At 69.1% G+C, this 57,671-nt stretch carries 44 protein-coding genes and 2 tRNA genes (1 of these 46 running past the window's edge); 11 read left to right on the top strand and 35 right to left on the bottom strand.

Features of this window, described 5'->3' with window-relative positions:
• Positions 1-145 precede the first annotated feature (145 nt).
• The 6 genes from ACGFU7_RS37075 to ACGFU7_RS37100 all read right to left on the bottom strand — a co-directional run bounded on the left by ACGFU7_RS37075 (position 146) and on the right by ACGFU7_RS37100 (position 9,488).
• Complete coding sequence (locus ACGFU7_RS37075) at positions 146-1,429, bottom strand: nucleotide sugar dehydrogenase (RefSeq protein ID WP_393701976.1); 1,284 nt, start codon at positions 1,427-1,429, stop codon at positions 146-148.
• A 2-nt stretch (positions 1,430-1,431) separates the two neighbouring features.
• Positions 1,432-3,066: a glycosyltransferase family 2 protein gene (locus tag ACGFU7_RS37080; protein WP_393701977.1), complete on the bottom strand. Its 1,635-nt coding sequence runs from the start codon at positions 3,064-3,066 to the stop codon at positions 1,432-1,434.
• On the bottom strand, positions 3,063-4,646 hold the full coding sequence (locus tag ACGFU7_RS37085) for a glycosyltransferase family 4 protein (protein WP_393701978.1): 1,584 nt from the start codon (positions 4,644-4,646) through the stop codon (positions 3,063-3,065). The genes ACGFU7_RS37080 and ACGFU7_RS37085 overlap by 4 nt, the downstream gene beginning before the upstream one ends.
• Before the next feature lie 23 nt (positions 4,647-4,669).
• Complete coding sequence (locus ACGFU7_RS37090) at positions 4,670-7,258, bottom strand: glycosyltransferase family 4 protein (RefSeq protein ID WP_393701980.1); 2,589 nt, start codon at positions 7,256-7,258, stop codon at positions 4,670-4,672.
• A 104-nt stretch (positions 7,259-7,362) separates the two neighbouring features.
• Entirely contained in the window at positions 7,363-8,373 is a 1,011-nt protein-coding gene (locus ACGFU7_RS37095) for a Gfo/Idh/MocA family protein (RefSeq protein ID WP_393701982.1), read from the bottom strand.
• Positions 8,370-9,488 (bottom strand): DegT/DnrJ/EryC1/StrS family aminotransferase, encoded by a 1,119-nt coding sequence (locus ACGFU7_RS37100; RefSeq protein ID WP_393701983.1) that lies wholly within the window; start codon positions 9,486-9,488, stop codon positions 8,370-8,372. Before ACGFU7_RS37100 ends, ACGFU7_RS37095 begins: the two co-directional genes overlap by 4 nt.
• A 749-nt stretch (positions 9,489-10,237) precedes the next feature.
• Here ACGFU7_RS37100 and ACGFU7_RS37105 point away from each other — a divergent pair.
• The 3 genes from ACGFU7_RS37105 to ACGFU7_RS37115 all read left to right on the top strand — a co-directional run bounded on the left by ACGFU7_RS37105 (position 10,238) and on the right by ACGFU7_RS37115 (position 11,897).
• Positions 10,238-10,411, top strand: a complete 174-nt coding sequence (locus ACGFU7_RS37105) for a peptidase inhibitor family I36 protein (RefSeq protein ID WP_393701985.1) — start codon at positions 10,238-10,240, stop codon at positions 10,409-10,411.
• Between the two features lie 14 nt (positions 10,412-10,425).
• Positions 10,426-10,635: a hypothetical protein gene (locus ACGFU7_RS37110; protein WP_393701986.1), complete on the top strand. Its 210-nt coding sequence runs from the start codon at positions 10,426-10,428 to the stop codon at positions 10,633-10,635.
• Positions 10,636-10,853: 218 nt separating this feature from the next.
• Positions 10,854-11,897, top strand: a complete 1,044-nt coding sequence (locus tag ACGFU7_RS37115; RefSeq protein ID WP_393701987.1) for a hypothetical protein — start codon at positions 10,854-10,856, stop codon at positions 11,895-11,897.
• 89 nt (positions 11,898-11,986) lie between these two features.
• Here the strand turns inward: ACGFU7_RS37115 and ACGFU7_RS37120 are convergent, their stop codons facing one another.
• The 14 genes from ACGFU7_RS37120 to ACGFU7_RS37185 all read right to left on the bottom strand — a co-directional run bounded on the left by ACGFU7_RS37120 (position 11,987) and on the right by ACGFU7_RS37185 (position 33,778).
• Positions 11,987-16,012 (bottom strand): Rne/Rng family ribonuclease, encoded by a 4,026-nt coding sequence (locus ACGFU7_RS37120; protein WP_393701990.1) that lies wholly within the window; start codon positions 16,010-16,012, stop codon positions 11,987-11,989.
• A gap of 232 nt (positions 16,013-16,244) precedes the next feature.
• The gene (locus ACGFU7_RS37125; RefSeq protein ID WP_393701991.1) at positions 16,245-17,027 is read right to left on the bottom strand and encodes a TIGR03936 family radical SAM-associated protein; all 783 of its coding nucleotides are present in this window, start codon (positions 17,025-17,027) and stop codon (positions 16,245-16,247) included.
• 122 nt (positions 17,028-17,149) lie between these two features.
• On the bottom strand, positions 17,150-18,349 hold the full coding sequence (locus ACGFU7_RS37130) for a hypothetical protein (RefSeq protein ID WP_393701993.1): 1,200 nt from the start codon (positions 18,347-18,349) through the stop codon (positions 17,150-17,152).
• Positions 18,350-18,438: 89 nt separating this feature from the next.
• The gene (locus tag ACGFU7_RS37135; protein ID WP_393701995.1) at positions 18,439-20,364 is read right to left on the bottom strand and encodes a TIGR03960 family B12-binding radical SAM protein; all 1,926 of its coding nucleotides are present in this window, start codon (positions 20,362-20,364) and stop codon (positions 18,439-18,441) included.
• Between the two features lie 50 nt (positions 20,365-20,414).
• On the bottom strand, positions 20,415-21,974 hold the full coding sequence (locus ACGFU7_RS37140; protein WP_393701997.1) for a CHAD domain-containing protein: 1,560 nt from the start codon (positions 21,972-21,974) through the stop codon (positions 20,415-20,417).
• 72 nt (positions 21,975-22,046) lie between these two features.
• Entirely contained in the window at positions 22,047-23,237 is a 1,191-nt protein-coding gene (gene rodA, locus ACGFU7_RS37145) for a rod shape-determining protein RodA (RefSeq protein WP_393701998.1), read from the bottom strand.
• A complete protein-coding gene (gene mrdA, locus ACGFU7_RS37150) occupies positions 23,237-25,402 on the bottom strand; it encodes a penicillin-binding protein 2 (protein WP_393701999.1) in 2,166 nt (721 codons plus the stop codon). The genes rodA and mrdA overlap by 1 nt, the downstream gene beginning before the upstream one ends.
• Positions 25,403-25,463: 61 nt before the next feature.
• Complete coding sequence (gene mreD / locus ACGFU7_RS37155) at positions 25,464-26,126, bottom strand: rod shape-determining protein MreD (RefSeq protein ID WP_393702000.1); 663 nt, start codon at positions 26,124-26,126, stop codon at positions 25,464-25,466.
• 11 nt (positions 26,127-26,137) lie between these two features.
• Positions 26,138-27,190 carry a rod shape-determining protein MreC gene (gene mreC, locus ACGFU7_RS37160; protein ID WP_393702001.1) on the bottom strand — a complete coding sequence of 351 codons (1,053 nt, stop codon included), beginning with the start codon at positions 27,188-27,190 and terminating at the stop codon, positions 26,138-26,140.
• A gap of 124 nt (positions 27,191-27,314) precedes the next feature.
• Positions 27,315-28,334 (bottom strand): rod shape-determining protein, encoded by a 1,020-nt coding sequence (locus ACGFU7_RS37165; RefSeq protein ID WP_393702002.1) that lies wholly within the window; start codon positions 28,332-28,334, stop codon positions 27,315-27,317.
• 290 nt (positions 28,335-28,624) lie between these two features.
• The gene (gene ndk, locus ACGFU7_RS37170) at positions 28,625-29,038 is read right to left on the bottom strand and encodes a nucleoside-diphosphate kinase (protein ID WP_393702003.1); all 414 of its coding nucleotides are present in this window, start codon (positions 29,036-29,038) and stop codon (positions 28,625-28,627) included.
• 96 nt (positions 29,039-29,134) lie between these two features.
• The gene (locus tag ACGFU7_RS37175; protein WP_393702004.1) at positions 29,135-29,494 is read right to left on the bottom strand and encodes a DUF4233 domain-containing protein; all 360 of its coding nucleotides are present in this window, start codon (positions 29,492-29,494) and stop codon (positions 29,135-29,137) included.
• Positions 29,495-29,497: 3 nt separating this feature from the next.
• A complete protein-coding gene (locus ACGFU7_RS37180; protein ID WP_393702006.1) occupies positions 29,498-31,021 on the bottom strand; it encodes a bifunctional folylpolyglutamate synthase/dihydrofolate synthase in 1,524 nt (507 codons plus the stop codon).
• A 135-nt stretch (positions 31,022-31,156) separates the two neighbouring features.
• A complete protein-coding gene (locus ACGFU7_RS37185; RefSeq protein WP_393702008.1) occupies positions 31,157-33,778 on the bottom strand; it encodes a valine--tRNA ligase in 2,622 nt (873 codons plus the stop codon).
• Positions 33,779-33,918: 140 nt separating this feature from the next.
• Here ACGFU7_RS37185 and ACGFU7_RS37190 point away from each other — a divergent pair, with 140 nt between their 5' ends.
• Positions 33,919-34,983: a hypothetical protein gene (locus ACGFU7_RS37190; protein WP_393702009.1), complete on the top strand. Its 1,065-nt coding sequence runs from the start codon at positions 33,919-33,921 to the stop codon at positions 34,981-34,983.
• A gap of 67 nt (positions 34,984-35,050) precedes the next feature.
• Here the strand turns inward: ACGFU7_RS37190 and clpX are convergent, their stop codons facing one another.
• The 5 genes from clpX to ACGFU7_RS37215 all read right to left on the bottom strand — a co-directional run bounded on the left by clpX (position 35,051) and on the right by ACGFU7_RS37215 (position 39,802).
• Positions 35,051-36,349, bottom strand: coding sequence for an ATP-dependent Clp protease ATP-binding subunit ClpX (gene clpX, locus ACGFU7_RS37195; RefSeq protein WP_393702010.1), 1,299 nt, complete (start codon positions 36,347-36,349; stop codon positions 35,051-35,053).
• A 157-nt stretch (positions 36,350-36,506) separates the two neighbouring features.
• Entirely contained in the window at positions 36,507-37,190 is a 684-nt protein-coding gene (locus tag ACGFU7_RS37200; RefSeq protein WP_351253748.1) for an ATP-dependent Clp protease proteolytic subunit, read from the bottom strand.
• Between the two features lie 80 nt (positions 37,191-37,270).
• A complete protein-coding gene (locus ACGFU7_RS37205) occupies positions 37,271-37,876 on the bottom strand; it encodes an ATP-dependent Clp protease proteolytic subunit (protein ID WP_393702064.1) in 606 nt (201 codons plus the stop codon).
• 264 nt (positions 37,877-38,140) lie between these two features.
• Positions 38,141-39,538, bottom strand: a complete 1,398-nt coding sequence (gene tig, locus ACGFU7_RS37210; protein WP_393702011.1) for a trigger factor — start codon at positions 39,536-39,538, stop codon at positions 38,141-38,143.
• 187 nt (positions 39,539-39,725) lie between these two features.
• Positions 39,726-39,802: transfer RNA gene (locus ACGFU7_RS37215), tRNA-Pro, on the bottom strand.
• Between the two features lie 166 nt (positions 39,803-39,968).
• On the opposite strand from ACGFU7_RS37215, the gene ACGFU7_RS37220 reads away from it, so the two are divergent.
• Positions 39,969-40,042: transfer RNA gene (locus ACGFU7_RS37220), tRNA-Gly, on the top strand.
• Positions 40,043-40,147: 105 nt separating this feature from the next.
• On the opposite strand, the gene ACGFU7_RS37225 is transcribed toward ACGFU7_RS37220, so the two are convergent.
• Complete coding sequence (locus ACGFU7_RS37225) at positions 40,148-40,342, bottom strand: hypothetical protein (RefSeq protein ID WP_393702012.1); 195 nt, start codon at positions 40,340-40,342, stop codon at positions 40,148-40,150.
• 490 nt (positions 40,343-40,832) lie between these two features.
• Here ACGFU7_RS37225 and ACGFU7_RS37230 point away from each other — a divergent pair, with 490 nt between their 5' ends.
• On the top strand, positions 40,833-41,987 hold the full coding sequence (locus ACGFU7_RS37230) for an acyltransferase family protein (protein WP_393702013.1): 1,155 nt from the start codon (positions 40,833-40,835) through the stop codon (positions 41,985-41,987).
• A 10-nt stretch (positions 41,988-41,997) separates the two neighbouring features.
• Here the strand turns inward: ACGFU7_RS37230 and ACGFU7_RS37235 are convergent, their stop codons facing one another.
• From ACGFU7_RS37235 to ACGFU7_RS37245, 3 genes are read right to left on the bottom strand one after another with little or no spacing between them, the layout of a single operon-like run.
• A complete protein-coding gene (locus tag ACGFU7_RS37235; RefSeq protein ID WP_393702014.1) occupies positions 41,998-42,504 on the bottom strand; it encodes an HD domain-containing protein in 507 nt (168 codons plus the stop codon).
• Between the two features lie 9 nt (positions 42,505-42,513).
• Entirely contained in the window at positions 42,514-44,994 is a 2,481-nt protein-coding gene (locus ACGFU7_RS37240) for an ABC transporter permease (RefSeq protein WP_393702015.1), read from the bottom strand.
• A complete protein-coding gene (locus tag ACGFU7_RS37245; protein ID WP_393702066.1) occupies positions 44,994-45,830 on the bottom strand; it encodes an ABC transporter ATP-binding protein in 837 nt (278 codons plus the stop codon). The genes ACGFU7_RS37240 and ACGFU7_RS37245 overlap by 1 nt, the downstream gene beginning before the upstream one ends.
• Positions 45,831-46,103: 273 nt before the next feature.
• Here ACGFU7_RS37245 and ACGFU7_RS37250 point away from each other — a divergent pair, with 273 nt between their 5' ends.
• On the top strand, positions 46,104-47,273 hold the full coding sequence (locus ACGFU7_RS37250; protein WP_393702068.1) for a cation:proton antiporter: 1,170 nt from the start codon (positions 46,104-46,106) through the stop codon (positions 47,271-47,273).
• 50 nt (positions 47,274-47,323) lie between these two features.
• Here ACGFU7_RS37250 and ACGFU7_RS37255 read toward each other — a convergent pair whose 3' ends face one another.
• Positions 47,324-48,469: a PP2C family protein-serine/threonine phosphatase gene (locus ACGFU7_RS37255; RefSeq protein ID WP_393702017.1), complete on the bottom strand. Its 1,146-nt coding sequence runs from the start codon at positions 48,467-48,469 to the stop codon at positions 47,324-47,326.
• A 104-nt stretch (positions 48,470-48,573) separates the two neighbouring features.
• Between ACGFU7_RS37255 and ACGFU7_RS37260 the strand changes: the two genes are divergently transcribed.
• On the top strand, positions 48,574-49,806 hold the full coding sequence (locus ACGFU7_RS37260; protein ID WP_393702019.1) for a GNAT family N-acetyltransferase: 1,233 nt from the start codon (positions 48,574-48,576) through the stop codon (positions 49,804-49,806).
• Positions 49,807-49,969: 163 nt separating this feature from the next.
• Here ACGFU7_RS37260 and ACGFU7_RS37265 read toward each other — a convergent pair whose 3' ends face one another.
• Both ACGFU7_RS37265 and ACGFU7_RS37270 read right to left on the bottom strand, forming a co-directional pair.
• Entirely contained in the window at positions 49,970-50,779 is an 810-nt protein-coding gene (locus ACGFU7_RS37265) for an Fpg/Nei family DNA glycosylase (protein WP_393702020.1), read from the bottom strand.
• Positions 50,780-50,876: 97 nt separating this feature from the next.
• Positions 50,877-51,365: a ribose-5-phosphate isomerase gene (locus tag ACGFU7_RS37270; RefSeq protein ID WP_362193899.1), complete on the bottom strand. Its 489-nt coding sequence runs from the start codon at positions 51,363-51,365 to the stop codon at positions 50,877-50,879.
• A gap of 281 nt (positions 51,366-51,646) precedes the next feature.
• Here ACGFU7_RS37270 and ACGFU7_RS37275 point away from each other — a divergent pair, with 281 nt between their 5' ends.
• Both ACGFU7_RS37275 and ACGFU7_RS37280 read left to right on the top strand, forming a co-directional pair.
• On the top strand, positions 51,647-53,119 hold the full coding sequence (locus ACGFU7_RS37275; protein ID WP_393702022.1) for an amino acid permease: 1,473 nt from the start codon (positions 51,647-51,649) through the stop codon (positions 53,117-53,119).
• A 72-nt stretch (positions 53,120-53,191) separates the two neighbouring features.
• Entirely contained in the window at positions 53,192-54,538 is a 1,347-nt protein-coding gene (locus ACGFU7_RS37280) for an FAD-binding oxidoreductase (protein WP_393702023.1), read from the top strand.
• On the opposite strand, the gene ACGFU7_RS37285 is transcribed toward ACGFU7_RS37280, so the two are convergent.
• A complete protein-coding gene (locus tag ACGFU7_RS37285; RefSeq protein WP_393702025.1) occupies positions 54,519-55,115 on the bottom strand; it encodes a biotin transporter BioY in 597 nt (198 codons plus the stop codon). The two genes, ACGFU7_RS37280 and ACGFU7_RS37285, sit on opposite strands and share 20 nt — an antisense overlap.
• Before the next feature lie 415 nt (positions 55,116-55,530).
• On the opposite strand from ACGFU7_RS37285, the gene ACGFU7_RS37290 reads away from it, so the two are divergent.
• Positions 55,531-56,949 (top strand): amino acid permease, encoded by a 1,419-nt coding sequence (locus ACGFU7_RS37290; protein WP_393702026.1) that lies wholly within the window; start codon positions 55,531-55,533, stop codon positions 56,947-56,949.
• On the opposite strand, the gene ACGFU7_RS37295 is transcribed toward ACGFU7_RS37290, so the two are convergent.
• A complete protein-coding gene (locus ACGFU7_RS37295; protein ID WP_393702028.1) occupies positions 56,939-57,601 on the bottom strand; it encodes a histidine phosphatase family protein in 663 nt (220 codons plus the stop codon). The genes ACGFU7_RS37290 and ACGFU7_RS37295 overlap by 11 nt on opposite strands.
• Positions 57,598-57,671 carry the 3' portion of an FGGY-family carbohydrate kinase gene (locus tag ACGFU7_RS37300; protein WP_393702069.1) on the bottom strand. 1,354 nt of this gene lie beyond the right edge of the window, so the window shows 74 of its 1,428 coding nt (coding positions 1,355-1,428); the start codon falls outside the window, past its right edge; it ends in the stop codon at positions 57,598-57,600. The genes ACGFU7_RS37295 and ACGFU7_RS37300 overlap by 4 nt, the downstream gene beginning before the upstream one ends.

Below are 57,671 nucleotides of genomic sequence, written 5' to 3' on the forward strand. Positions count from 1 at the left end.
AAACGCTCGGCTGGGAAACCCCAGCCGAGCGCCTGTCTAAACTGCTCGCGGCCTGATCAACCGACCACGTGTTGCAACGACCCCTCGAATTCGCCGAGTGCCGGCAGGGCCCCTTCGCGCTGCGGACAGCGGATGCGTACGGTGATCAGCCGCCGATGACGACGCGGCGGACACCCTCCCAGCGGGCCGGGTCCGTAGTGCGGCGGCCGTCGACCAGGACGCGGACGTCCGGGAGATCGGCGGCGGCCAGCTCGCGGTACTCGGCGTGGTCGGCCTGGAGGATCGCGGCGGTGACGGTCTGGCCCTCGTGCGGGACGAGACCGTGCGCGGTCAGCTCCTCGGCCGTGTACATCGGGTCCGAGACGAACGGCACCGCACCGCGCGCCTTCAGCGCCTCGACGGTCGGGAAGACGCCGGAGAAGGCTGTCTCCTTCACACCGCCGCGGTAGGCCGCGCCCAGCACCAGCACGCCCACCCCGTCCAGGTCGCCGTAGGCGGCGGCGAGCAGATCGACCGCGTACTCGGGCATGGCCGCGTTGGCCTCGCGCGCCGAACGCACCACGGTCGCCGAGGGGTCGTTCCAGAGGTACATCCGCGGGTAGATCGGGATGCAGTGGCCGCCGACGGCGATGCCCGGCTGGTGGATGTGGCTGTACGGCTGGGAGTTGCAGGCCTCGATGACCTTGAGGACATCGATGTTCTGCTGGTCGGCGAAGCGGGCGAACTGGTTCGCCAGACCGATGTTGACATCGCGGTAGGTCGTCTCGGCGAGCTTGGCCAGCTCGGACGCCTCCGAAGTGCCCAGGTCCCAGACGCCGTTGGGGCGCGGCAGGTCCGTACGGTCGTCGAAGTCCAGGACCGACTCGTAGAACGACACACCGTGCGCGGCCGACGTCTCGTCGATCCCGCCGACCAGCTTCGGGTAACGGCGCAGGTCCGCGAAGACCCGGCCGGTGAGCACCCGCTCCGGGGAGAACACCAGGTGGAAGTCTTCGCCGGCCTTGAGGCCGGAGACCTCTTCGAGCATCGGCGCCCAGCGGGTACGCGTGGTACCGACCGGCAGCGTGGTCTCGTAGCTGACGAGGGTGCCCGGCTTGAGACCGGCGGCGATCGCCTTGGTCGCGGAGTCCATCCAGCCGAAGTCCGGCGTGCCCTCGGCGTCCACGAAGAGGGGTACGACGACCACGACGGCCTCGGACTGCGCGACCGCGGACGCGGTGTCCGTCGTCGCGGTCAGCAGCCCCGCCTCGACGGTCTCCTTGAGCTTGACGTCGAGGTCGTGCTCACCGGGGAACGGCTCGACACCGGCGTTGACCAGCTCGACGACCTTCTCGTTGACGTCGGCGCCGATCACCCGGTGGCCCTTGGCGGCGAACTGCACGGCGAGCGGCAGACCGATCTTGCCCAGGGCGACTACACAGATGTTCATGGTTACTTCCTCTTGGAGCGCTTGGCGCCGGTCAACAGGGATCGCAGCCGCGAGCCCAGCGGTTTCTTGGGGGGATGGAGCGGACCGGTGCTGATCACCATGCGCCCCTTGGTGTTGAGACGCGCCGCGGCACGGTACGGGTCCGCCTCGCGGTGCCATCTGCGGGCCAGCGGCATGGGCTGTTCGTCGCCGCGTACCGGAATCTCGTACGTCCCTCCGGCCACGTCCACGAAGACACGCACCCCGTGCTTGACCTTGCGGGGCGCGAGCGGGATCCGGGCCCGCACCAGGGTGGCGTTTCCGTCGGGCGTCGTCTCCCGGGTGAACTCCCCCTGCGCCGGGGGCAGATCGTGCCCTTCCGGCAGGCGGCGGGCGCGCGCCTTGTCGGCGCTCTTGGGCATGGCGCCCTCGACGAGACGAACGACCGCGGAGCCGGTGTCGCCGACGACACCTATCCGTACCGTCAGCGCCAGCGCCAGCTCCTCGCCGGTCTGCACCCACTCCGACTCGATCAGCTGGGTCTTGTTGGCGAGCCGTCCGGGGACGATCTCCCCGACCAGTTCGAAGCAGCGGTCGGGGAGTTCCAGCCCCGCGTCACGGAAGCCGGGGTAGCGGGCGAAGGCCCGGCCGTCCTCCAGATGGAAGGGGGGCGCACCGTGGTCGGCCTCTTCGCTGATAGCACGGCAGAGTTCGTCGACGGCGCCGCGCTGCGCGAGCCGGAGCCTCGCCCGCAGCTTGACCGGGAGTGAGTCGCTCAGCGGGTCCGTCAGATAGGAGTCCGCGAGCCGGGTGATGCCGGCGCAGATCTCCCGCTTCGTCTCGTCGTCGAGCCCGACGAAGTCGTCCTGGATGAGCTTGGAGAGCTCCCAGGTGAAGTGGCGCTTGAAGACGGCGTCCCGCTTCGGCCCGGCCGCGATCAGACCCGCCGCATGGTCCATGATCGTGGCGGTGCAGCGCAGCCGTGCCAGATGATCGGCACGGTAGGTGATGTTGCTGGCGTCCCCGCGCTTCACCGCGTAGTAGCAGGTGTAGTCGGCGACCACGGATATTTTGCGGGCCCGGACGCACGCCTCGATCGTGAAGGGCTGGTCGCTGCCGACCGGCACGTCCTCGGGGAAGCGCAGTTTGTACTGCTCCACGAGGTCGCGGCGGAAGAGCTTGGTGTTGGCCAGCGCGAACGGCAGCTCGGATCCGTAGAGGCTGACGTCGGAGTCGTTGGCCTTGTAGAGCGACTGACGCACATACCGCCCGTTGGTGCCGACCATCTTGCCTATGACGACATCGGAGCCATGGGTGTCGGCGCAGGTCACCATCCGCTCCAGCGCCTCCTCGCCGAGGTAGTCGTCGGAGCCGATGAAGTAGACGTACCTGCCGGTGGCGAGCTCCAGCGCCCGGTTGCTCGGCATCGCCGGGCCACCGGAGTTGGGCTGGTGCAGGACCTTGACCGTGCCCGGGTAACGCTCGGCGAAGCGGTCGAGTTCGGCGCCGCTGTCGTCCGTCGAACCGTCGTCGACCGCGACGACCTCCAGCCGGTCCAGCCCGATGGACTGCCCGACGAGAGAGTTCAGGCACTCCGTCAGGTAGGGCATCGTGTTGTAAACGGCAACAACCACACTGACGTCAGGAGCCGTCGTCATTGTCTGTTTTCCGCCTTCTTTGGGTCGGAGAGCAGGTGGGTATAGAGACCGTCGAGAACCTCTGCCTGTGCTTCCCAGGTCCAGGTGTCCAGCAGCCCGGGCTTTTCGTAGGCGGCACGGTAGCGATCCGGATCGGCCAGCACCTGCTTGATCGCGCGGACCAGATCGGAAACGTCCTCAGCAGTGCACACCTCACCCTGGCCGGTCGAACGGGTCATCTCGGACATGGTCTTCACATCGCTGACGACCAACGGCAGCCGAGCGTGCGAGTACTCGAAGAACTTGGTGATCAGAGCGATCTCGTGGTTCGGCCAGTGATGGATCGGGATGCAGCCGACATCCGCAGCGGACAGGAACGCGACAACCTGCCAGTGCGGTACGTACGGCACCGCGTGCAGCCGGTCCCCGACCCCCAGCTCCTCCGCTCGGGCCAGGAGGCCCTTTATGTAGGCGGCGGCCGGATTGGGGACGACGAATGCCATGTGCACGCCTTCCAGACGCGGCAGCGCCTCCACCATGTCTCCGAGGCCGCGCTGCGGTCCGGGCGAGCCGCTGTAGACCACCAGCGGAACGTCCGGACCGATGCCGCACTGTTCCCGCAGATCGGGCACTGGTTCGGCGTCCTCGTCGAGCGGCTCGACCGGCCGGTCGGGGGCATTGAGCACGACCGTGGGCTGCTCGGTCAGGGAGTGACGCTCACGGAGCAGATCGGCGAGGCCCTCGGAGACGGTCACCACCGCGTCGGCGTACGGGGCGAACTCGCTCTCGTGTGCCGTATTGCCCGGGATCCAGTGCGCGTTGTCCTCCCACGGGCGGACTCCGGGCAGGAACTCGTGTGCGTCCCAGACCAGCTTGACCTGACGGCCCGCAGCCCTGGCGCGGACGGCGGCGCGGGCACCGACGCCGAGCATCCGGAAGTCGTTGGCATGGATCAGATCCGGCTTGAGGGCGTCGATCTCCTTGCCGTACGTCAGCTCGTAGTCCCACAACGCGGGTTCGAGCCTGCGCCAGGCGCGCTTCCCCTTGGCGGCCTTCCAGGCCGCGGTGAACGCCCGGTCCAGCGGACCCTGCAGGCGCCGGCCGGCCTTCTGCGCCTCGGTGGACTGCCGGGATCGGAATTCGATCCAGCGCTGCATCACCTTCGATGCCGGCCCGGCCACCACAAGGCGAGCCTGCTCCGTCTTCCGGAATCCGGGCGTGCCGACCGCCTGCGGTGCCACCTTGAGCGCGGCCCGGCGAGTCGCGACATCGGCGCGCCACGCCTTGGCCCACTGCCGGCGGTACGCGCCGAGGGGGCCGGGTGGGTACGCCAGGGGACGACGCAGCAGCGAGCGGTGCCGCTCGGCATGCCGCTTCGCCAGTGGCGTCTTCAACGGCAGCAGCCGCACTTCGGCGTCGCCCAGCTTCCAGCTGCGGCCCCTGCCGGAGCGCACCAGGCCCAGCAGCGTCACGTCCCAGCCGGCTGCGGCCATGGACTCGGCGGCTTTCTGCACACGCGAATCGCCCTCGACCTTGTTGTCGACCAGCATGACGACCCGGCCCCTGCCGGGCCGGTCGATGCCGGATTCCTGCATCTCCATCAACAGCCTCTCCCCCGAACGCGTCATTTGAGGAAACCGTTCAGTACCTGTGCGGTCCAGCGTCCATCGTGGTAATTACGTGCGAAGTCCGCCGAAGCGCGGCCGATGGCCGCTGTCCCATCGCGATCGTCGATCAAGGAGCCGAGTACCTCGCGCAGGGTGTCCGGGGTGGCGCTGACGAGAGGCAGCTCGCCATTCGTCGTGGCCTTCACCGCGTCGCTGATATAGCCGATCACCGGCTTGCCGGCAGCCATCGCTTCCACGGCGAACGTGCCATAGCTGCCCGTGGTGAACTGGTCCAGGACCAGGTCGCTCTCCTTGACCAGTGCCTGCATCTCAGCCCAAGGAATGCCCTCGGCGAGCCTGAAGTCGATCACGCCCTTGTCGTGCAGTTCGGTGAGTACGGGCATGATCCGGTCCGTACCCTTGGTCCAGCGCTTGGACGGGGCGTGCAGCACGATGGGCCGCTTGCGCTCCATCACGGGGCCCTCGGCCGCCCACGAGGCGACATCCACCACGAGCGGTGCCCACTTGGCCGCCGGCAGGTCGTCCAGCAGATCGGGAGTCGTGACGAAGAGCGGGAGACCGCATTCGTCGGCGGTCCTCCGGTTGACCTCGGCCCTGCTCTGGAGCTTCTCGGCGATTCCGTCGGGCGCGTCCCGGAACAGCGAGTACTCGTGGCGCTCCAGATGCCTGGCGGGGTTGCGGATGTCGCTTCCGTGCGACAGGAGCGCCACCTTGATACGAGCCTTGCGCAGCGCGGCCAGGTCTCCGGCGATCGTGTCGCCGTTGAGCCGCCCGAAGACGGGCATGAAGGCGTCGACGATCAGATGGCTGTAGCGCCCGACGACCCGCTTCACCTGCTGCATCTGAATATCGAGCTCGCCGAGCCGGGCGGCGTCGACATAGACGTCTGCGGGATAGCCGAAGCTGTCGGCCCGCTGGTTCATGACGACTTCGACGGACACATCCGGATTCGCCTGCGACACCGCCTGGGCGAAAGCCGCACCCTGACCGGCGTAGTTGGCCGGTCCGATACCCAGCTTGATCGGTGTTGAGCCGAGCGCGGTCCAGGCCGGCACCCCGGGTTCCCCACTGCTCGCGCCGGTCCGCGTGACCCCGGGTGTCTCCTGGACAGTCCAGGGCACCTCAGTGACGGGTACCGGCGGCGTCTTCTTCGACAGGGTGCGGTACAGCTCGAGCAGTCCGGCGCTCTGCTGCTCCCAGGAGAGCTCCTTGAGTACGTCCTCGGTGATGTTCGCGGCAAGCTCACCACGACGCTTCAGTGCACGGGACGCAGCAACCGCGAAGGTGGTCGGGTCGTCCCAGGTGAAGACCTCACCGAGCCCCTTCTCCTCCACGTAGGCCTTGATCACACGCACATCGCTGGTGACCAGCGGGAGCCCCGCCTGAAGGTACTCGGAGACCTTCGTCGGCAGGGAGACCTCGCAGTTGGGGACCCGCTTGAACGGGGTCAGACCGACATCCGCCGAGGACAGGTAATCGGCGACCTCGTGCTGCGCCACATAAGGCACCAGGTGAATGCGGTCGCGCACACCGAGCGTCTCGGCAGTTGCCAGCAGCTGCTCCAGAAGCGGCGTCATCCGGCTGCAGACAAGCGCCAGGTGCACACCGGGCAGTTCGGGGAGACCGCCGATCACGGCGTCCACACCGCGTTCGGGACCCAGCCACCCCGAATACACCATGAGCGGAACCTCGGGACTCAGACCGCACGCCTCGCGGACGGACGACCGCGCCGATCCGGATCCGATCACCTCGCGGACCGGGGAGTTGCCCACGATCAGAGGAAGCTCGGAAAGCTTGTGGTCGTTCCTGAGCAGCTCGGCCAGCTGCTGGGACACGGTGACGACCGCGTCGGCCCGGCCGATGTACTCGGCCTCGGCCGCGGGAAGTGCGTAGCCCTGCCGCGGGTTGGGCCATTCGACACCGCGAATGTACTCGTGTGCGTCGTAGAGCCAGGCACACCGGTGGCCGCTCGCCCGGAGCCGTGCGGCGCTGCGCGCGGCCGTCACGATCATGGTGGCGTCGTTGGCATGGATGACATCCGGCTTGAGTTCCTCGATCACCGGACCGAACGCCAGATCCAGATCGACCAACTGCGGCCAGTCCAGGCGCCAGTCACGGACCGGATCCGAGTCCTTGGGCGTCCGGCGCTGCTCCCACTTGAAGGCACGCACCCGCAGCTTGTAGACGGCACGGCGCGCACGCAGCACAGCTTTGAGCGACGCCCGCCGGGGCATGCCCGACCAGGTCGTCTCGGCGGACGTCTGGCGCACCCATGCCTGATAGGACGCACGGTAGCGACTCAGCGCCACCTGGTCATTGATACGGAACTGAGTCACGGCGCCACGCAGCGGATGAGCCTTGCGCGCCTTCACCGACCGCAGGTACTCCTTGGCCACGGGGACGCGGACCACCTCGATCGGACCCAACCTCGACCGCTGGACACGCTTGGTGTCGCTCCTGCCGATCAGCGTGACGTCCCAGCCGTCGCGCGCAGCGGCCACAGCCGTCTTCTGGACCCGCGAGTCGCCCGTGATGCCGTTGGCGACGATCACGGCAAGCCGCGGTCGACGGGCAGGGGATTTCATTCTGTACTTCCTCCGGTGCAAGACAAACGAGCCGGTGCCTGCTTCGCACTCCCAGGAGTGCGAAGCGGACCGGGGAGATGAGCGGTGTGCCCGCTGCCGGGGATTCAGCTCGCTGCGCTGTTGGTGTCCAGGCGGACGGTCGCGCCGCTCACGGCCGACTCAAGAACCGCAGCCGCCACCTCGACGGTCCGCAGCCCCTGTCGCAATGTGCAGATGTCATCCGACCTGCCCAGTACAGCGTCCCTGAAGAGCTCGTGCTCGACAAGCAGCGGCTCGCGCTTCGGGATCGCGTACCGGATCATGTCGCCCTCGGAAACACCGCGGAAGGCCTGGAGCGCCTCCCACTCGGTGGCCACCGCGGCGTTCGAGTGGAAGGTGAGGTCGGCGGTGAGGGTGTCGGCGATGAAAGTGCCGCGCTCACCGGTGACGGAGGTGAAACGCTCCTTCAACGGGCTCAGCCAGTTGACCAGGTGGTTGACCATGGTTCCGTCGGAGAGCCGGCCCACGGCGGAGACCATGTCCTCGTGCGGGCGACCGGACTTCGACACGGTGTGGGCAGCGACCGAGGTGTAGGTCTGCCCTGTCACCCAGCCGGTCAGGTCGATGTCGTGGGTGGCAAGGTCCTTGACCACGCCGACATCGGCGATGCGGTGCGGGAACGGGCCCTGCCGACGGGTGACCACCTGGAAGACCTCGCCCAGCTCCCCCGCCTGCAGGCGGGAGCGCATCGACCGCAGTGCCGGATTGCAGCGCTCGATGTGTCCGACACCCGCCACCAGGCCGCGCGACTCGAAGGCATCGACCAGCCGTCGGGCGCCTTCCACGGTGTCGGCGACCGGCTTCTCGATCAGCGCGCAGACACCGGCCTCGGCGAGTTGAAGGCCGACTTCCTCGTGCAGCGCGGTGGGGCAGGCCACGACCGCGTAGTCGACACCGAGGGAGATGAGTTCCTCGACCGTGGACAGTACGGGGGCGCCCTGCGCCCAGCCGTTCTTGTCCCCCATCGGGTCGACGACGCCGACCAGCTGTACTTCCTCCAGGCCGGCCAGCACACGGGCGTGGTGGCGGCCCATCGAGCCGAGGCCGATCAGGCCGGCTCTCAGTCCTGCGGTCACTGCATGTCTCCCAGCGAGTTCACGGCGCCGACGATGCGGTCCAGGTCCTCCGGCGTCAGCGAAGGATGTACGGGCAGCGAAACGACCTCGGCGGCGGCACGCTCGGTCTCCGGCAGATCCCAGATCCGGCCCGCCTTCTGGTCGGGCTCCCAGTACGGCTTCAGCCGGTGGATCGGAGTCGGGTAGTACACGGCGTTACCGATGCCCGCCTCGGTCAGCTTGGCCATGGCGGCGTCACGGTCACCCTGCACCCGAATGGTGTACTGGTGGTAAACGTGGCGTGCACCGTCGGCGACGGGCGGGACGGTGACGTTGGGCGCGGTGATGTGCCGGTCGAGGTACGCGGCGTTGGCACGCCGCTGCTCGGTCCAGCCTTGCACCTTGCCGAGCTGTACGCGCCCGACGGCGGCGGACACGTCCGTCATGCGCATGTTGGCGCCGACGATCTCATTGGCGTACCGCTGCTCCATGCCCTGATTGCGCAGCAGCCTGAGAGTGCGCGCAACCTCGGCGTCGGCGGTGGTGACCATGCCGCCTTCGAGGGCGTGCATGTTCTTGGTGGGGTAGAAGCTGAAGGTGCCGCCGGAGCCGAAGGCACCGACCGGCGTGTCGCCCAGTGCGGCGGTGTGCGCCTGACAGGCATCCTCGACGACCGCGAGACCGTGCTTCTGCGCGATCGGCATCAGCGCGTCCATCGCGGCCGGGTGACCGTACAGGTGAACAGGCATGATCGCGGCCGTGCGGGGCGTGATGGCGGCCTCGACCGCGGCCGGGTCCAGGCCGAAGCTGCCCGGCTCGATGTCCGCGAAGACCACGTCGGCACCGGCCAGGCGGACCGCGTTGGCGGAGGCCGCGAAGGAGAACGACGGGACGATGACCTCGTCACCGGGGCCGATCCCCAGGGCAAGCAGCAGGAGATGGAGGGCCGAGGTGCCCGAGTTGACCGCGACGCAGTGGCGTCCGTCGACCAGCTCCGAGAAGCCTTCCTCGAAGGCCGCGACCTCCGGGCCCTGCACGACACGACCGCTGCGCAGTACGCGTACCACGGCCTCGATCTCTTCCTCGCCGATCACCGGCCGGGCAGCAGGGATCGCTTCCCTGTTGTCGCTCGACATGGACGTCCTCCTTGAACACCGCAAGAGCTGTGACCGGCGATGGCTCCAAGGGCATGCGAGTGTCGGATGAGGCTTCGCCGCCCCGGCACATGGCCGATTCTGTACCAATATATTGCGCGCAAATCACCCTTACGCCCCGGACTGGTGCATCCAGGGCATAACGGCTGGTTTGTCCTGCCTGAAGCGGGCCGACGCGTCGATCAGCATTCTCGGGAATGACATATCCGACGGCAGCCGCGTCACATTATCAGGATTTTCACAGGGGGTTTCGTGGAGGTTACGGCCAAAGAGACGCGGCCCACACGCTGCACGCCCGCGTCTCGCATGGAGAGCGGTGCGGGCCCGCCCAGGGGGCTCGCCCCCCTTCTCCATGTCGCCCGACCGGGCCTACGAGACCTCAGGACCGAGGTTACGGAGCCGCCTCCAGGGGGCAACCCGGCCGCCCGGCACGGAATGCGGCAATGTCGGACGGCCGCGAGGCGCACCCCCTCCCTCCACCCCGGCACCACTTGCTCCCACCAAGCAGACCTTCTTCGCTCCACAGCTCGGAGGTGACGGCGCTGCCGGGGATCCACGCCCTGGCGACGGCCACCACGACCGAGAAAGCATGCGCCACAAAATCGGCCAATGGGTCTTGAAATGGCTCAAATTAACTATCGAGGACATCTTGTGACTCCGTAACCGTCCGACTACGTTGAATCACCTCGTTCGAAAGGTATTCGGATAAGAGCCAAAGGGTGGGGAAACACATGAAGAACTGGAAAATGAAGCTCGCAACCGCCATTTCGGGGATCGCCATCACGGCGGGCGGCATGATGGCGACAGCCTCGCCTGCCGCAGCGGTCGGCGGGTGCTCGTCCGGCTACCTCTGCATTTACGACGGAACCAGCTTCGGCGGCAACAAGGTCGTAAGTGCCAGCTAAATTCATGTTTCCGGATGGGGAATTTCAATTTCGGCACGATCAAGTCCTACGTCAGCAACCTGCCTGTCGACGCACTGGTCTGGGAGACCAATGACGGCCTGTCATGGAACCCGGAGCGCACTCTGGTGTCCGGGGGCTTCAGCAGCGACATAGGGGTCCCGTTGCTCGGCGCCGGTAACGACGACTACGTATGCATGGGGAACGGAAGGCCGTGGAACATGTGAGCGCTCGCGCAGCTGCGTAGCAGGATCACGCCCCCATGACGTGATCCTCCTTGTCGACGTCGTAGCACAGCACAGCCTCCATGGTCCCGAGCATCCTGCCGCGTGGGCGCTCGGGATCATCTCTGCCCCGACTGGCCTCCGGTAGCCGGCAGCACACGACCAAGTACGCCGGCCAGGAACCAGCAGATCGTTACGAACCCCGAGGTCAGCACATTTCTATGTTCGGAATAGCGAAGAAATCGATCGTCACAGCTCTCACTTTGGCACTGGTATCGTTCGGGCCGTCCGAGGCTCTGGCCGATAGTGGAGAAGTAACTCGCACCACCTTGTCAAGTGACGCAGAAATACAACCCGGCGTTACCGTCGAACTGGTCAAGCGGACTCTTGCGTTGAGCTCTGGAGAAAAGCGTCACTTGCGAGGCCGCCTGGAGGCGACCAGTTCCACGACCGGCATAGTCGGTCTGACCAACCGCATCAAGTGCGTGGACTCAAAAGGTGCAGCCGCGTCAGTAGTCGCGGCGTCCGCCCGTAATCACGAGGGCTATGACACCGACACATACGCGGTACCAGGGCATCTGCCCATCTACGCCGACCTTCTTCTCACCGCACCGGCAACAGATGTCTACACGTGCAGGCTCTACGGTTCAGCCTATTCTTCCTTGACCGGCGACTACCATCTGACCGCAGTTGCGGAAAGTACATGGCTGGAGGTCAGCGACAGCGATCAGACCGGCGCCGAGTGGTGGCAAAACTCTGCCTGCGAAAGCGCCGACGACGCAGGGAACTGCACATACGTCGGCTCCGGCCCGGCCAACCCTGACGCCTGGATCTTCTACAACGACGGAACACCGCTCCGCAAGTGGCAGGCAGCCCCTTCCGCGAGTGCTGTGGCAGCGCAGGCGAACGTGGAATTCACTACGTGCTACAAGGGCACCGCTTCCTGCGCCGACGCAATGCAGCAGTACGCGCGAGGGACGGACGCGGTCGTGGACACGCGTTTCGAGTTCGTCCAGCTCGACACGACTGGCCACACCTGCCGCACCAACAGCACGTCCTCGCGCAAGACGATCAGCGACGACGGACACCACTACGTCGCGTACTTCGCACTGCCTGACGTGCCCATCGACAGCTCGTGCGGCACCCGCACGTTCATTCTGCGTGTGTATGTGAAACACGTTTCGGGCCAGACAGTGAAGATCGATGGCATACAGAACGGCGTCACCTCGCTCACCAACGCCATCGCGTTCAATCAGTTTCGCTGAGGGATCCGGACCAGGCTGACAATCAAAATGAAGGAGGTGCGGGCCCCCTGAGGAACCCGCACCTCCTTCCTTGCTTCTCCGACCTATGGTCAGCTCTCGGTGTCGGCCGAGACGGAGGGCTGCGGCGACTGCTCCGCGGCGACCGTCTTCTTCGCCGTCGCCTTCTTGGCCGTCGTCTTCTTCGCGGCGGTCTTCTTGGCAGCCGTCTTCTTGGTGGCTGCCTTCTTGGCGGTGGCCTTCTTGGCCGTCTTGCGCGCCGTCTTCTTGGCCGGGGCCTCCGCTTCCGCGGCTTCCGCGGCTTCGGCCGGCTCGGCCTCGGGCTTCGGCTCGGTGGAACCGGTCACCACGACGACCTCTGCCGCGTCCGCACCTGCGGGCGAGCCCGCGGGGGCGGTGACCTTGCGGGTCACCCGGCGACGGGCACGCGGCGGGGCGGCCTCGGGAGCCACCTCTTCGGGTGCCGCCTCGGGCTGCGGGGCCTCGATGACCGGGGCCTCAGCGACGACCGGAGTCGCCACCGACACCAATTCCTCGACCGGCTCGGCCTGCTCGGCCGGGGCCGGCGAGCCCGCCGGGGCGGTCGCCTTGCGGGTCGCCCGACGGCGCGTACGACCCTGAGGGGCCTCGGCGACCACCGGGGTCTCGGCGACCGGCTCGGGCTCCACGACCGGCTCGGGCTCCGGGACCACGACCGGCTCCGGCTCGATGACCGGGGCGGGTGCTGCTGCGGCCCTCGGGGCACCGGCCGGGGCCGTTGCCTTACGGGTCGCGCGGCGCCGGCCGCGGCCGCGCGAGGCGGCTGCCTCGGCCTCGGCCGGGCTGCTGTACAGCTCCTCGTCCGGGACGAACTCCGGCTCGGGCAGCGCCACCGGGGCCGCCACCTCGGCAGCCACCTCGGCCTCGGTCTCGGTCTCGATCTCGGTCTCCGCCACGTGCTCGTGGTCCGCGCCGCCCCGGCCGCGCTTCTTGGAACGCTTGCCGTTGCCGCCGCCACCGACCGAAGTCGGCTGCTCCATGTGCACGATCACGCCGCGCCCGTTGCAGTGGACACAGGTCTCGGAGAAGGACTCCAGCAGGCCCTGGCCCACCCGCTTACGGGTCATCTGGACCAGGCCCAGCGAGGTGACCTCGGCGACCTGGTGCTTCGTGCGGTCGCGTCCCAGGCACTCCAGCAGACGCCGCAGCACCAGGTCCCGGTTGGACTCCAGCACCATGTCGATGAAGTCGACGACGACGATGCCACCGAGGTCGCGCAGCCGCAGCTGGCGCACGATCTCCTCGGCCGCCTCCAGGTTGTTCTTGGTGACGGTCTCTTCGAGGTTGCCGCCCTGGCCGGTGAACTTGCCGGTGTTGACGTCGACGACGACCATCGCCTCGGTCTTGTCGATCACCAGCGAGCCGCCACTCGGCAGATAGACCTTCCGGTCCAGCGCCTTCATGAGCTGCTCGTCGATCCGGTACGTCGCGAAGATGTCGACCTCGGAGGTCCACCGCGACAGGCGGTCCGTCAGGTCCGGCGCCACCTGCGAGACATAACCGTGGATGGTCTCCCACGCGTCGTCGCCGCTGACGATGACCTTGGAGAAGTCCTCGTTGAAGATGTCGCGGACGACCCGGACGGTCATGTCCGGCTCGCCGTAGAGCAGCGTCGGCGCGTTGGAACTGCCGCTGCTCTTCGACTTCTTCTGGATGTCCTCCCACTGCTGCTGCAGCCGCTCGACATCGCGGCGCAGCTCGTCCTCGCTCGCGCCCTCCGCGGCGGTACGGACGATGACGCCCGCGTCCTCGGGGACGATCTTCTTGAGGATGGTCTTCAGCCGGGACCGCTCGGTGTCGGGCAGCTTGCGGCTGATGCCGGTCATCGAGCCCTCGGGCACATAGACCAGGTAGCGGCCGGGCAGCGAGACCTGGCTGGTGAGGCGGGCGCCCTTGTGGCCGATCGGGTCCTTGGTCACCTGGACGAGGACGGACTGGCCGGACTTGAGCGCGGTCTCGATACGGCGCGGCCCGTGGGCCATGCCGAGCGCCTCGAAGTTCACCTCACCGGCGTACAGGACGGCGTTGCGGCCCTTGCCAATGTCGACGAAGGCTGCCTCCATGGACGGCAGTACGTTCTGCACCTTGCCCAGGTAGACGTTGCCGACGTAGCTGGATGCCTGCTCCTTGTTGACGTAGTGCTCGACGAGCACATTGTCCTCAAGGACGCCGATCTGGGTGCGCTCGCCGTTCTGGCGGACGACCATGACCCGCTCGACGGCCTCGCGGCGCGCCAGGAACTCGGCCTCGGTGATGATCGGGACGCGGCGGCGGCCCTGCTCACGGCCCTCGCGGCGGCGCTGCTTCTTCGCCTCCATACGGGTCGAGCCCTTGATGGACTGGACCTCGTCGAAGCCGGTACCGGGCTCCCGCTCTTCCTTCTTGCGGGGCTCGCGGACCTTGACGACCGTACGCTCCGGGTCGTCCGTGCCGTTGTCGGCGTCGGACGGGACGTCACCGCTGCGACGGCGGCGGCGACGGCGACGACGGCTGCTGCTGGACCCGGCGGCGGACGCGTCGTGGTCCTCGTCCTCCTCGGCCTCTTCGGACTCCTGAGCGCGCTCCTGGTCCTCCTCGGCGTGCTCGGCGGCGGCCTCGTCGCCGAACTGCTCCGCGGCCTCGTCACCCTCGTTGATCTCGCCACGACGACGGCGACGGCCTCCGCGACGGCGACGGCGCGAGGGCCGGTCCCCGTACTCGTCCGTCTCCTCGCCCTCGTGCTCGGCTTCGCCCTCGCTCTCCGGCTCGGGCTCCTCCTCGACGTCCTCCTCCACCGCGGCAGCTGCGGCCGGCTCGGGCTCGGCAGCCTCACCGCGACGGCGGCGACGGCGGCGCGAACCGGCCTGCGGCGCAACCTCGGCGGCCGGGGCCTCCGTGGTGGCGGTCGGCTCCTCGACCGTCTCGGTCTCTTCCTCGACCTCTTCGTGACGCGAAGCGGCAGCGGCGGCGGCCGCGGTCTCCGGGGTCTGGAACATCGGCTCGGCGAAGACCGGCGCCTGGAACACGGCCACGGCGGGGCGCGTCGTGCCACGGCTCTTGCGTACGGGCTCCTCGACCTTGCCGGTGAACTCGGGCCGGCCCGCGGCGGCGGTGGCCCGGCGGCGCTGACGGCCGCGCGGTGCGGCGTCCTCGACCTCGGCGGGCTCGGCGGCCAGCTCCTCGACAGCGGCCTCGGGCAGGCTCTCGCCGGCTTCTTCGGTGGCCTCGATGACCTGCGGCGCACCAGCCGGAGCGGTCGCCTTGCGCACGGCACGACGACGTCCGCGCGGGGCCTCGACGGCCTCGGCGGTCTCGGTGACGGCTTCTTCTGCTTCTGTGGACGTGGCGGGCGCGGCCAGGGCCTCGGTGGGCTGCGGTGCACCGGCCGGAGCCGATGCCCTGCGCCGGGTGCGGCCGCGCGGCGCGACGGGCTCGGGCTCGGCGACCGCGGCGGCGGCCGGCTCGGGCTCGGCACTCGCCACGGGCGTTGCTTCCTCGACGATCTCGACGGCCTCGGCGGCCTGCGGCGCACCAGCCGGAGCGGTCGCCTTGCGGACCGCACGACGACGCGTACGCGCAGGCGGCGCCTCCACGACCTCGGCCTCGGCCTCGACCACGGGCTCGACCGTGGCCTCAGCGACCTCGGCCGGGGCCTCTGCGGCCTGCGGCGCACCAGCCGGAGCGGTCGCCTTGCGGACCGCACGACGACGCGTACGCGCAGGCGGCGCCTCCACGACCTCGGCCTCGGCTACGGGCTCGGTGGCCTCGGCGCTTGCGGCGGGCTCCACGACCTCGGCGGCCTCGACGGCCTGCGGCGCACCGGCCGGAGCGGTCGCCTTGCGCACGGCACGACGACGGGCACGCGCGGGCGGCGCGGCTTCTGCCGCCGGAGCGCTCTCGGCGTCGGTCGTGCTGATGTTGTCGGACACTGCGGCGTCAACGGCCGGTATGGCCGGAGCTGCGGCGCCCTGAGCGTCCGCCACCGGCGGGCCGGCCGGGCGGGACGCTGCGCGGCGCCTGCGGCGCGGCGGCAGCTTGTCTCCGGGTGCGTTGTTCTCTTCGGCGTTCCCGGTCGTGCCGGGTTCGTTGGACTGAGGCATGCGGGCGGTTCTCCCGTCAGGCTCCCGGGCGCCGCGTCTGGTTCCGGTCCGGCACGGTCCGCGTGATGTACGCGAGACCGCCGTCCGGGGCGCGGGCGCCGCACGGGAGCTCAATGTCTGGCTCGCCGGTTCCGTACGCAGTGTGCGTACGGCCTGGCGAAAGTCTTATGGGTCATCGCGCGGCCCGACCCAGGTGGCTCCCGAGTCGGAGGACTGCGCTGCAACGACCGCCTTACGCGGAACCTGCACCTTCCGGCGCCGTCGCGACGGCGGTCCCGGCGGCCGTGGGTGTAGCGGCCGGGGCTGCCTCGCGGTCGGGCGCGAGCGGGTCGGTCACCGTGCCGGACTCCTCGTCGAAGAGCCCCTGCGCCAGCCTGGTCACCGCTGCGGGGACCGGCGGCGCCAGGTCGGCCACAACGCGGAGACCGGACAGGACGTCGTCAGGTCGCACGGCAGGTGTCACGTGCCGAACAACCAGCCGCAGTATCGCACAGGGCTTGTCCTCGGGCCTATCAGGCTGTGGATCAAGGACCTGCAGCTCGACCACGGCGGCGCGGGCGTCGAAGGTCCGCATGCCGTTCTTCGCCCGGCGCTGGACCTCGACGGTCTCAGCCCCGTTGAAAGCGGCCACGGCCTTTGCGGCCTCCTCGGTGGAGACGCCGTCGAGACGCAGCTCCCAGATGGAGGCGGTCAGCCGGTCGGCGAGACCCGAGATGCGGGCCTCCACGGCGTCGGTGATGTCGAGACCGTCCGGCAGCGAGGCGTTGAGCAGCTCGCGCAGGACGGCCGGATCCCGGGCCTCGGTGAGGGCGATCTCCAGGAACTCGGCCTCACTGCCCGTGCCGGTGGGGGCTGCATTGGCGTACGACACCTTCGGGTGCGGGGTGAAGCCCGCCGAGTAGGCCATGGGCACCTCGGAGCGGCGCAGTGCCCGCTCGAAGGCGCGCTGGAAGTCACGGTGGCTGGTGAACCGGAGGCGGCCGCGCTTGGTGTAGCGCAGTCGGATGCGCTGCACTGCGGGTGCGGGCGGCGGGCCTTCGGGCTGTCGCTTGCCCAGTGGTTCTTCTCCTCGGTGCGGGGCGGACGCGGTGGCACGCCGCCCTCGAAATGCGGGTGGCCCGGGGTGTCCGGTCCGGCTCACCCCCGCTCGGCGTTTTTCTCTCCGAGCGAGGAGATCTCTGGTTCGGGCGCCGCGCTGGGCACAGTCGTTGCTTGTTGCGTAGCACCCAGCCTACGCGCAAGGGGGCTCCCCGGTTCCCGGGGCTCGGGCACCCTCGGCCCGCCGACCAGTGCCCGCCATGCGTCGCGGCGTGCCTGGACCACGGTCTCGCGTGCCGTGCGCAGCGCCGCCCGGGCCGCGCGTCCCGTCTCGACGGCGGCCCGCTTGGCGGGGGCCCAGATCGCGTTCCGTACGAAATGTCCCACCGGTGTGCACACCGTGCGGTAGACCCAGGTCACCGGCGCCCCGACCAGATGCCACGCCAGCCAGGCGATGGCCCGGCCCACAGCCCGCGAGATGTACCCCGCGATGCGCCAGGCGACACCGAAGGCGGCGGCGATCTCCCGGCCGACCGGGACGAGGACCCGCCGGTAGAGCAGGCCGAGCGGTGCGACGAGCAGTGTCAGTACCAGCCACACCGCCGCCACCCACAGTCCGCTCCCGACAGCCGCGATCCCGCGCGCCAGCAGTTCGAGCAGCCAGGTGATGCCGTGGCCGAGCGGGGTGAGCAGCTCCCGGTACGCCCAGGCCAGCGGCCGTACGACCAGGTGCTCCGCCAGCCAGGCGGCGGCGAGCGCGAGGGGCACCAGGACGTACCGCCACAGGCCGGCCACCGGCCAGACGAACAGGGCGGTGAGCACCCGGCCGACCGCGGCGGCGATCCCCCGCCCGGCAGGGGCGAGCAGTTCGCGGTACACCCGGCGCAGCCCGTGCCCGATCGGGGTGAGCACCGCCTCGTACAGCCACACCACCGGCACCACGAGCCCGTACCGCACCGCCGGCACCAGCACATATCGCCAGAGCGCGACCCACGGCCAGACGAAGACCGCCGCGGCCAGCCACAGCAGCGCATGGCCGAGCGGGGTGAGCACCGCCTCGTACAGCCAGACCGCGGGGGTCACCACCAGCGTCGTGAACAGCCAGGACAGGGCCCGGCCCAGGGGACGCAGCAGGATGCGGTCGGCGGCGCGGGCGCCTGCCACCAGGGCGTCCCAGACCATGCGTACGGGCAGGACGATCACCAGCACCACGATCCGCACCGGAATTCTGATCAAGGTGGTCAGACAGCCCTCGCCTGCTTCGTAGTGCGCGGGGGCCTGGTGCTTGCCGTAGTCCATGCCGTGCATGACGCGAAGGCCCGGTCCGGAGTTTCCCGGACCGGGCCTTCGTCACCGAGCTGTCACCCGGACGGACAAGCCCGGGGCGGCTACTTCACGACCGACAGCGGCAGAAGCTTCTTGCCGGTCGGTCCGATCTGGATGCTGGTGTCCATCTGCGGGCAGACGCCGCAGTCGAAGCACGGGGTCCAGCGGCAGTCCTCGACCTCGGTCTCGTCGAGCGAGTCCTGCCAGTCCTCCCAGAGCCAGTCCTTGTCGAGACCGGAGTCCAGGTGGTCCCAGGGCAGGACCTCCTCGTAGGTCCGCTCACGGGTGGTGTACCAGTCGACGTCCACGCCGTACCCGGGCAGTGTCTTCTCGGCGGCGGTCATCCAGCGGTCGTAGCTGAAGTGCTCGCGCCAGCCGTCGAAGCGGCCGCCGGACTCGTAGACCGCGCGGATGACGGAGCCGATACGGCGGTCGCCGCGCGAGAGCAGGCCCTCGACGATGCCGGGCTTGCCGTCGTGGTAGCGGAAGCCGATGGAGCGGCCGTACTTCTTGTCGCCGCGGATCTTGTCACGGAGCTTGGCCAGCCGGGCGTCGGTCTCCTCGGCGCCGAGCTGCGGGGCCCACTGGAAGGGCGTGTGCGGCTTGGGCACGAAGCCGCCGATGGAGACGGTGCAGCGGATGTCGTTCTGGCCGGAGACCTCGCGGCCCTTGGCGATGACGTTGACCGCCATGTCGCCGATCTGCAGGACGTCCTCGTCGGTCTCGGTGGGCAGACCGCACATGAAGTACAGCTTCACCTGGCGCCAGCCGTTGCCGTACGCGGTGGCGACGGTCCGGATGAGGTCCTCCTCCGAGACCATCTTGTTGATGACCTTGCGCATGCGCTCGGAGCCGCCCTCGGGGGCGAAGGTGAGACCGGAGCGGCGGCCGTTGCGGGTCAGCTCGTTGGCCAGGTCCACATTGAACGCGTCGACGCGGGTGGAGGGCAGCGAGAGGCCGATCTTGTCCTCGGTGTACCGGTCGGCGAGGCCCTTGGCGATCTCGCCGATCTCGGTGTGGTCCGCGGAGGAGAGCGAGAGCAGACCGACCTCTTCGAAGCCGGTCGCCTTGAGACCCTTCTCGACCATTTCGCCGATGCCGGTGATGCTTCGCTCCCGCACGGGACGCGTGATCATGCCGGCCTGGCAGAAACGGCAGCCGCGGGTGCAGCCGCGGAAGATCTCGACGGACATCCGCTCGTGGACGGTCTCGGCGAGGGGCACGAGAGGCTGCTTCGGGTACGGCCACTCGTCGAGGTCCATCACGGTGTGCTTGGACACGCGCCACGGCACGCCCGACTTGTTCGGCACGACGCGGCCGATGCGGCCGTCCGGGAGGTACTCGACGTCGTAGAACCGCGGTACGTAGACGCCACCGGTCCTGGCGAGGCGGAACAGCACCTCTTCGCGGCCGCCGGGGCGGCCCTCGGCCTTCCAGGCGCGGACGATCTCGGTGATCTCCAGGACGGCCTGCTCGCCGTCGCCGATGACCGCGCAGTCGATGAACTCCGCGATCGGCTCGGGGTTGAACGCGGCGTGGCCGCCGGCCAGCACGATCGGGTCGTCGACGGTGCGGTCCTTGGCGTCCAGCGGGATGCCCGCGAGATCCAGGGCCGTGAGCATGTTGGTGTAGCCCAGCTCGGTGGAGAAGCTCAGCCCGAAGACGTCGAACGCCTTGACCGGGCGGTGGCTGTCCACGGTGAACTGCGGGACCTTGTGCTCACGCATCAGCTCTTCGAGGTCCGGCCACACGCTGTACGTGCGCTCGGCGAGGACGCCCTGGCGCTCGTTGAGCACCTCGTACAGGATCATGACGCCCTGGTTGGGGAGTCCGACCTCGTACGCGTCCGGGTACATCAGCGCCCAGCGGACGTCGCATTCGTCCCACGGCTTGACGGTGGAGTTCAGCTCACCGCCGACGTACTGGATGGGCTTCTGCACATGCGGGAGCAGAGCTTCGAGCTGTGGGAAGACCGAATCGACAGACATCGCGAACTTTCGAGAGCCGGCAAGGGTGACCATCCAGCGTACCCCGGTGCTCAGCCTCCCAGCGCCGCCCGCACTCGCGGCCGCGACGCCCACTCCCACACCTGCGGCAGCTCCCGCTCCCGGGCCGCGGCCGCCGCCTCCTCCCGCCCGTACAGCAGCCCCCAGGTGAACGCCGGCTCCCCCGCCGCGTGCGCCTGGACGGCCAGGGTGCGCAGGGCGTCGCGGGCCACCACGCTGTCCTGGTGGTCGCCGAGGAGGGTCTGCACGGCCTTCATCCGTCCGGCGATCCGCTTGGCCGGCTTCCCGAGCGCGGGCCGGGCCGCCTCCGCCGCGTAACGGGCGCGCTTGGCGGCCTTGCGGGCGTCGTGCAGGGCGAGGTCCCGGTCGTGGCCGGGCGGGAGCTCCAGGGCGTGGCCGACACGGGTCGCGAGGCGCCCGTACTCCTTCAGTACGGCGCGGGGCAGCGCCTGCCCGGGGGCGCGGGACGCGTCGGGCAGCAGCGGCGGGGCGGTGAGCAGGGCGTCGAGGCTCTCCAGGAGTGCCAGGTACCGCTTCCCGTCGAGTACGGCGACGGTCCGGCGCCGGGAACCGCCCCGGCGGGCCACCGACCAGATCCGCAGCCGGCTGCGCACGGGGCCGAGGATCAGGGTGCGGGGCAGGCCGGCGAGGCCGGAGCGCAGCCGGGCGTCGAGAACCTCCTGGTCGCGGTCGATCCCGAGCTCGGCGGCCAGCCACTTCAGCTCGTCGCCCACCGGGTCGGTGACGCTCCGGTCGAGGATCTTCCGGTACGACCGCAACACGCTGCGCAGTCTGCGGGTGGCGACCCGCATCTGGTGCACGGAGTCGGGGAGATCACGGCGTACGGCGGGGTCGAGGGCGACGATCGCCTCGGTCTGGCGACGGATGTACGCGAGGACGTGGTCGCCCGCGGTGGGTTGCGGGGTCTTCCCGCGCACGGCCTTCCCGTCCACGGCCCTGTCCTGCTTCCGCTTCCGCTTCCGCTTCCGTTCCGGCGCGGTCTCGGCAAGTGCCCTGGCCAGCTTGGACGGCGATGCGGAGGGGCGGACACCGGCCTTGCGTAGCCGCCGTTCGACGGCGTCGAGGAAGGCGGGGTCACCGTCGTCGGCGAGTTCGACCTCGATCTCGGTCCAGGCGGCCGTGCCGCTGCCGCCCGTCAGCCGTTCGGCCCGCACCTTGTCGACGCTGACCTCTGCGAGCAGCGCGCCCTCGGCATCGACCAGGTGATGGACGTCACGGGCGGTGCGCAGCCGTACGACGGGGACCAGTTCGCTCCTGCGGACCCGGGAGCGGAGCAGACCGGCGAAGGAGCGCGGCAGGGTGTCGGAGAGCGGTTCCTGGAACTCGTCCCGGATGCCGGAGGCGACCGGGAATTTGAGGTGCCAGCCGGCGTCGCTCCCGCCGGTGCGGCGGCGCAGGGTGAGGGAGCCGGCCACGAGCCGGAGGTCCTCGGTGTCGTAGTAGACGGCGTCCAGTTCGCTGACGCCCCGGTGGACGACGGCCGAGACCCCGGCCACCCGGCTCAGGTCGGGGAGCCGGGTCTCCGCGGTGGCTTCGTACTTCCGCTCGATCTCACGCTTCGAGTCCGCCATGAACCGAATCTAGACGTGTTGTACGCGGATGGGCAGTGGTCCCGCACCCGCGCAGGCACTTCCGCACCGGTCTCAGGCACTTATCGGCCGCTGCACCCTGATCGACTGGAGCAGTCCGACAGCCACCCAGACGGCGAACATCGAGGACCCTCCGTACGAGACGAACGGCAGCGGAAGCCCGGCGACCGGCATGATGCCCAGCGTCATCCCGATGTTCTCGAACGCCTGGAAGGCGAACCAGGCGATGATTCCGGCGGCGACGATCGTGCCGTACAGCTCGGTCGTCTCGCGGGCGATCCGGCAGGCGCGCCACAGGATGACGCCGAGCAGGACGAGGATCAGCCCGGCGCCGAGGAAGCCGAGCTCCTCGCCCGCGACGGTGAAGACGAAGTCGGTCTGCTGCTCGGGGACGAACTGGCCGGTGGTCTGGGTGCCCTGGAAGAGGCCCGTTCCGGTGAGGCCGCCGGAGCCGATCGCGATGCGTGCCTGGTTGGTGTTGTAGCCGACGCCCGCCGGGTCGAGCGCGGGGTTGGCGAAGGCGGCGAAGCGGGCGATCTGGTAGTCGTCGAGCAGGCCGAGCTGCCAGATGGCGACGGCGCCGGCCGTACCCGCGCCGAGGAGGCCGAAGACCCAGCGGTTCGAAGCGCCGGAGGCGAGGAGCACGCCGAGCACGATGACGGCCATGACCATCACGGAGCCGAGGTCCGGCATTCCCATGACGACGGCCATCGGAACGGCCGCCAGGCCGAGGGCCTTGGCGACGGTCCGGTGGTCGGGGTGGAGCTGGTCGCCCGCGTCGACACGCTCGGCGAGCAGCATCGCCATGATCAGGATGATGGTGATCTTGGTGAACTCGGAAGGCTGGAGCGAGAAGCCGCCGCCGATGATGATCCAGGCGTGCGCACCGTTGACGGTGGCGCCGAGCGGGGTGAGGACCGCCAGTACGAGGAGCACCGAGAGGCCGTAGAGGATCGGGACGGCGCCGCGCAGGGTGCGGTGGCCGAGCCAGATCGTGCCGACCATCAGGGCGAAGCCGATGCCGGTGTTGAGGGCGTGCCGGAGGAGGAAGTAGTACGGGTCGCCGTGGGTGAGCGAGTCACGGCCACGGGTCGCCGAGTAGACCAGCAGCGAGCCGATGAAGGAGAGCGCGATCGCTGAGCCGAGCAGCGGCCAGTCGAGTTTGCGTACGAAGGAGTCGCGGGCGATGAGCTTGCCCCAGGCGGAGCGCTCGGGGGCGTACCGGGAGACGGAGAAGCCGGCCATCAGTCGCGCCTCCCCAGGATCGCTGCGAGGGTCTGCTCCTCGGGGGTCTTCTGCGAGTCCGGGTCGTACGGCTTGATCTCCGGGGCCTCGATCGAGCCGTCGTGCTGGATCTTCGGCAGGGACTTCTGCGGGGTGGGCAGCAGTGCCTTCTTGAGGTCCTGCTTGCCGGATGAGTCGAGTCCGTAGATCGCGTCGTAGATTTTGCGCACGGCGGGCCCGGAGGCGCCGGAGCCCGTACCACCCTGGGAGATCGTCATGACGACCGAGTAGTCCTTGGTGTACGTGGTGAACCACGAGGTCGTCTGCTTGCCGTAGACCTCGGCCGTACCCGTCTTGGCGTGCATCGGGATCTTGTCCTGCGGCCAGCCGCCGAATCGCCAGGCGGCCGTACCGCGGGTCGCGACTCCCGCGAGGGCTTCGTCGATCTTGTCGCGCGTGGCCTTGGTGAACGGCAGCTTGCCGTGCGACTTCGGCTTGATCTCCTGGGCGTGCTTGCCGTCGGGGCTGATGATCGCCTTGCCGACGGTGGGGTTGTACAGGGTGCCGCCGTTGGAGATCGCGGCGTAGATCGTGGCCATCTGGATCGGCGTGACGAGGGTGTCGCCCTGGCCGATGGCGTAGTTGATGGAGTCGCCCTCGCGCATGATGTTGCCCTCGAGGCAGTTCTCGTACGCGATCTTCTCGACGTACGTGCCGTCCTTCTTGCCCTGCTTGCACCAGCCGTCCTTGTTGGCCTTGTAGTAGTCCTTCTTCCACTGGCGGTCGGGGATGCGGCCGCTGACCTCGTTGGGCAGGTCGATGCCGGTCTCCTTGGCGAGGCCGAACTGGTGGGCGGTCTTGTAGAACCAGTCCTTCGGTTTCTTCTTGGGCTTGATGCCGCCGTCCTTCTTCCACTGGTTGTCGGCCAGCCCGTAGAAGACGGTGTCGCAGGAGACCTCCAGGGCGCGGCCCAGGGAGATCGGGCCGAAGTTCTCCGACTCGAAGTTCTTGAAGACCTGGCCGCCTACCGAGTACGAGCTGGTGCACGGGTAGTGCCCGTCGAAGGCGTAGCCGGCCTGGACCGCGGCGGTCGTGGAGATCACCTTGAAGGTGGAGCCGGGTGCGGACTGGCCCTGAATGGCCCGGTTCAGCAGCGGGAAGTTGGACTTCTTGCCGGTGAGCTTGGCGTAGTCCTTGCCGGAGATGCCGCCGACCCAGGCGTTGGGGTCGTAGTTCGGCAGGGAGGCCATCGCGACGACCCGGCCGGTCTTGGCCTCCATGACGACGACGGCGCCGGAGTCGGCCTTGTAGTTTTCGCCGGTGTTCTTGTCGAACTGGGTGCGGGCGACCTTCATCGCGTCGTTCAGCTCGTACTCGGCGACGGCCTGGACCCGGGCGTCGATGGAGGTGACGACGCTCGATCCGGGCTCCGCCTCGTCGTTCTTCGCCTGGCCGATGACCCGGCCGAGGTTGTCGACCTCGTAGCGGGTGACACCGGCCTTGCCGCGCAGTTCCTTGTCGTAGGTGCGCTCCAGGCCGGAGCGGCCGACCTGGTCGGAGCGCAGGTACGGCGAGTCGGTGTTTTGGGCCTTGGTGATCTCTTCGTCGGTGACGGGCGAGAGATAGCCGAGGACCTGGGCGGTGTTGGCCTTGCCGGGCGCGCCGTAACGGCGTACGGCGGTGGGCTCTGCGGTGATGCCGGGGAAGTCCTCGGCGCGTTCGCGGATCTGGAGGGCCTGCTGGGTGGTGGCCTCGTCGGTGACCGGGATCGGCTGGTACGGCGAACCGTTCCAGCAGGGCTGCGGGGTCTTCGAGTCGCAGAGCCGGACCTTGTCGGAGACGTCCTTCGGCTTCATGTCGAGAACATCGGCGAGCCGGGTCAGGACGCTCTTGCCGTCGTCCTTCATCTTCATCAGCTCGGTGCGGCTGGCGGAGACGACCAGGCGGGTCTCGTTGTCGGCGAGAGGCACGCCGCGCGCATCGAGGATGGAGCCGCGGACGGCGGGCTGGACGACCTGCTGGACGTGGTTGTTCTTCGCCTCGTCGCTGTACTCCTGGCCGTTGCGGATCTGGAGGTACCAGAGGCGCCCGCCGAGGGTGAGCAGCAGGGAGAAGACGAGGACCTGGATGACGACGAGACGGATCTGGACCCGTTGGGTCCGGCCGGTCTCGGGAATATTGCTCACGGGGCGCCCCCGGTGGTGGTCGGGCCGGAGGTACGGGTGGTGTCCCCGCTGTGGTGCGGCCTCACAGTCGCTTGACTCCCTTGATCCGTCCGGCGCGTGCCGCCCGGTTGCGGGCGGCCTTGACGCGCAGTCCGCCGCGCTGGCTGCCGATCCGCAGTCCGGTGCCGGAGGCCAGCCAGCCCGCGGCGACGTCACCGCCGCCGGAGGAGTCGGCGAGCGGGTCGTTCACCGTGCGTCTGGCGATCGCCATGATCAGGGGCACGACGAACGGCGCGAGGAGCAGGTCGTATACGGCGGCGGTGAACAGCAGGCTGCCGAGGCCCACATGACGGGCCGCCGTGTCCCCGACGAGCGCGCCGACGAGCGCGTACAGCAGGGTCGAGCCGATCGCCGCGGCGACGACCGCGACCATCGGGACGAAGGCCGACTTGAGCTGCCCGTTCTCCGGCTTGGCCAGTCCGGCGCAGTAGCCGATGACGCAGAGGACCAGTGCGTAGCGTCCGGCGGCGTGGTCGGCGGGCGGTGCCAGGTCGGCGAGGAGTCCCGCGCCGAAGCCGATGAGGGCGCCGCTGACATGCCCGTACACGAAGGCGAGTCCGAGGACGACGAGAAGCAGCAGGTCGGGCACGGCGCCGGGGAGTTGGAGGCGGGCGAGCACGGAGACCTGGACGACGAGGGCGACCACGACCAGGACGATGGAGAGCAGAGTCCGGTTCAAGCGCATGGGGATCAGCTCTACCTCTGCTCGTTTACCGCGTTGCCGGCGCTCGGTGTGGCGCCCGGACTGCCGCTCGGGTTCGGGCTTCCGCTGGGGTCCGGGCTCTCGTGGATGTTCCCGACGACATTGCCTTCGGTGTCGACGATGTCGCCGTTGGGCGAGATCGTGACGGTGATGGTCGGGGTGGGCTTGGGCTTGGCGGGCTTGGCGGGTGCCTTCGGCAGGACCATGTCGCGGGGGTCCTCGCGCGGGGCCTGCACGACGATGCCGACGATGTCGAGCTTGGTGAACCCGACGAACGGGCGGACATAGACGGTACGGGTCAGGCCGCCGCCGGACGGGTCGACGCGGACGACCTCGCCGACCGGGACGCCGGGCACGAACGGCTTGTTCCTGCTGGAGCCGAAGGTGACAAGACGGTCGCCCTTCTTCACCTTGGCCTTGCCGTTGAGGAACTGGACGGACAGCGGCTGGGAGCCCTGACCGGTGGCGAAGCCCAGTTCGTCGGTCTTCTCCATACGGGTACCGACGGTGAAGTCGGGGTCGTTGGCGAGGAGCACCGTGGCGGTGTCCGGGCCGACGGTGGTGACCCGGCCGACGAGACCGTCGCCGTTGATGACGGTCATGTCGCGCTTGATGCCGTCATTGGAGCCCGCGTCGATGGTGACCGTCCAGGAGAAGCCCTGGGCCGCTCCTATGGCGATGACCTCGGCGGCCTTGATGCCGTACTGTCCGGCGGCCGACTTCTTCAGCATCCGGTCCAGTTCGCGGACCCGGCTGCGGTTCTGGTCGTCGCTGCCGAGCTTCGTCTTGAGCGCGGCGTTCTGCTGCTCCAGCTCGGCGATCCGGTTGTGCCGTGCGCCGGAGTCGCGTACCGCCCCTATGGCGTTGCCCACCGGGTCGACGGCTGCCGCGACGCCGTTCTCAACCGGCCCGAAGGCCGTGGCGGCGGCCCGCCGGGCGCCGTCCACCGGCGACTCCTCGCCGCCGCGGATATCCACCGTGATCAGTGCGAATGCGATGGCGATCAGCAGCACCAGGAGCAGCCGGCTCTCTCGTGTGTCCCTCACGTGCGGCGGCCGTGCCTTCCTCGTCGGAATGTTCGTGCCTGTATATCAACGATCTGCTGTACGGAGCGGCAGTGGTCCGCACAGCAGACTGATGTGTTGTTTATCTGCGCGCCGGGCTTGCCGGCTACCTGCGGGGCTGGGCGTCCAGCACCTGCTGGAGTGCCTCGAACTCCTCGACGCACTTGCCGGACCCGAGCGCCACCGAGTCCAGCGGGTCCTCGGCGATGTGGATCGGCATGCCGGTCTCGCGGCGCAGCCGCTCGTCCAGTCCGCGCAGCAGCGCACCGCCGCCGGTGAGGACGATGCCGCGGTCCATGACGTCGCCGGACAGCTCCGGCGGGCACTTGTCGAGCGTGGTCTTCACCGCGTCGATGATCGCATTGACCGGCTCCTCGATGGCCTTGCGGACCTCGGCGGCCGAGACGACCACGGTCTTGGGCAGTCCGGAGACCAGGTCGCGGCCGCGGATCTCGGTGTGCTCCTCCTTGTCGATCTCGTACGCCGAACCGATCGTGATCTTGATCTGTTCGGCGGTGCGCTCACCGAGGAGGAGGGAGTACTCCTTCTTGATGTGCTGGATGATCGCGTTGTCCAGCTCGTCGCCGGCGACCCGGATCGACTGGGCAGTGACGATTCCGCCGAGCGAGATGACCGCGACCTCGGTGGTGCCACCGCCGATGTCGACGACCATGTTGCCGGTGGCCTCGTGGACCGGCAGCCCGGATCCGATGGCCGCCGCCATGGGCTCTTCGATGATGTGCACCTGGCGCGCGCCGGCCTGCGTCGATGCCTCGATGACGGCGCGTCGCTCGACTCCGGTGATGCCGGAGGGCACGCAGACCACGACCCGCGGGCGGGCCAGGTAGCGGCGCTTGTGGATCTTCAGGATGAAGTAGCGGAGCATCCGCTCGGTGATCTCGAAGTCGGCGATCACGCCGTCCCTCAGGGGCCGTACGGCAACGATGTTGCCCGGTGTACGCCCGATCATCTTCTTGGCCTCGGAGCCGACCGCCAGGATGCCGCCGGTGTTGGTGTTGATGGCCACGACGGACGGCTCGTTCAGAACGATGCCGCGCCCCCTGACGTACACCAGCGTGTTGGCAGTCCCGAGGTCGATAGCCATGTCACGGCCGATGAACGACATTGAGTTCCCCTTGTTCCCCATGAGGATGCGTCGGGCCTTCCAAGAAAGCGATGATGGCTTGTTCTGGTCGGCGAGGTGAGCGCTGCGGGCGTGGAAGATTCCATCGTAGTGCCGTATGCACGGACACCGCGCGAGGGTCCTTCGCCTTTGTGGGCGGAACGGGTGGCCGTTCCACTCATGGTGACGTTACGTCGGAGTGATGCGTTCCCGCGATCCGGAACCCTATGCCGAAGGGCGACCGAATTAATTCGGTCGCCCCAGGTCATGAGCGCTGTTCGGCTGATCCGGGGTCAGGAAAGTCCCGGGAAGAAAAGCTTCAGTTCTCGCTCCGCGGACTCCTCGGAGTCCGAGGCGTGGATGAGGTTCTCCCGGGTGATCGTTCCGAAGTCACCACGGATGGAGCCGGGCGCGGCGGCGATCGGGTCGGTGGGGCCGGCCAGCGCACGGATGCCCTCGATGACCCGCTCGCCCTCGGCGACCAGCGCGACGATCGGGCCGGACTGCATGAACTCGACGAGCGGCTCGTAGAACGGGCGGCCGACGTGCTCGGCGTAGTGCTGCTCCAGCGTGGCACGGTCGAGGGTACGCAGCTCCAGCGCGGTGATCCGCCAGCCGGCCTTGCGCTCGATCCGCCCGACGATCTCTCCGACGAGTCCGCGCCGGACGGCGTCGGGCTTGAGGAGAACGAGGGTGCGCTGAGTCATGGTGTGCGGCTCCTTGCAGGCATGCGGGTGCGGTGAAGCGAGGCTACAGGGGTACGGGGACGGGCCTGCGGCCGGGTTTGACAACGGGTGGCCGGATCAGCCACCGGCCGGGGCCTCGGCCGCCTCCTGCGCGGCCGCCCAGCGGGCCTTCACCTCGTCGATCTTGCGGCCGTAGTGCACCGAGGCCCACCACAGGCCGCCGAAGACCAGGCCGAGGATGAACATCATCGGGACGACGAAGCCGCTCAGCACCAGGGCGATCTGCAGCGCCCAGCCGAGCTGTATCCCACCGGGGCGGGTGATCATCCCGCAGAGCAGCACGGACAGCAGCATGCCGATGCCGCAGACCGTCCAGACCGTGGTGTTCGTCAGGTCGTCGGACTTCATCGCGACGAGTCCGGCGAAGCCGATCACGAAGAACTCGCCGATCAGCGTCGATGCACAGAGCGTACGCACGGGTCAGTGCCTTCCCAGGAGCAGTCGGGCCTCGCCGACCGTGATCACGGAACCGGTCACCAGGACGCCGGCGCCCGCATACTCGTCCTCCTCCTCGGCGAGGGTGATCGCCGCCTCCAGCGCGTCGTCGAGGCGCGGTTCGACCTGGACGCGGTCGTTGCCGAAGACCTCGACCGCGACGGCGGCCAGTTCATCGGCGTCCATCGCGCGGCCGCTGGAGTTCTGGGTGATGACGACCTCGGCGAAGATCGGCTCGAAGGCTTCGAGGAGCCCCTTGACGTCCTTGTCGCCGCTGGCGCCGACCACGCCGATCAGCCGGGAGAAGCCGAACGCCTCGGAGAGCCCGTCGGCGGTGGCGCGGGCGCCCGCCGGGTTGTGGGCCGCGTCCAGGACAACGGTCGGGCTGGAGCGGACCACTTCGAGGCGGCCCGGCGAGATCACCGAGGCGAAGGCCCGGCGGACCGTCTCGACGTCGAGTGCGCCGGGCTGCTCGGCGCCGATCCCGAAGAACGCCTCCACGGCGGAGAGCGCCACCGCCGCGTTGTGCGCCTGGTGGGCGCCGTACAGCGGGAGGAAGATCTCTGTGTACTCGCCGCCGAGGCCGCGCAGTGTCAGCTGCTGGCCGCCGACGGCGATCTCGCGGGAGACGACACCGAACTCCATGCCCTCGCGCGCGACCGTGGCATCGACCTCGACGGCCTTCTTCAGCATGACCTGGGCGGCGTCGACCGGCTGCTGAGCCAGGATGACCGTGGCACCCTGCTTGATGATCCCGGCCTTCTCACCGGCGATCTCGGCGGGCGTGTCGCCGAGCCGGTCGGTGTGGTCCAGTGAGATGGGGGTGACGACGGCGACCGAGCCGTCGATCACGTTCGTCGCGTCCCAGCTGCCGCCCATGCCGACCTCCACGACGGCGACATCGACCGGCGCGTCGGCGAACGCCGCGTACGCCATGCCCGTCAGCACCTCGAAGAAGGAGAGCCGGTACGGCTGCTGGGCGTCGACCATCTCCACGTACGGCTTGATGTCCTGGTACGTCTCGATGAACCGCTCGGGGTCCATCGCGGAGCCGTCCAGGCTGATCCGCTCGGTGATCGACTGGACGTGCGGCGAGGTGTAGCGGCCGGTGCGCAGATCGAAGGCGCCGAGCAGCGCCTCGATCATGCGGGCCGTGCTCGTCTTGCCGTTGGTCCCGGTGATGTGGATCGAGGGGTACGCGCGCTGGGGCTCGCCGAGCACATCCATCAGCGCGGCGATGCGCGCGACGGAAGGCTCCAGCTTGGTCTCGCCCCAGCGTCCGGCGAGCTCCTGCTCCACCGCGCGCAGCGCCTTGTCCACCTCGGGGTCGGACGGGCGGACGGGGACGTCCTGGCCCTGCGGCGGCCCCGAGCGGGCGCGCAGCGTACGGCTCCCGGCCTCGATCACCGCCAGGTCGGGGTCGCGCTGGGTCGCTTCGTCGACGATCTCCGCGAAGGTCTCGTCGGGATCGGAGGCGTCGTGCCGGTCGGAAGGGCGGGGCTCACTCACGGGGCCAGTCTACGGATCGGCACGGACATCGCGCGCAGCGCCCGGTGACGAGGGAGTCCTGACCGTGCGCGGGGAACGGCGAAGCCCCCGTACTCCCGGCAACGGGAGTACGGGGGCTTCGCTCTCAGCGGGTGATCAGCCCTGCGGCAGGTTCGCCAGCTGGTTGGTGATCCGCTCGATATCGGCCTCGGCCTTGGCGAGCCGGCCACGGATCTTGTCGACCACGTTGTCCGGGGCCTTGCCGAGGAACGCCTCGTTGGAGAGCTTGCCGTTGGCCTGGGCCTTCTCCTTCTCGGCGGCGCCCAGGTCCTTCGTCAGGCGCTTGCGCTCGGCCTCGACGTCGATCGTGCCGGACAGGTCGAGGGCGACCGTGGCCCCCGCAACCGGCAGCGACGCGGTGGCGTGGAAGCCGTCCCCGGCGGGCTGCAGGCGCAGCAGCTGGCGGATGGCCGCCTCGTGCGGGGCGAGCGCCGTGCCGGTCAGGGTGAGCTCGGCCGGGACCTTCTGGCCGGGCTGCAGGCCCTGGTCGGAGCGGAACCGGCGGACCTCGGTGACGACCTGCTGGACGAGCTCGATCTCCTGCTCGGCGGCGTCGTCGCGGAAGCCACTGTCGGCCGGCCAGTCGGCGATGACGAGGGACTCGCCACCGGTCAGGGTCGTCCACAGGGTGTCCGTGACGAACGGGACGATCGGGTGCAGCAGCCGCAGCATCACGTCGAGGACTTCGCCAAGGACCCGGCCGGAGACCTTGGCCTGCTCGCCGCCCGCGAAGAACGTGGTCTTGGACAGCTCGACGTACCAGTCGAAGACCTCGTCCCACGCGAAGTGGTAGAGCGCCTCGCTGAGTTTGGCGAACTGGAAGTCGTCGTACAGTGCGTCGACCTCGGCGACCGTCGCGTTGAGGCGCGACAGAACCCAGCGGTCGGTCGCGGACATCTGCTCGACGGGAGGCAGCGGGCCCTCGACAGTCGCGCCGTTCATCATCGCGAAGCGGGTCGCGTTCCAGATCTTGTTGGCGAAGTTACGGGATGCCTGGACCCAGTCCTCGCCGATCGGCACGTCCGCGCCCGGGTTGGCGCCCTTGGCGAGGGTGAAGCGGACGGCGTCCGAGCCGTAGTTGTCCATCCAGTCCAGCGGGTCGACCGCGTTCGGGTTGGACTTCGACATCTTCTTGCCGAACTCGTCACGGACAAGCCCGGTCAGAGAAACGGTCTTGAACGGAACCTCGCCGTCCATCGCGTACAGGCCGAACATCATCATCCGGACAACCCAGAAGAAGATGATGTCGTGCCCGGTGACCAGGACGTCTGTCGAATAGAACTTCTTGAGGTCCGGCGTCTTCTCCGGCCAGCCCAGCGTGGAAAACGGCCACAGACCGGACGAGAACCAGGTGTCGAGGACATCGGGGTCCTGGGTCCAGCCCTCACCGCTCGGCGGCTCCTCGTCCGGCCCGACGCAGACGACCTCGCCATCCGGCCCGTACCAGACGGGAATGCGGTGGCCCCACCACAACTGACGCGAGATGCACCAGTCGTTGAGGTTGTCCACCCAGTCGAAGTACCGCTTCTCCATGTCCTTCGGGTGGAGTTCGACACGCTCCTCACGGACCGCGTCACCCGCGGCCTTGGCGAGCGTCTCGACCTTGACCCACCACTGGAGCGACAGACGCGGCTCGACGGTCGTCTTACAGCGCGAGCAGTGGCCCACGGAATGGACGTACGGACGCTTCTCGGCGACAACGCGGCCCTGCTCGCGCAGGGCGGCAACAATTGCGGAGCGCGCCTCGAAGCGGTCGAGCCCCTGGAATGGGCCGTGGACCGTGATGACCCCACGCTCGTCCATGATCGTCATGGACTCCAGGTTGTGCCGCTGGCCGATAGCGAAGTCATTCGGGTCGTGGGCGGGCGTAACCTTCACGGCGCCGGTGCCGAATTCGGGGTCGACGTGGGTGTCGGCGACGACGGGGATGGTGCGGTCGGTGAGCGGCAGCTTGATCCGCTTGCCGATGAGGTGCGCGTACCGCTCGTCGTCGGGGTGCACCGCGACCGCAGTGTCGCCGAGCATCGTCTCGACCCGGGTAGTGGCGACGACGACGGTCTCGTCGCCCTCGCCGTACTTCAGCGAGACCAGCTCGCCGTCATCGTCCTGGTAGTCGACCTCGATGTCGGAGATCGCGGTCAGACAGCGCGGGCACCAGTTGATGATGCGCTCGGCCCGGTAGATCAGCTCGTCGTCGTACAGCTTCTTGAAGATGGTCTGGACGGCCTTGGACAGTCCCTCATCCATGGTGAACCGCTCACGGGACCAGTCGAGGCCGGCGCCGAGACGCTTCAGCTGGCCGAGAATCCGGCCACCGAATTCGTCCTTCCACTGCCAGACCCGCTCGGTGAACGCGTCGCGACCCAGGTCCTGGCGGGACTTACCCTCCTCGGCGAGCTGCTGCTCGACCTTGTTCTGGGTGGCGATTCCGGCGTGGTCCATCCCGGGCAGCCACAGCGTCTCGAAGCCCTGCATACGCTTACGTCGCGTGAGGGCGTCCATGAGCGTGACCTGGAAGGCATGCCCCAGGTGCAGTGCGCCAGTGACGTTCGGCGGCGGGATGACGATGGTGTACGGCGGCTTCTCGCTCTCCGCATCGGCAGTGAAGTAGCCCCGTTCTACCCAGCGCTCATACAGCTTCCCCTCTACCTCGGCCGGTGCGTACTGGGTCGGCAGTTCGGGGTTGCTGGCTGGCGTCTGCTGAGTGTTCTCGGTCACGGGGGACAGTTTAGGGCCGTCACAGTCGTGCACTGAAACCGGTTTGTTCAGTAACGGTGTGACTCCCGATGCTCCATGCCGGCAGACCGTCCGTCAGGATGTTCGGAACGCATAAGCATTCCGAACAGGGGACACCGCAGATGAGCTACAACCAGCCGGGCCCGTACGGCGGGCAGCCTCCGCAGGGCCAGCCCGGACCGTACGGTGGCCAGCCGCCGCAGGGCCAGCCCGGCCCGTACGGCCAGCAGCCGCAGGGCCAGCCCGGCCCGTACGGTCAGCAGCCGGGTCCGTACGGCGGTCAGCCCCCGCAGGGTCCGCCGCAGGGCCAGCCCGGTTACGGGTACCCGCAGCAGGCCCCCCAGGGCGTCCCGCCGCAGCAGCCGCCCCAGCCGGGCTACGGCTACCCCCAGGCCCAGCAGCCGGGCCCGTACGGCCAGCAGCCGCCGACGCCCCCGTACGGCGGCCAGCAGCCCTACGGCGGCGAGCCCCCGTTCCCCCCGGCTCAGCCGAAGAAGAAGACCGGCCTGATCATCGGCGGCGTGGTCGTGGCGCTGGCGGTCATCGCGGGCGGGGTGTACTTCCTGACGTCGGGCGGGGGCGCGAGCAACAGTGATGTCGCGGACTCCACCAAGGGCTACAAGCTGACGCCGGCCGCCTCGGTCGACGAGTACAAGACGCAGTCGGCGGGATCGACTCCGTCGGCGCCGTTGACCGGCAGCGGCAAGACGGAAGCCGAAAAGTTGGGGATCAAGAATCCCCAGCAGACTGTGGCTCAGTACAGCACAGGCTCTGAGGAAAATCTCACCGTGAAGAGCCTCACGTTCCAGGGCATTTGGGGCGATGTCACCGACCCCGCAAAGGTCATCGACAACTCGTTCGCGAATACCGAGAACGACATGAAGAAGAGCAACGAGGGCATGAAGTACTCCCTCGTCGGCAGCCCCAAGGCAGTGACTCCGTCCGGGTTCAAGGGGGCACTGATGAAGTGCCAGGACATGAAGGTGACCAACAGCAAGGGCGACGGCACCGCACAGGGCGGGCCCAAGGAGTTCACAGTTCCCGTCTGTGTGTGGGCCGACTACAGCACAGTCGGTGTGCTCATGGGTCTCGACGTGGCGCAGTCCATGGCCGGCAAGGGCATGCCCCAGGACGACGTGGCCGCCCTGACCGCCAAGCTCTACAACACCTCACGCACCAAGATCTGATCGCAGCACCGCCAAAGGGGCGCCCGGCCAGTCCACCTGGCCGGGCGCCCCTTGCGTTCACGTACCGCTACGCGGACTTCTCGTGCCGCCCGCCGTCGCCCTTGCCGATGGTCCGCGGCTCGCGCGGGACCAGCGTCGGGTTCACGTTGTTGCGGACGACGTCCGCCGTGATGACGACGCGGGCGACGTCCTTGCGGGACGGCACCTCGTACATCACGGACTGGAGGACCTCTTCCATGATGGCCCGCAGGCCACGCGCGCCGGTGCCGCGCAGGATCGCCTGGTCGGCGATGGCCTCCAGGGACGGGCGGTCGAAGTCCAGCTCGACACCGTCGAGTTCGAACAGTCGTTGATACTGCTTCACCAGCGCGTTGCGCGGCTCGACGAGGATCTGCAGCAGCGCCTCACGGTCCAGGTTGTGGACCGAGGTGAGGACGGGCAGCCGGCCGATGAACTCCGGGATCATCCCGAACTTCACCAGGTCCTCCGGCATGACCTCCTGGAACTGGTCGCTCGCCTCGATCTCCCGCTTGGAGCGGATCGTCGCGCCGAAGCCGATGCCCTTGGCGCCCGCCCGCGACTCGATGATCTTCTCCAGACCGGAGAAGGCACCGCCCACGATGAACAGCACGTTCGTCGTGTCGATCTGGATGAACTCCTGGTGCGGGTGCTTCCGGCCGCCCTGCGGCGGTACGGAGGCGGTGGTGCCCTCCAGGATCTTCAACAGGGCCTGCTGGACGCCCTCGCCGGAGACATCGCGGGTGATCGACGGGTTCTCGCTCTTGCGGGCGACCTTGTCGATCTCGTCGATGTAGATGATCCCGGTCTCGGCCTTCTTGACGTCGTAGTCCGCGGCCTGGATCAGCTTCAGCAGAATGTTCTCGACGTCCTCGCCGACATAGCCGGCCTCCGTCAGCGCCGTCGCGTCGGCGATGGCGAACGGGACGTTGAGCATACGGGCCAGGGTCTGCGCGAGAAGCGTCTTGCCGGAGCCCGTGGGGCCCAGCAGCAGGATGTTGGACTTGGCCAGTTCGATGGCGTCGTCGCGGCCCTGCGCGCCGCCGTTCTCGCCCGCCTGGACCCGCTTGTAGTGGTTGTACACAGCGACCGAGAGGGCCTTCTTCGCGGGCTCCTGCCCGACGACGTACCCCTCGAGGAACTCGTAGATCTCGCGCGGCTTGGGGAGTTCCTCCCACCGCACCTCGGAGGTCTCCGCGAGCTCCTCTTCGATGATCTCGTTGCAGAGATCGATGCACTCGTCGCAGATGTACACACCGGGTCCCGCGATGAGCTTCTTCACCTGCTTCTGGCTCTTTCCGCAGAACGAGCACTTGAGCAGGTCGCCGCCATCACCGATGCGTGCCACGAGGTGCTTCCCCTTCGCCTGGGAGCAGCTTGGTTCAGCGGCTCCTGGTGCCTCTATCCGACGGTACCTTGCCTTGCCCCCTGTTCGGGCCCCCCTTGGCACGGTTCACACGGCCGAGACCGTGTGAAACCGCCGTGCCAAGAGGTGAAGGCCGAGGTCAGGCGAGCGCTCCGGCCCCGGTCTTGCGGGTCGACACGATCTGGTCGACGAGACCGTAGGCGAGGGCTTCCTCGGCGGTCAGGATCTTGTCGCGCTCGATGTCGTCGCGGATCTTGTCGATCGGCGTGGTGGAGTGCTTGGCCAGCATCTCCTCCAGCTGGGTGCGCATCCGCAGGATCTCGTTGGCCGCGATCTCCAGGTCGGAGAGCTGCTCACGGCCGGTCTGCGAGGACGGCTGGTGGATCAGTACACGGGCGTTGGGCAGCGCCATCCGCTTGCCGGGCGTACCCGCGGCGAGCAGCACGGCCGCGGCGGAGGCCGCCTGGCCCATGCAGACCGTCTGGATGTCCGGCTTCACGAACTGCATCGTGTCGTAGATCGCGGTGAGCGCGGTGAACGAGCCGCCGGGGCTGTTGATGTAGATCGAGATGTCCCGGTCCGGGTCCATCGACTCCAGGCACAGCAGCTGCGCCATGACGTCGTTGGCGGAGGCGTCGTCGATCTGCACGCCCAGGAAGATCACGCGCTCCTCGAAGAGCTTCGCGTACGGGTCGTACTCACGCACGCCCTGCGAGGTGCGCTCCACGAAGCGCGGCACGATGTAGCGGTTGTCCACCTGCGGGCCGGTGTAGAGGCCGCTCGCGGAGGCGCCGGGGAAGTTGTTCATGTGGGTGTTCACCATCCTGGTGGCGTTCTGTGGCTGGGTGTCTCGGCGTACGAGAGGTGCGCGGGGCGGTGGAGCCGGATCCGGTGGGTACCGGATCAGGCGCCGGTGCCGCCGCCGCCCGGAACGCCCGATGCGACCGTGATGATCTCGTCGATGAGGCCGTACTCCTTGGCCTCCTCCGCCGTGTACCAGCGGTCGCGGTCGCCGTCGCGGATGATCGTCTCGACCGTCTGGCCGGAGTGGCGGGCGGTGATCTCCGCCATCCGCTGCTTGGTGCGCAGCAGGTACTGGGCCTGGATCTTGATGTCCGAGGCCGTACCGCCGATGCCGGCCGAACCCTGGTGCATGAGGATGTCGGTGTTCGGGAGCGCGAAGCGCTTGCCCGCGGTGCCGCCGGTGAGCAGGAACTGGCCCATCGAGGCCGCCATGCCCATACCGATGGTGACCACGTCGTTCGGGATGTACTGCATGGTGTCGTAGACCGCCATGCCGGCCGTCACCGAACCACCGGGGCTGTTGATGTAGAGGTAGATGTCCTTGTCCGGATCGGCGGCAAGGAGAAGCAGCTGCGCCGTGATCTTGTTGGCGATCTCATCGTCGACCTGCTGACCGAGGAAGATGATGCGCTCGCCGAGCAGTCGGCTGTAGACCTGGTCACCGAGGCCTCCACCGAGGGACGGCTCTCCGGCGGCGTAGGGCATCAGATTCGTCACGTATCCACCTGCTCGTCTCTGACGGCTCCGGCCGTCTCAGCGTCTTCGTACCGGGTGGGCGGGGACTCCCCTGCCCTTCCTATTCATGGACCCTAACGCGCAGGTAGGACAACGCCATCCCGCTTCCGCAACTGTTCGCTGGGAGCGCAAGCTCCGCAGTCCGCACAAGGGTTGCGGGGCACCGTACGCCATACGACGACGGGCTCCGAACGCACAGCGTCCGGAGCCCGTCGTACGGGTTCAGCGCGAGGCTCAGGCCTCGTTCTTCTCCTCGGTGGCCTCGGCAACGGCCTCGGCGGTGCCATCGGCGGCCTCGACCGTCTCGATGGCCTCCTCCTCGTCGTCCTCCAGCTCGACGACCTCACCGTTGGTGTCGACGACCTTGGCGGCCTCGACGACCACGGCCAGCGCCTTGCCGCGGGCGACCTCGCCGACGAGCATCGGCACCTGGCCGCCCTCGACGACGGCCTGGGCGAACTGGTCGGGGCTCATGCCGGAGGTAGCAGCACGCCGCATGAGGTGCTCGGTGAGCTCCTCCTGGTTGACGTTCAGCTTCTCCTTGTTGACGATCTCGTCCAGGATGAACTGGGTCTTGATGCCCTTGATCGCCTGCTCGGAGGTCTCGGCCTCGAACTCCTCGACCGTCTTGCCCTGGATCTCCAGGTACTTGTCGAGGGTCAGACCCATCTGACCGAGCTGGTGGTGCTCCAGGTTGTGCTTGCGGGTCTGGACCTCGTCCGCGAGCAGCTTCTCCGGAATCGGGACCTCGGCCAGCTTCAGCAGCTCGTCGAGGACGCGCTCCTGGGCCTGGGTGGCCTGGTCGAACTGCTTGGTGTTCTCGAGGCGCTTGCGGCTGTCCGCCTTCAGCTCGTCGAGGGTGTCGAACTCGCTCGCCATCTGGGCGAACTCGTCGTCCAGCTCGGGGAGCTCACGGGCGGCGACGGCGGTGACCTTGACGGTGACCTCGGCCGCCTTGCCCTCGGCCGAGCCGCCCTTCAGCTCGGAGGTGAAAGTGGCCTCGCCACCCGCCTCCACGCCGGTGACGGCGGCGTCGATGCCGTCGAGGAGCTCGCCGGAACCGATGGTGTACGAGACACCCTCGGCCACGCCGTCCTCCAGGACCTCGCCGTCGACCTCGGCCTGCAGGTCGATCGTCACGACGTCGCCATCGGCGGCGGCGCGCTCGACCGGGTTGGTGGAGGCGAAGCGCTCGCGGAGCTGCTCCACGGCCTTCTCGACGTCCTCGTCGCTGACCTCAAGGGCGTCGACGGTGACCTCGATGCCGGAGTAGTCCGGAATCTCGATCTCGGGGCGTACGTCAACCTCGGCGGTGAAGGCCAGCAGCTCGCCGTCCTTCAGCTCGGTGATGTCGACCTCGGGCTGGCCGAGGACGTTGAGCTCACCCTCGTTGACAGCCTCGGTGTAGAACTTCGGGAGGGCGTCGTTGACGGCCTCCTCCAGCACCGCACCGCGGCCGAACCGCTGGTCGATGACCCGGGCGGGGATCTTGCCCTTGCGGAAGCCCTTCACCGTGACCTGCTGGTTGATCTTCTTGTACGCCGCGTCGAGGCTGTCCTTGAGCTCCTCGAAGGGCACCTCGATGCTGAGCCGAACCCGAGTCGGGTTCAGGGTCTCCACGGCGCTCTTCACGGTTCGGTCTCCTTGTGGCTGACTTTTTGGGGTTCTGCTCCGCCGCACGGTGGCGGCTTCGCGGACCGAGCCCGGTACATCAGACACACGGGCACGCATTTTGCATAGTAACGGCAAGGAGACGGACTCCCACAATGCGATCTTGCCCGTGGTCTGCGATCCAGCAAATGGTCCGTGATCTTGCCGGTGGTCGGGGTGGCCGGATTCGAACCGACGACCTTCCGCTCCCAAAGCGGACGCGCTACCAAGCTGCGCCACACCCCGTCGGTGCGACACGAAGGGTACATGCAGACAGGCAGTCCAGCCGCCGCTTTGCGCGAGCGGCACCGAACGCGACACCGGGTGACCGCAATCGGGTGTGCGGGCAGCGCCCCCGACCCGCTACGATGCTTCTCGTGCCGCCGGTCCCCGGACCTGCGGTGCGGTGCTTGCGGGCGTAGCTCAATGGTAGAGCCCTAGTCTTCCAAACTAGCTACGCGGGTTCGATTCCCGTCGCCCGCTCCATGCTTGGGCCCGGTCCGACGAATTCCTGTCGGACCGGGCCTTTTGCGTTCTGCCCGCGTTCTGCCGGGCCTCTCGCGCCGGAGCGCGGGTGCCGGCTCGGCCGGATCAGAAGGTGATCTGGTTGATGGACTCCGCTATCGAGTCCATGAACCTCTGGATCGACGGCGCCATGCCGGTCGACGCCAGGAAGAAGCCGAAGAGCACCGCGACGATCGCGGGTCCGGCCTTGATGGAGCCGCCCCGGATCAGGACCACCAGGATGATCGCCAACAGAAGCACCACAGACAGTGAAATGGCCACGACTGATCACACCCTTGGTCGGTCCGCCTTGCCGGCCCGGAGGTGTGCGGCCGAGCACTCCTCCGTTCCGTCCATCGTGCCACCAACTCCCCTGTGGTCGCTGCCAGGTGACGGATCGAACGGACGGGATCGCGCCATCCTTGCGCCCCGCGTGCGCCCGGGGGCGCACGGCCGCACGAGGGGTGGCACAGGGCCCCGCCAGGGCTCCGCGCACCTGTCGCGCGTCTGTGAGTGAACTGTGAATCAAACAATCACAACAACTTGCGACTGTGATGGTTTCCATATCCACACACTTCATTCACATGCAATTCCAAGGTTTGAGTGCGACGAAATTCACCCCACCCAACCGCCTGGCTATATGCACCATTTAAGGGGGATGAAGCCGGGCATAGCGGGCGGTTTTTGGCGGTTTCGCTTTTGATTGGACGCGGACATGTAATATCCGTGGGCGGTTTTACGAATTGCAATCGGGGCGTCTAAGGTGCTTTAGATGTTCCACGCTCCGAACGTATTTCAGAGGGCCCCGCTCCCATCGGCGACCCGGGAGTCGGAGCCCAGACGCCAAGGGACGATGACTGCCACCGCGGCACCCCCCGCACCGGTGGCGAACAAGCCCCCGGCCGCCGCGCCGGCGAAGAAGCGTGACGCCTACTTCGACAACGCCAAATATCTGGCCATCGTGCTCGTCGCGGTGGCGCACTCGTGGGAACCGGTGATGGATGGCAGCCGGACCGCCCGTGCGCTGTACATGGTGGCGTACACCTTTCACATGCCGGCGTTCATCATCGTCTCCGGCTATTTCTCCCGCTCGTTCGACATGTCCGCCGCCAAGGTAAAGCGCCTGGTCACCGGCGTCGCCGTGCCCTATGTGGTGTTCGAGACGGCGTATTCGCTGTTCAAGCGGTACGCGGACGACTCGCCCGATCAGCCGATCAGCCTGATCGACCCCTGGTATCTCACCTGGTTCCTGATCGCGCTGTTCATCTGGCGGATCACCACACCGCTGTGGCAGGCGCTGCGTCATCCGCTGCCGGTGGCGCTCGTCATCGCCGTGCTCGCCTCGTTCTCCCCGACGATCGGCGACGATCTCGATCTCCAGCGGGTTCTGCAGTTCCTGCCGTTCTTCGTGCTGGGACTCCGGCTGAAACCCGAGCATTTCCAACTGGTGCGCCGGCGTGAGGTGCGGATGCTCGCGCTCCCGCTGTTCGCCGGGGCCCTGCTGTTCGCGTACTGGGCGGCACCGCGGATGCAGCTGGGCTGGTTCTACCGCAGCAACAGCGCGGCAGAGATGGGCGCCCCGTGGTGGTCCGGTGCCGTGATGACACTGGCGATGTTCGGCTGCGCGCTGCTGCTCACCATCGGGTTCCTGTCCTGGGTGCCGCGCCGCCACATGTGGTTCACCGCGCTCGGAACCGGAACGATCTGCGGCTATCTGCTGCACGGATTCCTGATCAAGGGCGCCGGATACGCCGGGGTGTTCGACGCCTACGCATGGCTCTCCACGCCCGGCGGTCTGGTCCTCGTCTCACTGGTCGCGGCCGGTGCGGTGACGCTGATGTGTACGCCGCCGGTACGGCGGGTGCTGCGCCCGGTGACCGAGCCGGACATGAACTGGGCGTTCCGGCGCGCCGCGTCCAGACTCTGATCCGAGTGGATCAGCCCTTCGCCGTGTTGGCTTGAACCGATTGCTCGGCGGACGAATCACCTGGGGTGAGCCCGAGCAGCCCCCGTACCTGTGCATACTTCTCGGCCAGTCGGGTACGGGTCGCCGGTTCCAGCACGGCGAGGCGGGCCGGGTCGGCGTTGTGTGCCAGGTCGGACTCCTTGACCAGCAGGGCGCCCGGGGTGTCGAGGATGCGCCGGGTGTACGAACCGAGGTCCTCGCCGTCACGTTTGGTGACGGCGAGGACCATGTCCTTGACCTGCTGCGGCAGCGCGGCGGCGGCCAGCCATTCCTCCGACAGTGCGTCGTCCTCGACGGCGTCGTGCAGCCACGCCGCGGCGATCTGTTCGTCGCTGCCGCCCCTGATCCTTACGCCCTCCGCGACGGCGGCGAGGTGTTCGGTGTACGGGCGTCCCGACTTGTCCCGCTGGTCGGCGTGGGCCTTGCGGGCGATCGCCTCGACTTCGGCCAGGGTCAGATGTGCGCGCGGCGTGGTCATGGTCCGACTCTACGGACGGGCGGCCGTTCTGCGCAGGGCCGCGCGGGCCGGGACCGTTGCGGCGGCGAGGCCGAGCCCGACGGTCGCGGCAACGAACGATCCGTACAACACCGGCGGAATGTACGGCGATTCGCCCGTCAGCCCCTTCATCATCGGGATCAGCGTGGCCAGCGCGATGGCGGTGCCGAGCACGGCTCCGGCCACCGTGACGAGCAGCGCCTCCCGGCGGATCATGCCCATGACCTGGCGGCGGGTGGAGCCGATGAGGCGGAGCATGGTCAGTTCGCGGCGGCGGTCGAGGACGGTCATCACCAGGGTGTTGACGGCGGCGACGGCGGCGAATCCGCCGAGGACCGCGGCCATGACGGTGTTGGCCCAGGCATTGAGCTCACGGTTCTGGTCCTGTGCGGCGGCGTAGCCGGACCGGTCGGTGACGGTGCCGAGCGCGGTGAGCTTCTGTGCGGCAGCGGGGGTGGCCCGTACCAGCAGGTCGGAGGCGTACGGCGAGGTGACGTGGCCCTTCAGGTCGGCGGCGGGCAGCGTGACGATGCTGGTGCCCAGGCCGCGCCCGTAGACGGCGACGATCTTCGGTGACGCCTTGGTGCCGTCCGGGAGGCGCAGAGCCAGCCGGTCGCCGGTGCCGAGCTCCGTGGAGCCGGCGAGGGTGGTGTCGATGGCGACGGTGCCGGGCCGCAGGCCGGTGAGCGATCCGGTCCGGACGTCGAGGTCCTGGACCTTGGCGAGGTCACCGCCGGAGCCGATGACCCCCTGGGCGGAGGTGTTCTGGAGCATCCGGCCGCCGCCCGATCCGGTGGGCACCAGGACGGAGCCGCGGAGCAGGCCGACGGCGGTCGAGACACCGGGGGTGGCGGCGGCCCGCGCGGTGGCGTCGGAGGCGAGTCCTGCCGGTGCGGAGACGATGTGGTCGGCGGTGATGGCGTCGCGCTGTTGGTGGGCGATCACCCGGTCCTCGCTGGTGTGCATGAAGACGAGCGTCGAGGAGAAGGCCATGGCGAGCACGATCGGGGTGATCGCGGAGGCCAGCCGGCGGGAGTTCGTACGGGAGTTGGCGGCGGCCAGCGAACCCGGCGCGCCGGTGGCGCGCAGCGGGAGGCCGATGACGGCGGCGCAGATCCGGGCGATCAGCGGGCCGAGCAGGCCGACCGCGAGCATGAAGAGCATGACGACGCCGAGTGCGGCGTTCGCCGCGTCGCCACCGGTCGTGGAGGCGGCGACGCCTGCGAAGACTCCGCCGCCGATGAGGGCTGCGATGCCGAGCGGGGTACGGATCCAGCCGAACGGCGGGCGTTCCACGGCGGACTGGGCGAGAGCCAGCCCCGGCTTGGTCTTCGACGGCCGGCGGGCGGCGAAGTATCCGGCGCTCAGCGCGGTGAGCATCGTGGCGGCCGTGGCGATGGTCAGCGGCAGCCAGGACACGTGCAGACCGACGGCTTCGGGGATGGCTCCCCTGTCCCGGAGCTGCCCGAACCACCAACGGGCCAGGGCGATTCCGGGCAGGCAGCCGAGTGCTCCGGCGAGCGGGGCGATGAGCATGGACTCGGTGGCGATGGTGCGGCGCAGCTGGCGTGGGGTGGCTCCGATGGCGCGCAGCAGGGCGAATTCGCGGCTGCGCTGGCCGACGGAGAGGGCGACCGTACCGGCGGCGGTGAAGACGGCGACCATGGCGGCGATGCCGCCGAAGGAGCCGCCGAGGCCGGTGAGGAGCTCCTTGGCGCTCGCGAGACTCGCATCCTCGACGCCGCCCCGGCCGTCGCCTGTGTGGACCTTGGCGTCGGCGGTGTGGCCGACGGCCTTGCGTACCTGGTCGGCGAGGGTGTCGGCGGAGGTACCGTCGGCGGCGAGCACGGCGATGGCGTCGACCCGGCCGGGGTGGCCGGAGAGCTGCACGGCCTGCCGGTCGGCGAACCAGACGGTGGCGTCGGTGGCGGTGGTGCCCGCGATACGGAACTCCCGTGCGCCCGCCGGTGTGTCGAGGGTGATGTTCTCGCCGACCCGGCCCTTGGTGCCGGTGGGGACGACGACTTCGCCGGCCCCGGGCGCGTCGCCGGTGAGCAGTCGCGTACCCGTGAGGGCGGTGGAGCCCCAGCCGTGAGCGGTGAGGGGGGTGTTGTCCTGCTGTACGGAGTAGCTGACGTCCCCGATCGCGGCTGCCGCGCCGGGGGCCGAAGCGGCCTTGCCCACCAGGGATTCGGGGAGCCGTGCGGTGTCCGGGACGAGTGCGCCGGCGTCGTTCTTCTCGTCGCCGCTGCCGACCATCAGGTGGATCTGCTGGTCGGCGGCGACCACCACGGGTGCCTTGGCGTAGCGGTCCGCGGGTACGGAGGCGCGCAGGCCGGTCTCCAGCAGGATGCCGCAGGCGGAGACGATCGCCGCGGCCAGCAGGAGCGCGACGAAGGTTCCGACGAACGACGAGGGTTTGAAACGAACGGCCGCGCGGGCGAGGCCGTTCGGGATGTGCGGGGTGAACATCAGGCTGCTGCTCCTGCGTAGGCGGGGGCGGTCAGTGCGGTCATCCGGGCGGCGATCTGTGCGGCGCCGGCGCGCGGCAGGCTGTCCGCGATCGCGCCGTCGGCGAGGAAGAGCACCCGGTCGGCGTAGGCGGCGGCCGCCGGGTCGTGGGTGACCATGACGACGGTGGCCCCGAGGCTGTCCACCGCGTGCCGGAGCAGGGCGAGGATCTCGGCGGCGGTGGTGGTGTCGAGGGCGCCGGTCGGCTCGTCGGCGAAGACCACATCGGGCTGGGTGACCAGGGCGCGGGCGACGGCAACGCGCTGCTGCTGGCCGCCGGAGAGCTGGCCGGGGCGACGGTCGCCCTTGTCGCCGAGGCCGACCCGGGCGAGCATCTCGGCGGCTGCGCGGCGGCTGCGGGCGGAGCCGGTGCGCTGTCCGGCCAGGCGCATGGGCAGGACGACGTTCTGCTCGACCGTGAGGGACGGGAGCAGGTTGAAGGCCTGGAAGACGAAGCCGAGGCGGGTGCGGCGCAGCTCGGTGAGCCGGTTCTCGCTCATGCCGGTGATCTCGGTGCCGCCAAGACGTACGGAGCCTTCGGTGGGGCGGTCGAGTCCGGCCGCGCACTGCAGGAAGGTCGACTTTCCGGAGCCGGAGGGGCCCATGACGGCGGTGAAACTGGCGCGCGGGAGGGCGAGGTCGATGCCCCTCAGGGCGTGGACGGCGGAGCCTCCGCGGCCGTACTGCCTGCGGACGCCTCGCAGTTCCACGGCGAGGTCCGAGGGGCCGGGCCCCTGGTGGATGCCCGCCGTGTACTGCCTGTCCTGCGCGCCCTGCTTGGTGCGTCGCAGCCCCATGGTGTCCGCCTTCCGTTGCTCGCCGACCGGTTCTCCGGCCGGCAGTACGAACGTACGGATCATGGGCGGGTCCGGACCATGGCGGCTGCTGGCGGATCGGGGGTGGGGCAAACCCCAGGGTGCTGCCGGGGGTGGGCAGACCCCGGGGTGCTGCCGAGGGTGCGCATAGTTGCCACGTCAATCGTTCGGTAAACTAATTACTGACGATTTCTTGATGCTCTCTTGACCTACCGAAGGATCAGGCTCATCGGACACGCAGACACGCTCATCGCCATGGGCGGCGCCTTCCTCGCCGCCGCCGTTCTCGCCCGCGTCGGCAGCCGCATCGGACTGCCGACCATCCCCCTGTTCATCCTGGCCGGAATCCTGCTCGGCCCGCACACGCCCGGCATCGTGCTCGTCGCCGACCCGCACGACCTGGAGATGCTCTCGGCACTCGGTCTGGTGCTGCTGCTCTTCTACCTCGGCCTCGAATTCCATCTCGACGACCTCAAGGCCGGCGGCCGCAAGATGGCGCTCGCCGGTGGCACCTATCTCGCCCTGAACGTAGGAGCCGGGCTCGGCTTCGGCTTCGCGCTGGGCTGGGGCACGTCCGAAGCGCTGGTCCTCGCCGGTGTGCTCGGCATCTCGTCGTCGGCCATCGTCACCAAGGTCCTGGTCGACCTGGGCCGGATCGGCAATCCGGAGACCAAACCGATCCTCGGCATCATCGTCGTCGAGGATGTGTTCCTCGCCCTCTATCTGGCCGCCCTCCAGCCGATCCTGTCGGGCGCCGACAGCCTCTCCGCCGCGGCGGTCGACGGCGGCAAGGCCTTCGGCTTCCTGCTGCTGCTCGCCCTGGCCGCCCGGTTCGGCACCAAGGTCATCGGCAAGCTGATCAACACCCGTGACGACGAACTCCTCGTCATCTCCTTCCTCGGCGCCGCGGTCTTCGTGGCGGGAGTCTCGGAGTGGTTCGGGGTGGCGGACGCGATCGGCGCCTTCATGGTCGGCCTGATGCTCGGCAGTACGTCCTCCGGCACCCGCATCCTCAAGCTGGTCCACCCGCTGCGTGACGCCTTCGGTGCGATCTTCTTCTTCGCCTTCGGCCTCTCCATCAACCCGGGCGATCTGCCGACCGTGCTGTGGCCGGTGCTGGCCGCCGTCGCGGTGACCCTCGCCATGAATGTCTTCGCCGGACTTGCCGCCGCCAAGGTGTACGCGTTCGGTCCGCAGGCCACGGCGAACATCTCCACCACGCTGGTGGCCCGCGGCGAGTTCGCCCTGATCCTCGCCACGATGGCGGCGACCGCGGGGCTGGACGAACGGCTCTCCCCGTTCATCGCCGGATACGTACTCGTCCTCGCGGTCCTGGCACCGCTGGCCGCCGGAAGGTCGCACTGGCTGGCCCGCATCCTGCCGGGCGGGCGGGGCCGGGGTGAAGACAGGCCCACGTTCCGGTGATGGATCAATTCCTGTTGACGTACGCCCGGTTCAGGACGTTTGCGTACGGTTCAGGATCTGCGCGACAACAGCAGCAGCGCCCGGTCGTCGTTGACGTCCTTGGCGCATGCTTCGATCAGATGCCAGGCCGCGCCCTCGAAACCGGTGGCGACATAGCGGTCGGCCTCACCGGTCAACCGGTCGATGCCCTCCGCGATGTCCCGGTCGGACGCCTCGACCAGACCGTCCGTGAACAGCATCAGCACGTCGCCGGGGGCCAACGAGCCCTTCACGGCGTCGAACTGCGCCCCGTCGTACACCCCGAGCAGCGGGCCCTCCGCGGCCATCTCCTCCCACTGGCCGCTGCCCGAATGCAGTTGCAGGGCCGGCGGGTGACCCGCCGAGAGGAGTTCGTAGTCGCCCGATTCGAGGTCCAGGACCAGATGGATCGAGGTGGCGAAACCCTCGTCCCAGTCCTGGCGCAGCAGATAGCCGTTGGCCGCCGGCAGGAAACCGTGCGGGGGCAGCGAGCCGAGGAGGCCACCGAAGGCGCCGGACAGCAGCAGGGCGCGGGAGCCCGCGTCCATGCCCTTGCCGGAGACATCGGTGAGTACGGCCTCCAGGGTCCGTCCGCCGTTGGTACGGGCGGCGACGACGAAGTCACCGGAGAAGGACTGTCCGCCCGCCGGGCGCAGCGCCATCTCGCGGTGCCAGCCCTGCGGCAGCCGGGGCAGGGCGCTCTGCACCCTGATGCGTTCGCGCAGGTCGAAGAGCATGGTGCCGCCGCGTCGCCACGGCACACCGACCCTGGCCCGGAACTGAGCGAGGACCAGACCGAAGAAGCCGCAGGCCGCGACCACCAGGACGATGCCGGGTGTCACCCGGGCCGGGCCGTCCTCGTACGGGCCCAGTCCGAGCGACTCCACGATCAGGGCCGTTGCGGCGGTCGCGTACAGACCCAGCAGGCTCGCGGGCCGCAGCAGCAGACCGCCCGCGACGATCGGCAGGACGAGCGCGGCCGGTGAGCACCACACCGGGTTGAGCAGGGTGGCGCAGGTGATGGCCGGAATGGTGAGCAGCAGACCGGCCAGCGCGATCCAGTCCGATCCGTCGCCGCGGAAGTAGTCGACACCGGACTTGCGCAGCGCGATGCGTGCCCGGTGCGCCGATTTCCGCAATCGGGCCGGGTACGAGTCTGCTCCTGTGCGACGGGCCATTGCGGGGACCTTATCCACCCGGCCGCCTCCGGTGCAGGGGGACCCCATGACAATGTGTTCGAAATCGGGTCGACCGGCCGCCGCACCCCTGATAGGGATGGCCCATGACTACTGAGCTGCGCGTGTTGCGACCGTCCGAATGGAACGAATGGTTCGAATGTCTGGAGCTCGCATTCGGCGGTGTCGCAGAGGCCCCCGAGCAGCGCGAGCTGGACGAGCAGTTGACCGAGCACGAGCGGTCGATCGGAATCTGGGACGGCACCGATGTCGTCGCCACGGCCGGGGCGTTCAGCTTCCGGGTCGCCGTGCCGGGTGGGGCGCTGGTGCCTGCCGCCGGGGTCACGATGGTGAGTGTCGCGTCCACCCACCGCAGGCGCGGGCTGCTGACCTCGATGATGCGTCGGCAACTCGACGACGTCCGGGCGCTGGGTGAGCCGATCGCCGTCCTGACGGCGTCCGAACCGGTGATCTACGGCCGGTTCGGCTACGGCGCTGCCTCGCGGCAGATGTCCCTGACGATCGACACGGACCGGGTGCGGCTGACGGTGCCCCAGGGCACGGACGAGGTGCGCCTGCGTCACGCGAAGCCGGACGAGGCGATGGCCGCGTGCGAGGGCGTGTACGAGCAGTTGGTGGCCGGCCGTCCCGGCACGCCGGCCCATGGGCCCGGCTGGGAGCGGAAGCCGATGGTCGACCCGGTGAGTTCCCGGCAGGGCAGTTCGGCGCAGCAGTGCGTGCTGGCGGAGCGCGACGGGCAGATCGTCGGCTATGTGACGTATCGCATCAAGCCGGACTGGGAGCCGGCCGGGCCCAAGGGCACGGTCGCGGTGAACGATCTCGCGGCACTGGACCCGGCGGCGTACGCGGCGCTGTGGCGGTTCGTCTTCGAGATCGACCTGACGTCGACGGTCGAGGCGCGGAACCGGCCGGTCGACGATGCGGTGCTGCACCTGGTGTCGGACGTGCGGCGATGCAACATCCGGGTCCGGGATTCGCTCCATGTGCGGCTGGTGGAGCTGGGGGCGGCGCTGGAGGCGCGGGCGTACCGGGCGCCGGTGGATGTGGTGTTCGAGGTCGAGGACGCGTTCTGCCCCTGGAATGCGGGGCGTTGGCGGCTCACGGGCGACGCGAAGGGGGTTGCGTCGTGCCGGCGGACCGATGATGCGGCCGATCTCGCACTTTCGGTACGGGAGTTGGGCTCGGCTTATCTGGGCGGGGAGTCGCTGAGCGCGTTGGCCCTGGCCGGGCGGGTACGGGAGCTGCGGGCGGGCGCGCTGGCGGAGGCGTCGCTGGCGTTCTCGTCGGACGCGGCGCCGTGGTTGCCCAGGGGGTTCTAGGGGCGCCGTGGTCGTCCGGCGGCCGCTTTGTCCTCGATCGCCGGACGGGCTGGGTTTCGCCGGGCGCGGCGGCGAGCCTGCGCGTCTGGGGCGGAAAGCTTGACTCGGGCCTCCCGCCCGGCCGCTTTGTCCTCGATCGCCGGACGGGCTGGGTTTTGCCGCGCTAGGCGCGCTGGCAGACCGGGCACCAGAAGAGGTTGCGGGCGGCGAGATCGGCGGTGCGGATCTCGCCGCCACAGATGTGGCAGGCCTGCCGGGCCCTGCGGTACACGTACACCTCGCCGCCGTGGTCGTCGACCCGCGGCGGACGCCCCATCGCCTCCGGCATGTGCTCGGGGCGGACCGTGTCGATCCGGTTGTTCCGTACGCCCTCGCGCATCAGCACCACCAGGTCGGCCCAGATCGCGTCCCACTCCGCACGCGTGAGGTCCTTGCCCAGGCGGTACGGGTCGATCCCGTGCCGGAACAGCACCTCCGCGCGGTACACGTTGCCGACCCCCGCGATGACCTTCTGGTCCATCAGCAGGGCCGCGACGGTGATACGACTACGGGAGATCCGCCGCCACGCCCGCTCGCCGTCCTCGTCGGGCCGCAGCGGGTCCGGGCCGAGGCGGTCGTGTATCGCGCGCTTCTCGGGGTCGGTGATCAGCGCACACGTGGTGGGGCCGCGCAGATCCGCATGGTGGTCGTCGTTCACCAGGCGCAGCCGGACCGTGTCGGTGGGCGGCGGGGCCGGGGTCGTACCGAAGCCGAGCTTGCCGAAGAGACCCAGGTGGATGTGGACCCAGCCGGCGCCCTCGAAACCGAGGAAGAGGTGCTTGCCGTGGGCGTCGACGCCGGTGAACGTCCGGCCGTCGAGCAGCGCGGCGCTGTCGGAGAACTTGCCCTGCGGGCTGCTCACCCGCACCGGCCGCCCGGCGAACCTGTCCCGGTGGTCCGCCGCGAGGCGGTGGATCGTGTGTCCCTCGGGCACGACGGCGACTCTCCTCGGTGACGTGGGGACGTGACGCGGTGACGCGGGGAAGTGACTGTGCCGCCGGGAGCACCGGCGGCACAGGGGCGGAGGCCGGTCAGCCCTGCTGCGGGTGGTGGGCCGGGATCGGGGGGAGCTCGCCGGTCGTCTCATACGCCGTCAGCATCTCGATGCGGCGGGTGTGACGCTCCTCGCCCGAGTACGGGGTGGCGAGGAAGATCTCGACGAACTTGGTGGACTCCTCCACCGAGTGCATCCGGCCGCCGATGGCGACCACATTGGCGTCGTTGTGCTCGCGGCCCAGCGCGGCGGTCTGCTCGCTCCAGGCGAGTGCGGCGCGCACGCCCTTGACCTTGTTGGCGGCGATCTGCTCACCGTTGCCGGAGCCGCCGATCACGATGCCGAGGCTGTCCGGGTCCGCGGCCGTCTTCTCGGCGGCGCGCAGGCAGAACGGCGGGTAGTCGTCCTGGGCGTCGTAGATGTGGGGGCCACAGTCGACGGCCTCGTGGCCCTGGGCCGTGAGCCACTCGACGAGGTGGTTCTTGAGTTCATAGCCGGCATGGTCCGAGCCGAGGTACACGCGCATGTTCCGAGTGTGGCACGAGCATCGCCGGGTAAGCGCCATCGGGGTCGGGACCCTCCGACCGGGTCCGCCCGGACTCGCCGGACCGGCGGCGGGACCTCCGTGTGGGCTCCATGTGCGGGCTCTGTGTGTGCAACGCCACTCGGACAACGATCCGGTCAACGATTCGGAAGAGGGACTTCCGCTTCTGCGGTTCGGCGAGCTTCAATGCATCGCCGGTTGTCGCACCACCCTGCGGTGACCGGGCACGCACCGCGCGATCCGAAAACGTAAGGATTCGATCCATGACGTCGCAGACGACTCTGGCCGGACCGGGCCACGAGCCCGGCAAGCCGGACCGGTCGAACGGGCCGGACGCACCGGGCTCCTCCGACGGTCTCCAGGCAGGTCTCAAGAACCGCCACCTCTCGATGATCGCCATCGGTGGCGTGATCGGCGCGGGCCTCTTCGTGGGCTCCGGCGCAGGTATCGCCGCCGCGGGACCGGCCATCCTCCTGTCGTACGCCCTCGTCGGCCTGATGGTCGTCTTCGTGATGCGGATGCTCGGCGAGATGGCCGCGGCCCGTCCCAGCTCGGGCTCCTTCTCCGCCTACGCCGACCAGGCGCTGGGCCGCTGGGCCGGCTTCTCGATCGGCTGGCTGTACTGGTTCTTCTGGGTCGTGGTGCTTGCCGTCGAAGCCACGGCGGGTGCCAAGATCCTGGAGGGCTGGGTGCCGGGCGTCCCGCAGTGGGCGTGGGCGCTGATCGTGATGGTCGTGCTGACCGCGACGAACCTGGTCTCGGTCGGGTCGTACGGCGAGTTCGAGTTCTGGTTCGCCGGGATCAAGGTCGTGGCGATCGGTGCGTTCGTGGTCGTCGGACTGCTCGCCGTCTTCGGACTGCTGCCCGGCTCGGACAACCCCGGCTCCGGGCTCGCCCATCTCACCGACTCCGGCGGGTTCTTCCCCAAGGGGCCCGGCGCCATCCTCACCGGTGTGCTGATGGTCGTCTTCTCCTTCATGGGCAGCGAGATCGTCACGCTGGCGGCCGGCGAGTCCGAGAACCCGCAGCGCGCCGTCCAGAAGGCCACCAACAGCGTGATCTGGCGGATCGCCGTCTTCTACCTGGGCTCGATCTTCATCGTGCTCACCCTGCTGCCGTGGAACGACGCCTCGATCCTGGAGGAGGGCAGCTATGTGGCCGCGCTCAACTCCATCGGCATTCCGCACGCCGGTCAGGTGATGGACGTCATCGTGCTGACGGCCGTGCTGTCCTGCCTCAACTCCGGCCTCTACACCGCCTCGCGGATGGCCTTCTCGCTCGGCGGCCGCGGCGACGCGCCGAAGGCGTTCGCCCGGACGAACAAGCGGGGCGTGCCGCAGGCGGCCATCCTGTCCTCCGTCGTCTTCGGCTTCGTCGCCGTGTTCTTCAACTACCAGTGGCCCGACACCGTCTTCCAGTTCCTGCTGAACTCCTCCGGCGCGGTCGCCCTGTTCGTCTGGCTGGTCATCTGCTTCACCCAGCTGCGGATGCGGGGCATCATCCTGCGCGAGTCGCCGGAGAAGCTGGTCGTACGGATGTGGCTCTTCCCGTACCTCACCTGGGCGACCATCGCGGCGATCTCGTTCGTCCTCGTCTACATGCTGACCGACGACAGCGGACGCGAGCAGGTGCTGCTCTCGCTCCTCGTCGCGGCCGTGGTGGTGGCGATCTCGCTGGTCCGTGAGGTCCGGAACCGCAAGAACCGCACTGCTGTGGAAACGCCCAGCAATACCTGACGGCCGATGTCAGGTTTAACGAGAAGGCTCTCCCTCGCAACGCCACCGAGCGAGCGATCGGAGAGCCTTCTCATGTCTTTTGCCCCTGCCCAGGTCCCGGCCGATGTCCCGGCCAACGTCCCGGCCGATGTCCCGGCCGGTTTCCAGACCGGTTTCGCCGTCCGTCCCGACCTCGTCGTCGAGGCCGCCCACGCCGATGACGTACGGACCGCCGTGGCCGACGCCGCCGGGCGTGGCCTCCCGGTCCGCGTCCATGCCACCGGCCACGGACTGCCCGGGGCCGTCGAGGGCGGGGTGCTGATCAGCACCCGCCGGATGGACTCCGTCGAGGTCGACCCGGTGCTCCGCACCGCCCGGATCGGCGCGGGCGTCACCTGGGGCCAGGTCATCGAGGCCGCCGCACCGCACGGCCTCGCCCCGCTGAACGGCTCCTCCCCGGGGGTCGGCGCCGTCTCCTACACCCTCGGCGGCGGTCTGGGCGTACTGGCCAGGGAATTCGGGTACGCCGCCGACCACGTGCGCGCGCTCGACGTGGTGACCGCCGACGGCGTACCGCGCCACGTCTCCCAGGACAGCGAGCCCGATCTCTTCTGGGCGCTGCGCGGCGGCGGACACCGGCTCGGTGTCGTGACCGGAATGGAGATCGGGCTGGTCGAGGCCGGGCGGCTGTACGGCGGCTCCATCGCCTTCGACGGGGACGGGGGCATGGCCGACGCGGTCATCCGGCGCTATCTGGAGTGGACCCGGACCGTCCCTGACGCGCTGACGTCCTCGCTGTCCGCCCTGCGGTTCCCCGACCTCCCGCAGATGCCGGAGCCGATGCGCGGCCGGTATGTGATCTCGGTGCGGGTCGCGTACACCGGCAGCACGGCGGAGGGCGAGCGGATGGTCGCGCCGCTGCGGGCGATCGGGCCGGCGCTCGCGGACTCGCTGCGGGAGATGCCGTACACCGACAGCCACACCATTCACAACGACCCGCCGTTCCCGCACGCCTACTACGGCGACAGTGTGGTGCTCGGCGATCTGGACGCGGAACGTGCCGTGCGCACGCTGGAGCTGACCGGGCCGAAGGCGCCGATGATGACGGTGGTCCAGCTCAACCACCTGGGCGGCGCGCTGGCCCTGCGGCCCGCCGTCGACAACGCGGTGCCGTACCGCGAGGCCGGATTCCTGCTGCGGCTGCTGTCGCCGCTCGACGGTACGGACGTGGCGTCGGTACGGGCCCTGTACGCGGAGGTGGCCGAGGTGCTCGCCCCGCTCGCCCTGGGCCGTTCGCTGAACTTTTCCTTCGGCGGCGGGGACCGCACCGACGGCTTCCACGATGCGCGGACGAAAAAGAGGCTCGCCGGTCTGGTGTCGCGTCACGACCCGGCGAGCCTCTTCGGAGGGAGCTACGGCATCAGCCGCGACGGCCGATGAGCTTCCAGGAAGCGGGCAGCGCGCCCATCGCCAGCGCCGCCTTCAGCGCGTCGCCGAGCAGGAACGGCACCAGGCCGGCCGCGATCGCGGCGCTCGCCGACATGCCGGTGGACAGCGCCAGGTACGGAACGCCGACCGCGTAGATGACCGCGGAGCCGAGCACCATCGTGCCCGCGGTGCGCAGCACGGAGCGGTCGCCGCCGCGGCGGGCGAGGCCGCCGACCACGGTGGCGGCGAGCAGCATGCCGAGGACATAGCCGAACGAGGCGCCGCCCGCGCCGGAGCTGCCACCCGCGAACCACGGCATACCGGCCATGCCGACGAGCGCGTACACGGCGAGGGAGAGGAAGCCGCGGCGGGCGCCGAGCGCGGTGCCGACGAGAAGCGCGGCGAACGTCTGGCCGGTGACCGGGACCGGGGAGCCGGGGACCGGAACGGCGATCTGGGCGGCGATGCCGGTGAGCGCGGCGCCACCGAGGACCAGGGCCGTGTCGACGGCGTAACGGTGCCTGGCGGCGGGCAGCAGGTCGGCGAGGACCGCTCCGGTACGGGCAGGGGCGGCGGCAGCAGTGCTCATCGGGACTCCGCGGGGTGAGGGCAGGTGGGGACAGACTGAGGCTGACGTTAGCCCACGGGTTAACGCTCGATCACCATCAGTGGCCCACAAAGCGGTGGTTGAGGCATTGGTGGGGTTCACACAAAGGGACTTGCACAATCGCGTAATGGCGTGATGCTCGTCACTGAGGCAGGGGCGGATCGGCTCATATTTTGCCGGGAGAGGCCATCAGGAGAGACTGTAGGTTCCTGCCAAAATCGTCCAGGAACCGCCCAGGGTCGGCCGGCGGCCGCACCGACCGTCGCCCCGTGCCCGGGTGTGCACCTTGTGTGAGCATCGTGCCCGTATAGCGGACAGCGGTTCCCTGTGAACGAGGTGCGCGCCCAGACTGTGCGCGCACGTCCCCCACGTCTCACCTACCGAACAGAGCTTGTCCATGTCTCGGAATTCCGCGTCTCCCCCCACCGGTTCCCCGGTCGCCGTCTCCGACACCAAGGCCGATTCGGCGCTCACCCACGGGCTCAAGCAGCGCCATCTTTCGATGATCGCCCTCGGCGGTGTCATCGGCGCCGGGCTCTTCGTCGGCTCGGGCGCGGGTATCGCCGCCGCCGGCCCGTCGATCATCATCGCGTACGCCGTCTCCGGGCTGCTGGTCATGCTCGTGATGCGGATGCTCGGCGAGATGTCGGCCGCGAACCCGGCCTCCGGTTCCTTCTCCGTCCATGCGGAGCGGGCGATAGGGCCGTGGGCGGGGTTCACCGTGGGCTGGGCGTTCTGGGTGCTGCTCTGTGTCGCCGTCGGCCTGGAGGGCATCGGTGCCGCAAAGATCGTCACCGGCTGGCTGCCCGGTACGCCGGAGTGGGCCTGGGTCGCGCTGTTCATGGTGGTCTTCCTGGGCGCGAACCTCGCCTCGGTGAAGAAGTTCGGCGAGTTCGAGTTCTGGTTCGCCGCCCTCAAGGTCGTGGCGATCACGCTCTTCCTGGTGCTGGGTGTGCTGGCGATCCTCGGTGTGCTGCCCGGTACGGACGCCCCCGGCACCGCCAACCTCAAGGGCGAGGGCGGCTTCATGCCGAACGGCTCCGAGGGCCTGGTGATCGGACTGCTCGCCTCCGTCTTCGCGTACGGCGGTCTGGAGACCGTCACCATCGCCGCGGCCGAGTCCGAGAACCCGGTGCAGGGTGTCGCGAAGGCCGTGCGGACGGCGATGTGGCGGATCGCGCTCTTCTACGTCGGCTCGATGGCGGTCGTCGTCACGCTGGTCCCGTGGGACGACCCGAAGGTCGTGGAGGTCGGCCCGTTCTACGCGGCCCTGGCCCACCTCGGCATCGGCCGCGCCGCGGAGATCATGAACGTGGTCATCCTGGTCGCCCTGCTCTCCGCGATGAACGCCAACATCTACGGCGCCTCGCGCATGGCCTGTTCGCTGGTCGCCCGAGGCCAGGGCCCGAAGCGGCTCGGCAGGATCTCCTCGGGTGTGCCGCGCACCGCCGTCCTGGTCTCGTCCGTGTTCGGTTTCCTGTGCGTGCTGCTCAGCTACTGGCGCCCCGACGACGTCTTCCCGTGGCTGCTCAACATGATCGGCGCGGTGATCCTGGTCGTCTGGATCTTCATCGCCGTCTCCCAGCTGATCCTGCGCGACCGGCTGGAGCGCGAGGCCCCGGAGAAGCTCGTCGTACGGATGTGGCTCTTTCCGGTCCTGACGGTGGTGGCGCTCCTGGCGATGCTCGGCATCTTCTTCCTGATGCTGCGCCAGCCCGACACCCGTGACCAGCTGGTGGCGTCCGGCGCCCTGACCGTCGTACTGGCGGCCATCGGTGTCGTACGGCAGCGGCGGTCCGCGGCCGTCAACGGCTGACGCCCGGTACGCGGGGGCCGTCGAGGACGTCCGGTGCGCAGGGCACATTGAGGGAGAGCAGCGCACCGCCCTCCTCCCCGATCCGCACCTCGCTCACCGCCACGTTCCGCAGCCGCGGGAAGACCCTGCGGTAGGCGCCCAGCGGAATCGACAGCAGTTCGCACAGCACGAGCCGCAGCAGGGTGTTGTGTGCGACGACGAGGACCCGCTGCCCCGGGTGCCCGTCCGCGATCCGGCGCAGCGCCGCCGTTCCCCGGGCCGCCGCCGACCGGGGGTCCTCAGCCCCGGGGAAGGGGTGGGTCACCGGGTCGGCGCGGTACTTCCGGGCCCGCTCCGGGTGCTCGGCAGCGAACTCCGCCAAAGTGCGCCCCTCCACCTCGCCGAAGTCGCATTCGCGCAGGTCGTGTTCGCGCCGGGGGACGAGACCGAGCGCCTCGCACGCGGGCTGTGCGGTCTCGATCGCGCGCGTGACCGTCGACGTCCAGATCGCGTCGACCGGGTGCCGGAGCGCCCACTCGCCCAGCCGCTCGGCCTGGCGGCGTCCTTCGTCGGTGAGGGCGATGTCGCTGACCCCGGCGTAGCGGTTCTCCGCGTGCCAGACGGTCTGACCGTGGCGGGCGAGCAGCAGGGTGGCGCTCGGACGGGCGGTCATGGTTTCTCCGTTCGGGTGCGGGCGTGGGCGGCGACCGGGCCGGGGAGCCAGCCGCGTCGCTCCAGTTCGT

The sequence above is a fragment of the Streptomyces sp. NPDC048473 genome, from assembly GCF_043200155.1.
Classification (GTDB): domain Bacteria; phylum Actinomycetota; class Actinomycetes; order Streptomycetales; family Streptomycetaceae; genus Streptomyces.

Bases quoted from the DNA above. Each gene is read 5' to 3' on its own strand.
- ACGFU7_RS37075 (WP_393701976.1), bottom strand. From the start codon at position 1,429: ATGAACATCTGTGTAGTCGCCCTGGGCAAGATCGGTCTGCCGCTCGCC.
- ACGFU7_RS37080 (WP_393701977.1), bottom strand. From the start codon at position 3,066: ATGACGACGGCTCCTGACGTCAGTGTGGTTGTTGCCGTTTACAACACG.
- ACGFU7_RS37085 (WP_393701978.1), bottom strand. From the start codon at position 4,646: ATGGAGATGCAGGAATCCGGCATCGACCGGCCCGGCAGGGGCCGGGTC.
- ACGFU7_RS37090 (WP_393701980.1), bottom strand. From the start codon at position 7,258: ATGAAATCCCCTGCCCGTCGACCGCGGCTTGCCGTGATCGTCGCCAAC.
- ACGFU7_RS37100 (WP_393701983.1), bottom strand. From the start codon at position 9,488: ATGTCGAGCGACAACAGGGAAGCGATCCCTGCTGCCCGGCCGGTGATC.
- ACGFU7_RS37105 (WP_393701985.1), top strand. From the start codon at position 10,238: ATGAAGAACTGGAAAATGAAGCTCGCAACCGCCATTTCGGGGATCGCC.
- ACGFU7_RS37110 (WP_393701986.1), top strand. From the start codon at position 10,426: ATGGGGAATTTCAATTTCGGCACGATCAAGTCCTACGTCAGCAACCTG.
- ACGFU7_RS37115 (WP_393701987.1), top strand. From the start codon at position 10,854: ATGTTCGGAATAGCGAAGAAATCGATCGTCACAGCTCTCACTTTGGCA.
- ACGFU7_RS37120 (WP_393701990.1), bottom strand. From the start codon at position 16,012: ATGCCTCAGTCCAACGAACCCGGCACGACCGGGAACGCCGAAGAGAAC.
- ACGFU7_RS37130 (WP_393701993.1), bottom strand. From the start codon at position 18,349: ATGGACTACGGCAAGCACCAGGCCCCCGCGCACTACGAAGCAGGCGAG.
- ACGFU7_RS37135 (WP_393701995.1), bottom strand. From the start codon at position 20,364: ATGTCTGTCGATTCGGTCTTCCCACAGCTCGAAGCTCTGCTCCCGCAT.
- ACGFU7_RS37140 (WP_393701997.1), bottom strand. From the start codon at position 21,974: ATGGCGGACTCGAAGCGTGAGATCGAGCGGAAGTACGAAGCCACCGCG.
- rodA (WP_393701998.1), bottom strand. From the start codon at position 23,237: ATGGCCGGCTTCTCCGTCTCCCGGTACGCCCCCGAGCGCTCCGCCTGG.
- mreD (WP_393702000.1), bottom strand. From the start codon at position 26,126: ATGCGCTTGAACCGGACTCTGCTCTCCATCGTCCTGGTCGTGGTCGCC.
- ACGFU7_RS37165 (WP_393702002.1), bottom strand. From the start codon at position 28,334: ATGTCGTTCATCGGCCGTGACATGGCTATCGACCTCGGGACTGCCAAC.
- ndk (WP_393702003.1), bottom strand. From the start codon at position 29,038: ATGACTCAGCGCACCCTCGTTCTCCTCAAGCCCGACGCCGTCCGGCGC.
- ACGFU7_RS37190 (WP_393702009.1), top strand. From the start codon at position 33,919: ATGAGCTACAACCAGCCGGGCCCGTACGGCGGGCAGCCTCCGCAGGGC.
- ACGFU7_RS37200 (WP_351253748.1), bottom strand. From the start codon at position 37,190: ATGGTGAACACCCACATGAACAACTTCCCCGGCGCCTCCGCGAGCGGC.
- ACGFU7_RS37205 (WP_393702064.1), bottom strand. From the start codon at position 37,876: ATGCCCTACGCCGCCGGAGAGCCGTCCCTCGGTGGAGGCCTCGGTGAC.
- ACGFU7_RS37230 (WP_393702013.1), top strand. From the start codon at position 40,833: ATGTTCCACGCTCCGAACGTATTTCAGAGGGCCCCGCTCCCATCGGCG.
- ACGFU7_RS37235 (WP_393702014.1), bottom strand. From the start codon at position 42,504: ATGACCACGCCGCGCGCACATCTGACCCTGGCCGAAGTCGAGGCGATC.
- ACGFU7_RS37240 (WP_393702015.1), bottom strand. From the start codon at position 44,994: ATGTTCACCCCGCACATCCCGAACGGCCTCGCCCGCGCGGCCGTTCGT.
- ACGFU7_RS37245 (WP_393702066.1), bottom strand. From the start codon at position 45,830: ATGGGGCTGCGACGCACCAAGCAGGGCGCGCAGGACAGGCAGTACACG.
- ACGFU7_RS37250 (WP_393702068.1), top strand. From the start codon at position 46,104: ATGGGCGGCGCCTTCCTCGCCGCCGCCGTTCTCGCCCGCGTCGGCAGC.
- ACGFU7_RS37255 (WP_393702017.1), bottom strand. From the start codon at position 48,469: ATGGCCCGTCGCACAGGAGCAGACTCGTACCCGGCCCGATTGCGGAAA.
- ACGFU7_RS37260 (WP_393702019.1), top strand. From the start codon at position 48,574: ATGACTACTGAGCTGCGCGTGTTGCGACCGTCCGAATGGAACGAATGG.
- ACGFU7_RS37270 (WP_362193899.1), bottom strand. From the start codon at position 51,365: ATGCGCGTGTACCTCGGCTCGGACCATGCCGGCTATGAACTCAAGAAC.
- ACGFU7_RS37275 (WP_393702022.1), top strand. From the start codon at position 51,647: ATGACGTCGCAGACGACTCTGGCCGGACCGGGCCACGAGCCCGGCAAG.
- ACGFU7_RS37280 (WP_393702023.1), top strand. From the start codon at position 53,192: ATGTCTTTTGCCCCTGCCCAGGTCCCGGCCGATGTCCCGGCCAACGTC.
- ACGFU7_RS37285 (WP_393702025.1), bottom strand. From the start codon at position 55,115: ATGAGCACTGCTGCCGCCGCCCCTGCCCGTACCGGAGCGGTCCTCGCC.
- ACGFU7_RS37290 (WP_393702026.1), top strand. From the start codon at position 55,531: ATGTCTCGGAATTCCGCGTCTCCCCCCACCGGTTCCCCGGTCGCCGTC.
- ACGFU7_RS37295 (WP_393702028.1), bottom strand. From the start codon at position 57,601: ATGACCGCCCGTCCGAGCGCCACCCTGCTGCTCGCCCGCCACGGTCAG.